We start from the raw sequence: 40,898 nt of genomic DNA on the forward strand, positions 1-40,898 counted from the left end.
TAAGCGTATCAATCTTCAAATTTTTTGGCTCCGAGCAAGCTCGTCAGCCAAATAAAAAACAGCTAGACCAATTATGATCTAACTGCTTATGTAAACTGCCATCAACTTAATTTGACGAACAGCCAAATAAAACTAATAAGAAGATTCTTTTTTTTCGCATTTATTATCCTCTATTCAAATAATTGCATAACTAAAATAGAGGTCAGAACAAAACTTAAGTTTTGTACCGACCTCTTAAAAATATAACTAATTCTTATTGTAATGGCAAGTTATGCGTTATTACCAAATTTGAAAATATTGACCATTGGCAGGAACTAAATAGCTTCCCACTGGCGTATCGGAATTTTTACTATAAATATTGATTTGATATCCACTAGTATTGTTCCAAGATATTTTCCCATTGGCCACATATTGCGTTGTTGTCTTGTCATATGTGGAACTTAATTGGTCAGCCAGATACTCAACCGCTTGTGTCGATGTAGTTATATTAACACTTTGTTGAGCTTGGCTGTCCTGATTTTGTGAATCTTGACTACTGTCTGTTGTTGAATTTTTTGTATCATTATTATTGTCGTTTTGATTAGTTGACGTACTTTGATTTGAAGAAGAATTTTGGTTATCTGTACTTTGAGAAGTACTTTGGGAAGCACTATTGCCATTAGATTCACTATTTGAATCATTGCTTGATTCCTTTTCAGACTCAGTTGAGGCTGATCTAGTAGAATTGGCAACTCTAGCAGATTTCTTCTTCTTAGGCGTTTTTTTAGCCGATTTTTTAGTACTCTTTGGTGTTTGTTCAGACTTAGCATTTGAGTGAGTTTCAGTTGATTGCTGATTAGCGCAACCGCCTAGCACTAAGGCTGATAAGATAACCGCAAAAATAGATAATCTCTTAAACATGGCGAAGTACCTCCTTATACATCAAATATTATATAAGATATACGTGAAACTTCGCAATGTTTCTTGTGAAACGTTAATAAATCTTAGTAAAATCGATTTTTTCTCCACGACGAATCTTTTCGCCAAATTCAATTGATTTTTCAACGATAACTTCTTGACCATCAACTACTTGATAAGGGTGATCAGGAGATTTTTCTTGTGCCAAAGATAATTCGGTACATCCCAAAACAATCACATCGCAATTAAATTTTTCGTGCATTGTCTTCAAGATGTCATGATACTTAGCAGCATCAACTTTACCTTTAACTTTAATATCGTCATAAATCAAACTTTCAACTTGGTCTTGAACAGCTTGGTCGCCCAAACTATATTCAAATCCAGCGTCTTTAATTTCATTTTCATAAACGTGATCAGCAATCGTACCCTTGGTAGCAATTAAACCAACTTTTTTAGCTTGTGGATATTTTTTGCTAATCATGCTGATTGCCATGTGTGGCATATGAATAATAGGAACATCAGTAACTGCTTGCAATTCTTTATAGTAATAATGTGCTGTATTGCAGATAATCACCATAAATTCAGGATGCAATAAGCTTTGTTGCTTAATGTCTTCAGCCAATGGAGGCAAAAAGCTGGGTTTACTGTGATCCAAAATATGTGCTGTCCGATCAGGAACAGTAGAATGATTGACTAAGATATAATCCAAATAATCTTGGTCTTTTTTAGTAGGGGTCATTTCATTTAGTAAATGAATGTAGCTTTCAGTAGCTAAACTTCCCATACCACCAATTACTGTAAAGAACTTTTTCATATTACTAATCCTCAATATCCTTCAAAATTTTCCGTGCGACTACAGGATCGCTGGCGTAAGGAACGTCAACTCCCTTAGTCTTTTGATAAGCATCGTTTCCTTTAGCCGCTAAAACGATGATATCGTCGCCTTTACTTGAAGTAATCATTTCACGAATAGCTTTTTCACGATCCAAGATAGTTTTAACTTGGACTTTTTCGTGATCGATCTTTTCGTCGATTTGCTTACAAATATCAGCTGGGTCTTCAAATCCAGGATCATCGGTTGTTAAGATAGCAGAATCAGCTAATTCATTAAGAATCCGTGAAAAGCCTGCACGTCTTGAAACTCCCTTATCGCCAGGACTTCCAACGACAACCTTAATCTTGGACTTTGGATATTCACGTTTCAAAAAGCTCAAAAGAGCATTCATACTAGCATAATTATGTGCATAGTCGATAAAGATCGTTCCGTGAGAGTTGGTATTAATGTGCTCCATTCTCCCCGGGACGAACGCTACTTTTAAACTTTCAACGATCACCTCGTTTTTGACACCCATAATCTTAGCAGCAGTTATTGCAGCCCCTGCGTTCAATTCATTGAAATCACCTACAAGACCGAGGTCATATGTATATTCGCCTTTATCTTGTAAGTCTTCTGCCTTATCGCTTTCAGCTGTGTAAGTGAAGACAGAATCGTTTAAATTAGATTCTTTGTTACGGATACTGAAATCAGTATCAGCGACTTCATTTTTAGCAAAACGATAAATATCTTTATCGTCGCTAGTTTCTTTGGCAGCAGCATAAACTTTGTCGTAATCATCTGTTTGACGATTAATGATATTAACTTTGGAATTGATCATCAATTGTTTCTTGCAATTTAAGTAATCTTCATAAGTTGGATGTTCATTAGGTCCAATATGGTCTGGAGTGATATTTAAGAAACCACCAATATCAAACTTCAAGCCGTAAACACGATTCTTCTTGTAAGCTTGTGAAGAAACTTCCATCACAAGATACTTTAATCCATTGTCGACGCATCTTCTCATATCACGGAATAGTTCCAATGATTCTGGAGTCGTCAAATCTGACTTGAACTCATCTTTAGGATTTGGTCCAACGATTCGATCAACAGTTGAAAAGAGGCCAACTTGCTTTGGATAGGCATTCTTCAAAATGTCGTAAGTAAAGTATGAAGTTGTCGTCTTACCTTTTGTACCAGTAAAGGCTACGATGAATAAATCATCTTCAGGATTGCCATAATACTTAGCACTCAACAAAGCCAAAGCTTTAGAGGCGCTTTTGACAATCAAACGGTCAACATCTTTGTTGTATTCCTTTTCTGAAACGTAAATTTTGGCACCATTTTTAATAGCTTGATCCAAGTAATCAGCTTTAAAATTATTGCCTTTGCAAAAGAAGATACCATTAGATTGGTCTTCTTTTGAGTTGTAACTAATATTAGTTACTTCGAGGTTTTCATCGCTAACTGAACTCGAAACCAGTAAATCATGCTTCTTCAAAATCTCTATAGCATTACTTATTTTTAAACTCATTTTTTCACACTCCTAAAATAAATGGTTAAAAAATTCTACGATTTGATCCCACCAAGATTTCTGGTTCGTCTTCTTATGTATTACTTTTTTAACATCTGCCTTTTTGAATGGAAGATAACCACCACTTGTATTAGCGACAATCAGTTTTACCGTTTGCTTCTTATGCTTTGCGGCAAAACCTAAGTCATCACTACTTCTAGTATAACTCAATTGTGCAACATTAAATTTTTTCGGCAGCCAAAAATAAATTGAATCATAAACTTTATATTTTTTATTATTGATTTTGACGTTTTGTCCCTTGTCTAGGACCTTTTTATACTCATAATTATCTTTTAAATAATGAACTAATTTTTGGGTACTGCGGAACCTTTTATCCTTGTCTGTCTTTTCACCCTTAGCGTCCAAGACGATTGTGACGATACGAGTATTGTCTAAAGGCAAAGTCCCTACGAATGAATCGCCAGCAGCTTCTGTCGTCCCAGTTTTTAGGCCATCAAATTCATAGCCGGATTGATAATCGCGACCACCCTTTAATAACAAATTCAGTGAGTCATAGACTTTAATTTCATTGTCGACGGGAAATGACAATTTAGATTGTGAAGTGGTCTTTAGAATTTCCGGATATTTATCCAAAACATGTTTAACGACCACGCCAATATCATCAGCGGAAAGTTTATTTTCACCATCTTTTGGACCAACGTACATGCCCTTCTTCAAGTCGGAATTATTTAGGCCTGAAACGTTATACAACTGGGCATTTTTTATTCCCCAATCTTTGAGGGTTTGGCGCATCATTTTAACAAATTTTGCCTGACTGCCGGCAACTTCATCAGCTAACACCATCGCGGCTGAGTTGGACGAAACAATCCAAGCAGCGTTATACAAGTCTTTAACTGAATACTGTTTATCAGCATCCAAGCGCACATTAGTTAAAGCGCTGTCTTGGGTCATTTCTGCTTCTTGAGCAGTTGGAGTCAATTTATCTTCTTCAGTAAATTTTCCTTCTCTAATGGCTTTTGTCACTAAATACAAAGTGATGATCTTTGTGATTGAACCGATGGCCACCTTTTTATCTGCATTTTGTTTGTAGATAACTTGGCCACTATTCTCATCAAAGATCATCCCCGCAGTAGCATTCATTTCTGGTTGTTGACTGACTGTCGTCGTTGTTGCTTCGACAGTCGTTGAAAAAATTGGCAATATCAACAAAAACATCGATAAAACCAATAGTAATTTCTTAGTGAAACCTTTCATTTTTAAACCTCACAGATCAGTTTTGTGATTGGGTGATGGGAAAGTGACTGATAAATGATGTTTTATCTTTATCCGAAGTTACGGCAATCGTCCCACCATGCAATTTCACCATGCTTTGAGCAATGGCTAGTCCTAACCCAGTTCCGCCGGTCTTTTTAGAACGTGAATCCTCAACTCGATAAAAACGATCAAAGACGTGCTTCAAAGAGTCCTCGGGAATGGGCTGACCATTATTAGCAACTGTGATAACAACCTCTTTGGGCTTTTTTTCAGCTGTTAGCCAAATATGAGTGGCTCCTTTACCATATTTCAAAGCATTCATGATGAGGTTATTGAAGACTCGACCGAGTTTTTCAGTATCGCCTTGCATCATGATCTTATCAGGATTAGAAGTTACGACAATTTCCATTCCTCGTTTGTTAGCTTCTAGTTCAAAGTCGGCTGACATCTGATCCAGCATCTGCACCATATCGAACTTCGTCATATTTAAGCGACTGGTTGCATGCTGAACATTGGCATATTCAAAGAGCGAATTTACCAAATTTTGCATCTCTAAGGACTTTTTATAAGCAATGTGGGTGTACTTTAGGATATGTCCTAAATCGCCGTAATTCTTGCTTTCAATCAATCCTAAATAGCCAATCACTGATGTCAATGGTGTTCTGATATCGTGACTGACATTGCTGATCAACTCATCCTTACTTTTTTCCGAGCGTTCTTGTTCCTTTGCACGGTGATTCATATTTAAAATTAGAAGGTTAAAGCTGTCAATGATTCCTTGCAAATTTTGATTGACTTTGACGTCGATTGGTTTAGTCAACTTATCGCTAGCTACCGACTGCAACGTTTCTTTGATTTGTCGCAATTCCATTTGATGATAAGTACCAATAACTATAACGCAAGTCAAAAATAATTCCAAAACTAGCGTGATGGCTAAAAACCATCCTTTTTGGGACCATAATTGCTCCAGATTATTGAGAAAATTGTTCGTCACTGAGCTTGTTCCCAGTGAACTGATTAAAATTGCATTGATTATCTGAAATAAAAGAAAGGTGCCTATTCCTTCAAGCAGGAGGACACCTTTAGCTTTTACGTTCAGTTTGATTCGTTTTTTCAAAAATCAAACCTCCACTTTATAGCCGACGCCCCAAACGGTCTCGATAACTTTTTCTCCGTTGGTAGCTTCTTCTAATTTATCGCGCAAATGACTAACGTGTACCATAACGGTCTTAGCCGATACGACGCTTTCTTGCTTCCAAACTCTTTCAAAAATTTCATCGGCTGAAAACACTCGATTGGGGTGACTTGCTAACAAATAGAGCACGCCAAATTCTAGAGCCGTTAGTTGAACCTTTTGACCAGAATCTGTCACGACTTCATGAGAATCCTTATAAATTGTGATTGGTCCTACCTCAAGTTTATCAGGCACATTTTTTGCTGACTGCTGAGTGCTTCGACGTAAGAGCGAGCGAATCCGAGCCATAATCTCCAAAGGATTAAATGGCTTCGTTACATAGTCGTCGGCTCCAGTAATAAGACCTTGTATCTTATCCATATCAGTCGTTTTAGCTGACACGATAATAATTGGAATCTGGGAATTTTTACGAACTCGTTTAACGACCTCGATTCCATCAATTCCAGGCATCATGATATCCAAAACCATCAAGCCGATGTCGCTGTGAGCAGACAATTGGTCTAGTGCTTCTTGACCTGAATTGGCTGCTATCGCCTCGTAACCCTCATTTTTAATATAGATACTAAGTAATTCAACAATTTCTTTATCGTCATCCACCACTAAGATTTTCATTTATATAAACCTCTCAAGCGTACATATATTTACAAGTTTACAACTAGTTAATATTATACAATAATATGGAAGTAGATTACTAATTAGACATGAAAGTGAGCCTATATGGAATATTTAAGAAAACGCATGAAGTTCTTATTGATCATTACTTTTTCCGTTGCCATTATCTTATTCGTCCAATATGAGATAAATTACGACAAAACGCTTGATATCAAAAAGGTCGGCATCTACATGACTTTGTTGAAAATTGCTTGCGGTGGTTATGGACTTTACGGGTTGATTCAGTTTTTCCGGGTAAAATAAAAAGAACTCAATAAAATTTCCAAAAAAATAGACAGAATAATCATCTTTTTGATTATTCTGTCTATTTTTGAATTTATTAATTAAAAGGTTAATTAAAAGAATGAACGATCATGAATGCCCATTGTCTTACGGAAAGCAAATCTTACACCATAAGCAACCACAGCCGCAATGAAGTAACCAATTGCATTAAGCGGTGGATTAATAGTTGTAGGTACAGCCGTCATCGCAGCTAGGAAGACGAACATGAACATTAGTCCAACGACTAAATATCCAATCGTGATTCCCCAGCCAGGTCTTTGAGACTTTGGACGTTTCATTTGATTGTTGAACCAAGTCAATAATGCACCCCACATTGCTGACAAGACAACCAATGTGATGATACCTGTTTGACTATTAGGGTCAGGCTTTTTAGTTGTTAAAGCAACGACCCCGTACAAAACGCCAAACAATGCAAAGAATAGTAGAGATGTGTCAATCCATGAAGCCCAAAATGGTGTTGTCTTAGGCTTTTTAACTGGATGCACGATATCTTGAGCTTTTTGAGTTACTGGTCCGTAAAGTTGATTAGCTGGAATACCTTTGATTTGATTATCAACCATTTCTGGAAGAAGTTCATCAATGGCAGTTTTAGCTTCGTCTTCTTTAAAACCGTCATCCATCAAATATTTATTAAGTTTAAAAACATATTCACTATTCTTATTACTTAACTTTTTACGAAGATCATCAGCATTCGCGTTATAGATTTCAGCTTTTACTTCTTCTTTTTTTTCGTTCTTAGCTGAAACAACTTTTTGTTTTTCAGCAGCTTGCTTATTCTTATCTCTTAAATCCTCTGACATTTTACTCCCCCTGGTTAGACATTAAAGCGGAATTCGATGATGTCTCCATCTTGAACTTCGTAATCCTTACCTTCAACGCGTAATTTACCGGCTTCTTTGACGGCTTTTTCACTACCTAATTCGTCCAAGTCACTATAAGCCATTACTTCGGCACGAATGAATCCACGTTCAAAATCAGAGTGGATAATTCCGGCAACTTGAGGTGCTTTCATTCCTTCATGGAAAGTCCAAGCACGTGTTTCCTTGCCACCAGCAGTAAAGAAGGTTCTCAAACCTAATAATTTGTAACTTGCACGAATCAACTTATCAAGTCCAGATTCAGTTACGCCTTCAGCTTCAAGGAATTCTTTTCTTTCATCATCGTCTAATTCAGCGATTTCTTCTTCAGTCTTTGCTGAAACGCCGATAACTTGTGCTTTTTCTTTCTTAGCATAGTCTTCAACAACTTTGTAGTATTTAGAGCTTTCAGGATCAGCCATATCATCTTCAGCAATGTTAGCTACATACAAAACTGGTTTTGATGTTAACAAGAACAATCCCTTAACGATTTTTTGCTCTTCTTCGTTAAAGTCGATTGATCTAACAGCTCCACCTTGTTCAAGAACTGGCTTAATCTTTTCTAAGACAGATAATTCTGCTTGAGCTTCCTTATCCTTAGCACTCTTAGCAGCCTTTTCAACTCGAGTGTAACGTTTGTTGATACTATCAAGATCAGCAATACTCAATTCCAAATTGATTGTTTCAATATCGTCTAGTGGGTCGACTTTACCAGTAACACTAGTAATATCATCATCATCAAAAGCACGAACGACGTGAACGATAGCGTCGACTTGACGAATATTCTCCAAGAATTTATTTCCTAGTCCTTCACCTTTACTTGCGCCTTTAACGATTCCGGCAATATCAGTGAATTCGAAAGTAGTATGAATCAATTTTTTAGCAGGAATCAATGAATCGATTCTTGCCAATCTTTTATCTGGTACTTCAACCATTCCCACATTAGGATCAATAGTAGCGAATGGGTAGTTGGCCATCTCCGCACCAGCTTTTGTAATAGCATTAAATAAAGTTGACTTACCAACGTTTGGTAGTCCGACAATTCCGGCAGTAAGAGCCATCAGTTATTCCTCGTTTCTTTCCATAAAATTAGGTGGCATTAATTGAGCTTTCGTCAAATAATGTTGTTCGTTTTCCGTTTTTACCTGAGCAGCTTGGGTCAAAACTTTTTTGAATTTCTTGTTGAATTCTGCTCGTGGAATCATAACGATATGTCCACAACCTAAGCATTTGACCTTGATGTCCGCACCCAATCGGATAACTTCCCAGCGGTTTTCCCCACAAGCGTGAGGTTTTTTCATTGTGATAATATCTCCAAGTTTAAACATACAATTCCTCTAATCTAAATGGATTCCTAATATGTCTAAAATACGATTCAGGTCATCCGTATTTGTAAAATCAATTTCTAATTTTCCGTGACCGCTACGAGTTTCTTTCACAGAAACTGGCGAGTCGAATCGTTCAACTAGTTTTTCTTCAGTCGCTTTAATAAATGGCGATTTTTGAACGACTTTCTTTTTCTTCTTACTATTATGTTTTGATTCAGTTGCTAATTGTTCAAGTTGGCGAACAGTTAAATCCTCATTGACGGCACGTTTAGCAAGTTTATCGATTTGATCTTTATCTTTCAAGCTAAGTAAGGTTCTGGCTTGCCCCATTGACAATTTGCTGCTTTGAACCAATTTCTTGGTTGCTTCAGGCAAATTCAATAGTCTCAAGTAATTAGCAATGTAAGGACGACTCTTGCCCAAACGTTGCGAGACTTGTTCTTGAGTAAGATTTAATTTAGTAATCAAAGTTTGATAAGCATCAGCTTCTTCAAGAGGTGTCAGATCTTCACGTTGTAAGTTTTCCAAAACGGCAATTTCCATCATCCCTGATTCGCTCAATGGACGAATAATTGCAGGGATAGTAGTCTTTTTAGCAATTTTACTTGCACGGAAACGTCTTTCACCAGCAATGATTTCAAATCCATTCACGCTTTCACGAACGATAATAGGTTGAAAAACGCCATTTTGTTCGATTGAGCTAGCCAGTTCATTCAAAGCATGCTGATCAAAAGTTTTTCTTGGTTGGTAAGGGTTAGGACGGATGTCATCGATGGACAAATCAACAACGGATTCACTGTTCTCATCAATTGCTTCAAATTCTGAGAAAATCGCATCGATACCGCGACCTAAACCTTTTTTATTTTTGTTTGATGCCATTACGCTTTAACACCTCCTTAGCAAGATCACGATAGGCTTTAGCTCCTCTAGACTTGTCATCAAAATCAACGATAGGCAATCCATAACTTGGAGCTTCAGCTAGTCGCGTATTTCTTGGTACGATCGATTTGTAGACGGAATCGCCAAAATATGACTTCACTTCATCTACAACTTGAGCACCCAAGTTAGTTCTAGCATCCAACATTGTAATGAGAACGCCTTCGATAGCTAAGTTCGTATTAAAATGCTTTTGGACTAAACGAATCGTATTCAACAATTGGCTCAAGCCTTCAAGTGCATAGTATTCGCTTTGCACAGGGATAATGATTGAATCGCTTGCCGTAAAAGCATTTGTCGAAAGTTGACCTAGTGAAGGTGGGCAGTCGATCAAAATGATGTCATAATCGGAGTCCACTTCCTCAATACCTGCACGCAGACGCGTCTCACGGGCCATCATCGTGGTCAATTCCATTTCCGCACCGGCCAATTGAATCGTGGCAGGAACGATATCGAGATTTTTATGTTTAGTATGAATAACGGTTTTTCTTAGAGGATATTCATTGACTAAAACATCATAGACATCTTTTTCAACATTGGCTTTTTTAATACCTAGTCCGCTAGTTGCATTCCCTTGAGGATCAGTGTCGACAATCAAGACCCTCTGACCAAGATCTGTCAAACAAGCTCCTAAATTGATAGTGGTAGTAGTTTTTCCTACACCACCTTTTTGATTTGCAACAGATATTTTTCGTGCCATTTTATTCCCCTATCTCTAGAAATATTTATCTATGGTTAATCACTTTTGGCGTTTTTGCCATATCTATATAATCTTATCATTTTTACAGTATTAATTAATACTTAGTGATTATTTCACGAGTGGCTTTTTGGCAGGAGTACCTGGTTTACGAGGATACTTTTTCGGTGTTTTGGAAATTTTAGTAACCATAATAAAATTACGGATTCCTGCATCATTTGGTAGTTCAACTGATTTTTGTTGCTTAACCTCTCCACCCAAAGTTTTGATAGCATATTGAGCAGTTTCAACTTCTTCAGGAGCTTTTTCAGATTTCATTGCAACAAATTGACCACCGATTTTGACTAATGGCAAACAAAATTCAGTTAAAACATTCATTGCTGCAACAGCACGAGCCGTTACAATATCAAACGATTCACGAAATTGTGGATTCTTGCCCACTTCTTCAGCACGTCCATGAACTAAACTGACATCATCCAAGTGCAATTTTTGAACTAAACCGTCTAAAAATTTAATCCGTTTGTTTAATGAATCAACAATCGTAATTTTCAACTTTGGATTAATAATTTTAAGTGGCAATGACGGAAAACCAGCACCCGAACCAACATCACAAAGCGTTAATTCATCGTGTAATAGCTTTTCATCAACGAATCCTAAAACAATTGAATCATAAAAATGTTTTAAATAAACTTGATCCTCGGCGGTAATGGAAGTTAAGTTCATGACTTTATTAGTCTCTACCAACTCATGAAAATAAGTTGCAAATTGTTCTTTTTGAGTTGCACTTAACTCGATGCCCTGTTTTGATAGGGCTTCAAAAAATTCTTCCGGTTTCATTAAATACCTCCACTTGTGAAACACATGTTTCACACTCTTTTATCCTATATTAATGCGCAATTTAATTCAATGATGAGTTGGTGAACTCTTTAGTTTTTATTGTTGCATTTACAACAAAATGATTGTATGATTATCCCAAATCTATTCCTAAAAATCGTGGAGGTTTTTTATATGGTCAGCATTAAAAGTACTAATGAGTTAAGCCCCAAAGAACTAATAGATATCTTAAAGGCGCGAGTGGCTGTTTTTGTTGTCGAACAGAATTGTCCTTATCAAGAAGTCGATGAAGACGACTATAACGATTTGCACGTCTGTTTGGTTGAAAATGACCACTTAAAAGCCTATACCAGAATTATCGATAAGGGTGATCACATTACCTTTGGTCGTGTTCTAGTTATGAAGGAATATCGTAAAGCTGGTTTAGGTGAAAAAATCGTTAGTCAAACGATTGAAGAAATTAAAAATAAATTTCCTAACAAACCTATCCAAATTCAAGCTCAAGCCTACTTGCAAAAGTTTTACGAACAATTTGGCTTCAAAGCTATTTCTGATGTTTATTTAGAAGACAATATTCCTCACCTAGATATGCTCATGAAATTTTAATTAAGGGGGGGCGGTTCAATGCCTATAACGACGTTACCAATTGATATTCGAGAAGTTAATTACTCAGATTTGCCACAATTGCATCGACTAAGTGTCGCCACTTTCAACGATACTTTCAATTCTCAAAGCTTTAGTAATTTTTCTGATTACACTCAGACAAATTATAATTATGGACAACTGGCTAGTGAGATGATCAATCCTAATTCTTTCTTCTACTTTATTTTCTTCAATCACAAATTAGCCGGCTACCTCAAGCTAAATATTGACGATGCTCAGTCGCAGTCAGTGGCTGGTGGATTAGAAATCGACCGAATTTATTTGCGTGAAGGTTTCAAATATATGGGACTGGAAGAAAAATTGATTAATTTGGCTTTTGAAAAGGCTAAGAAATTTCATAAAGATACCATTTGGAGCAGCGTTTGGGAACATAACGCCCCCATCATGTATTACTACAAGGAATTTGGTTTCAAAGCCTTTGGTAGTCAGGAATTCAAATTGGAAGATACGATTCAAAAGGACTTAATTATGAAGGTCCATTTTTAAAAAGACATCAAAAAAGCTCCTAATTCGTTTGAATTAGAAGCTTTTTTGATATATTAATTCTGATTTAGTGCCCCTGCCAAGGAACTATATTCTAACACATTGAATCGCAATCTTCTGGTAAACAATCGCATTTCACGTGTTCAGGTGCCGTTTTGATTTTTTCATTCAAAATACCTTGCAAAGACTCTAAATCGCTTTTGCTGAGCTCTAGTGATTCGACCAATTCATTTAACACTGGACCCGTCTTATGAGCGCAGAAGTTATCAAATAGACTATTTGCATATTCATCCATTGTTTCTTGTTCAGCAACAGTTGATGAATAAATATAACGACCCTTTTCTTTTTGACGACTCAAAAATTCTTTTTTAGTCAAACGTGTAATCAAAGTTTTAATCGTTGAATCAGACCACGTTTGTTTCTTTTGCATGAGATTGATTATTTCTGAACTAGTCACATGTTTTAAAGTCCAGACGATTCTCATAATTTGCCATTCAGCTGAAGAAATTTCAACTTTCCTCTGCTCTTTTCTTGCTACAGTATCCATCAAAATCGTCCTCTCTTCCTGACAAGTATTATATACATTATTTATTAGTTTTTATATCCTTTTTTCACTATAAGATTGCGCATATCCTTTTTTAGCCTTAAGTCAGCTTAAATCAAAAAGAACTATAACGGCGTTATAATCATTTATATATTTTGCTAATATTCCATTCCTATATAAAGAAATTATTAATTGATATAAAAAAAGAAATAGCATAAAATTGTTACCTAGAAAAGAGTCTTAATAAGGGTACTAATAAACAGTATTTAATGTCAGGGGGAAGGACATACGAACTATAGTTTTTTTGTACAACCACAAGTAAATAAGTGCAATGATACAGTCTTTGGATATGAGGCTTTATTGCGCAAAGAGGAAAACGGCACCTGGCGGCTTCCCCAAAGCTTCACCGAACTTTGCGTTAGTGATCAAGTTAAATTAATTGAAAAGACTGCTACGATCATCAATCAAAAGACAACTAACAAAAAAGTTATCTCTTTTAATTTGAATAGCAACCAAGCTAACGATCCACTCACTTTAGGAGCCATAATCGCTCTAAAAAAAAGAATCCAACCGATTGATTTAATCATCGAATTGACCGAAGCAATGCCACTAAAAACAATCAAGGAATTCAGTTTGCAATTACACCAATATGACATCTCATTAGTAATCGATGACGTTGGCACTGGATCTAATACCTTTGATAACGTTAAAAACTTATTGCCCTACGTAGATAAAATCAAATTTGCAATGCAAAATCTCCGAACAGACGGCGATGATGAAAAGATACCTGAATATTTATCGTTTTGGGTCCAACAAGCTAGGAAGTACTGTTTAGGCGTTATTTTAGAAGGCGTTGAAAATCGACAGGATCAGATATTAGCTAAGAAATTCGGGATTTTTTTACAACAAGGATACCTGTATGGAAAACCTCAGAGAGTGGAGCAGGACGCTTAGACATCGAGGATTAAGACAATTTCACGAATTGGCTGCGGAGCAGACAAGGCGGGAAATAGGCTTAACCGGAAATGTCTGTCCTGTGGAACTCGTTTTAGTCAGAGAGTGGAGCAAGCCCGGTAGCTACCGAGGATTAGGGCCATTTTGAAAATTGCACGCGTACTTTGCGTGTGAGTTTCAAAATCGTTCTAACCGGAAGTAGCTGGCTTGTGGAACTCGTTTCCGCTATAAACCAGTGAACCCTCGCTATAAAACAGTAAAAACACTTCAATACAAAAATGGTGACGCTAATCTAAAAAAGTTAGATTAACGTCACCATTATTTTTATTCACTAAGTATGCCAAAACGAGCTACGAAAGGGCAACTCCCTACACCTAAGACAATTTCCCAAATCACTCGCAAAGTGCGCGAGCAATTCGTGAAATTGTCTTAGGCTCCGGGAGATGGGCGCCCTTTCTGCGCTCTCTGATTATGATAATGAATCCCATGCTGGCAATACGATTGGTTCGCTATTAAACTCAGCTAATTCTTTATCAGTCAAATATTTCTTATTGATAATAACTTCATAAATATTATTTTCGAACCATTTTTGATCCATTAAGAAATATCCCTTTTCGCCGTTAGCTTCACCCCATGAGTTTTCGACTTTCCAACGATTAGGTTGGCCTTTGACGAGGTTAACGCCTGTTAAGGTCATGGCATGTGAGACTTCAGCTTCTTTATAGTCTAAAGCTAAACCTTTTTCAATCTTTGTATCGATTCCTAACAACTTGTCATATTGGTACAAATTGCCTAGTAGATAGCCGTTTTTGCGGTCTGATTCTTTAGAAACATCATTGCCAAACCAAACTAAGTCGTTGCCTTTCAATTGTTGAATGCTCAAATCTCTTAGACGTTCAATTGGCAAATTCAAGAACTTATCAACTTTTCCGCCAACGATATTTCCCGTCAGATCAATCGTATAAACTTGGTCATACTGCTTGCTTGTTTGAGGAGAATTCTCGATAATAGCATAGTCATCCAAATTAATTGTGAAGTATTGCTTCAAAAATTCCTTTGGCGTGATACTCTCTTCTTCAATCAACTTGTCGCTGTCAGTTCTCAATGACAACTCGAAATCCTTAGGTGGTTGACCAAATGAATAGACGCAAAGTTTGTAAACTTCTGAAAGCATCTCTTCAACTCTTTGGTCAATTTGTTTTTGCGCAATGCCTTTTTTAACCATATCACGCAATTCAATTCCGTTTTTACGTAACATTTTGTTCAAAACCGCGTTAAACTCAGTTGTGTTGTCTGATGCGGCTGTTTCTGGCATCACGTAACTTGGTACGACGCCATACTTTTGAATCAAATTAGCAGCATATTGCCAAAATCCACCATCACCATTTGGGTGGCTGAACAAAGTATTCACTTTGCGGTCTTCAATTGGCAAATCAGCTGTGGCTAAAACGTTTTGTAAGAATAAATTGGATTTTTCCAATCGATCCCAAAATGACAAATAATTTTGCGATAATTCAAAATCCTTCAAATTATTTTTCAAAGCAAATTCGGTTCTCAACGAGTTCAAGGCTGCAAACAACCAGCAACGTCCGGAACGTTTTTGATTTGACACTTTACCAGTATTGATTTCAATATTAAATATAGGGTTCAATTTAGTTTTAACTTCAGGATCCTCAGAAGCACCATACAATCCCACTTGTGCAACAGAATTTTTCAGAACATTATTGGTTGCATCTTGATTTAAGTTCTGTTGAAAATCTGCTAAAATCTTTTTATTGATTTCTTTTGTCAATTCAATCACCTCATTATTCAACTATATTACAATACTTCTAACTCTACGGGAGAAATTATGTCTGACACAATAAAAATTGCTTACTTATATGAAGATTTAATGAATACATATGGAGACAGCGGCGATGTTAAAATCCTCTGCTTCCTGCTTAAAGAAAAAGGTTACGATACTCAAGTTGACAACATCAGTTTGGATATGAAATTTAATGCCTTTGATTACGACTTTCTCTTCTTCGGTGGTGGCCAAGACTTCGAACAATCTGTTATCGCTGGCGACTTGAGACGTCACCGTGAAACTATCAAAGACTATATCGAAGATGATAAACCTATGCTTTGCATCTGTGGTGGCTATCAATTCTTAGGTAAATATTACGAAACAAGTGGCGGAAAAACTATCCAAGGCTTAGACATCTTGCCACTTCACACTATTTTTAAAGCAGATAGCCGCATGATTGGCGACACAGAATATAAAACTGAATGGGGCACAGTTAAAGCTTTTGAAAATCATAGTGGTAGAACTTACTTCGATGATAAGAAAAAGCTCAAACCATTTGGCGTGATGGTCCAAGGTTATGGAAATAATCCTGATGATAAGCAAGAGGGTATGCGTTATAAAAATACCATTGGCAGTTATTCTCACGGTCCCATCTTAAAAAATGAAAATGTTGCTAAAGCTATTGCCGATAAAATTATTACTTCACATAAAGAACGTTTAGCACAAAAAAATTAAAGAAAAACCAATTCAAATTTCAATACGAGACAAAACATTATCCCATTTCTAAACATCTAAAGATACACCTAGACGACAATCTTAAAATAGGAAATTATGTTATGTCCCGTATTTTTTTTGCACTTTTAAGGTAAAATGATTACATATCCAATTAATTTCATTTATGCAGAGGTTTATTTTGAAAAGTAAAGAAAAAGCATTTCTAATTGTTTCAGATGTTCTCATTTTTTTCATTGTAGCTTACATTATTTTTAAGGGTGGCGTCATTGGAGGCTACGATCCGGGTTTTCACATGGCACGTATCAGTACCTTAGCATCTAACATTTCTCATGGACATTTTCCAAATCCAATTGGCTTTGAATACCTTAATAAATTAGGTTATGGCGTCGGCTTCTTCTATGGAAATTTCTTGCTTTATCCTTTTGCTATCGTTAATGTCTTGGGATTAAGCGACTATCACTCATACTTGCTTTTCCTATTTGTCTTTACTATCTTAAGTATCATTTCAATCAATTACGTAATTCACAAACTGTTCCATAATAACTGGGCTACAATCGTTTCAGCACCCATTTATCTAAGTTCTTATTACTTTTATGGAATCATTTCTACTCGTGCAGCTGCCGGAGAATTAATTGCTTGGGCACTCATTCCTTGGGTACTATTAAGTACTTTTAAATTAGTAAAAGGTCAAACAAAATATTGGCCTATGCTATCTATTTCCCTAGGACTACTCTTCGTTTCACATATCTTGTCATTCTTAATCACTTTAGGTACGGTTCTAATAATTTTTATTATGAATCTTATCCCCGTTTTCAAAAACAAGAAAATCTTCATATCATTTGTTAAATCAGGACTATTCTTCTTAGGCTTAACTAGTGTTTTCCTATTTTCATTCGTTGAACAATATACCGTTCAAAAATACGTCGATACATCTAAAAACGCTGACGGTCAATTTGGACTTATTGCTAATGCGATGTTGAAAAAGAACCCCGTTTTTGATCCTCAACAATTCATCCCTCTTAACGGGACTTTTCTAGTTATTCTATTACTAGCATCATTAATTTTTTATCTGATTAAAGACCGCGGTTTTCGCTTCTCAGATAAACTGATTCCTCAAGCATTTATTGTCATCGCTCTTTACAGCTCTTTATCATTATCGACTGACCTATTGAAATTTGTAGTAAGCATTTTTAAACCTTTAGTTTTATTACAAGTAATTTCTCGTGTTAATGTAATCATCTTGCCATTACTAACATTTATCGTTGCTAGTGCTCTAGGACAAGTCCTTACGAAATTAGGCAATTTTAAAATCCCAGTAACAGGAATCTTTTTAATTTTTATCGCCGTTATAACAATCAACTTCCCTATCAAATCAAATCTCGAATTTGTAGCCACACGCAAAGGTCCAATCACTCCTTTAAGTATCAGTATGGGTGAATACGAACCTGCTGATTTTATGAAATATATGACTACTATTAACCCTAAGCCATTTCCAAAAACTATTGCTCAATCGCAAGGATATACTGTCACTCAAAATAATCATAACGCCGTTACGGTAAAGATTTCTGACAACAAACAAAGTCGGACTATTATGTTGCCACGGCTTTACTATAAGGGCTACCAAGTAACTATTCATTCAAATAATCAAACAAAAGTTGTCCCTGCAAAATCCAAAAATGGATTGGTTGCCACGACTCTACCTAGTTCATTCCATTCTGGGAAAATTAGCGTTGAGTATAAGATGACCACTATTGCAAAAATCGGTTGGCTAATTACAATCATTAACCTATTACTATCTGGATATTGGCTTTTCAAAAATAAATTCACTAAAAAAGAATCTCTAAAATGATTTGTTACTAATATTTATTTATAAAAAATTATTCATAGTAATTTCAGTCGCAGAAATAAACGCGGAACATAACATACTTTTGTGCTAAGAAAAATAGCTCCTGGTAATCAAAATACAATTACCAGGAGCTATTTTCTTAATGCTTGAAAGCTGACCATGTTATGTTCCGCTTTCGCTATCCTTTATTATTTATTTTGTAAACTAGCAACCTGTCGAACCATAGCTAATTCTTCATCAGTTGGAATCAACAAGACCTTGATGGCTGAATCTGAACTACTTATGATTCCTTCTTTTCCAGCTTCATTTAACTTGGAGTCCAATTTAACATTGAAAATCGATAATTTATCAATGATTTCTTGACGCAATTTAGGGTTGTGTTCGCCAATGCCACCAGCGAAAACCAATGCATCAGCTCCATCTAGTTCGGTTAAGTAACTGCCGGCATACTTAATGATGCGGTTGATGAATACTTCAACGGCCAATTTGGCTTGAGGATTAGTCTTTTCTTGAGCTCTGATTTCACGCATATCAGGTGAAATCCCAGAAATTCCTAATAAACCGGACTTTTGATTCAAGAGCATCATGATTTCATCAGGATCACTGACATCAAGCTCTTTCATCAAATATGGCACGAGTGATGGGTCAACGTCGCCTGCTCTAGTTCCCATCGTGACACCAGTCAGTGGCGTGAATCCCATTGAAGTATCAAAGGCCTTACCATTTTTCACAGCGGCTAGAGAAGCACCACTGCCGAGATGCATCGTTACCAAATCAACATCTTTTTGGTCCTTGTGCAATAATTCAGCCGCACGACTAGTCAAATAACCATGTGAAATGCCATGTTCGCCATAACGACGAATTTGATACTTCTGAGTTATTTCATATGGCAAGCTGTAAATTGCATTCATTTCGGGCAAATCAGTAAAGAATTGACTGTCGAACACCGCATACTGCTTAACATCAGGCAAAGTCTGCGCCATCGTTTCGATTCCCTTGGCTTCCATAGGGTTATGCAATGGGGCAAAGTTACTCAATGACTTAATTTCTTGTAAAACTTCCGGTGTGATTTCAACGGCGTGCTTGAAGATTTGGCCTCCAGCAACGACTCGGTGAGCTACCGCCGTAATCTCACTTAAATCTTGAATAATCGTTAACTTTTGTAATTCATCGAACACCATTTTCACAGCGCTACTTTGGCCTAAGTTGTCGACTGTCTTTTGGTATTTCTGATGATTACCATATTTAATTGTAAAGATTGAACCTGGCATGCTGATTCGTTCAACCAAACCATTTGCAAGAACTGTTTCGGCGGGCATTTCAAATAATTGCCACTTTAATGACGAGCTACCTGCATTGATAATTAATGTCTTTTGCATCAAAAAATCACTCTCCTACCTAACTAGGATACCTAATTTTCAGAAAATGTGCTGAACTATTTGTCCAAAAAGCGATTTGTTTTCAGAATAGCGCTAGAAATTGCTGGTGCGATAATAATTGCAGCAATCATTTCTGGAATTCCGTTAGTTCCAACGATAACTAATAACAATTTATTCAAGAGATCAGTCTGAGTTGCATATGCTTGTGCCATAACACTGGCATACATCAGTCGCATCAATCCTAAGACCAAAACGGTATTAATTAAAGAGCCAATACCAGAAGCCACTGCCATCCCTAGGACCTTTTTATTGGTATGATTTTTAAACCACAGATAAATCCACCCGGCAATCAAACCGACGGCAATCCTTGGCAATACGGCAACGACTGGATTAGTAAAAACCGTTGTATCAATAATCGAAGTGGGACTTGTAAAAGCACGGATAATCGTTCCTATTCCCCAAACCAATCCAACAATAGCGCCGTTTTTAGGTCCAAGCACAATGGCGGCCACAATCACCGTTATATGGATAATAGTAATATTAATGAAACCAGTGGGAATAAACCCCAAGAATGGCACCATTGATTGGACAAAAATAATGGCTATTAAAATACCGAGAATGGCTGTCCGATAAGCTTTACGTCTTTGCAAAACTCTGTCTCCCTTTATATGATTTTCTTAATTTTACTTTATTACCAATCAAAGCGCAAAAAAAGAGAGCAAAACATAACTGTATGTCATGTCTCACTCTCAAAAAAATTTCTCTTATTATTCTTCGGCAGCGTCAACTGCTTTAATGACAGCATTTCTAAAGCCATTTTCCTCTAAAGCGGCAACGCCTTTAATAGTTGATCCACCTGGAGAAGTTACTTCATCCTTTAAAGCAGAAACATTCAATTGCGATTGTTTGGCCAATTTGCTGGCTCCGATTGCCATACCGATAGCAGCTTCGTAAGAAAGTTTACGATTCAAACCATGCTTAACGCCAGCATCGCTCAAGGCTTCAATAAAGACATCCAAAAAGGCTGGAGAACATCCGGCAACGGTCCCTAAGATGCCTAATTGATCTTCTGGAACTTCAACTAATTGACCAGTGTAGCCAAGAATTGAACCAATCTTCTTCTTGTCTTCTGCTGTAAAATCGTCTGAATAAGTAATTCCTGTAAAACCAGCACCAACCTTAACTGGAGTGTTAGGAATGGCATGAGCCACTTTAACACCAGTCAAAATCTTTTTAAGATGCGTGATTGAAGCTCCGCCAGTAAATGCCACGATTAATTTGCCCGTAGCGATTTCCTTTAGTTCGGTTAAAACACTATCCAAAGCGTTTGCGCCAACGGCAATGAAGATAACTTCTGCATCTTCTAGCTGCTTAACTTTTTTGACCATTTTAAAGCCCAACTGATCGTCTAGTAGCTTAGTTCTATTAGAACGACCACCTTTAACGACGATTTCGTCTGCATCGAAGCCATTTTTAACTAGACCCGTTATAACGGCTCCACCAATACTGCCTGCACCAATAAATCCAATCATAAACTTCACTCCTTACAAGGTTTATTACTTACATTATATAAGAAGATAATTCTTTCAGATAATAAAAGCAATAATTATCTAAACATTACCAAATCGTGTATCCTTTATGTAAAGAGGGGATTCAATCATGAAGACATATCGTACACGCAGTCAATTAAAATCAGAAGTCAAACAACTCCTACATGGGAATTGGTCTAAAGCTATCTTGCTATATATCATTCCACTAGTTCTACTAGCCATCTCCAATGGTTCAGGTTCCAATTCACGGACAAATGTGAATTATGGGAACCCAAATTTTGAAATCACACATTTTGCTAGTGTAGCTTTGTCAGCTGGAATCATCACCTTTATCTTAAGTTTAATTTTCTTGCTGATTACTCTTTCAGCAACATTTAGAGGATTAGATTGGATAGAAGATCCAGAGCTTGATTTTAGTCCTATTCAAAGCAACTTCACTTACTTCCGTAGTCCAGCTTGGTGGCAGTTGATTATCATTTATGTTCTAATTGGCATTTTTACTTTCCTTTGGACTTTGCTCTTAGTTATTCCGGGAATAATCAAAGGTATCGCTTATTCGCAAACTTACTTCGTTTATAAAGATTTAAACGATCGTGGATTAGCTTCTAATTATTCATTGACTGACTACATTACTAGAAGTCGACAATTGATGAATGGCAATAAATGGCGTTATTTCGTCTTGCAATTAAGTTTTATTGGCTGGTGGATTCTTGGCTTTATCAGCTTGGGAATTGGTTTTATTTGGATTTATCCTTATTACAAACTAACCATGGCTAACTTCTATCATGACTTAGTATCCGAAAATAGCATTAACTAAATTACAGAATAAATAAGTCTGGTAATCGTAAATGATTACCAGACTTATTTATTTCGTATAATGATAGACCACATCGTGCAACAATTGGACAACGTCTGTCCCAGCTCTAGAATCATAATAATTTTTAAACCTCTCATCGTTTTTATACAAGTCGACTAACCCTCGATGAGCTTTTTTAGTATAGTTCGTCCAAGTAAAATTGAGCCATTTTTTATGCTCTTGATAAATTTGTTTAGCCAATGCTGAATCTAAATCAGGTTTTATTTTCAATTTTACTAAGTCAGAAATTAAATTGTTTTCAGTTTCTTTCATTTCATTAAAATCATTTTCAGTTAAACTATCAAATTTTTCATTAGAATCGTTTATCATCTCAGCACCATATTTATCACGAATTTCATGCCCATATTTGGTCTCATTATCGGTGATTTTCTCTTGCTTAAAAGCCGCAAACTTTTCTGAATCTGTCATTTTTATTTCTCCATCGTAATTTTTTAAAGTCTGGTCAATATTTGCTAGAAGAGAATTTACTTCATGTTGCTTTTTAAGTAAGAGCTCACGCTGTTCTTTCAAAGCCTGCACTTGCGAAAAATTAGGATCATTCATAATTTGTTTGATTTTTATCAACGGGAAATCTAGCGACCGATAATACAAAATCTGTTGTAATTTATTTACGTTTTTTTCATTATAAATTCTATAATTACTGTCATTTATCTTACTAGGTTTCAAGAGTCCGATTTGGTCATAATAACGTAAGGTACGCGTACTGACGCCAGCTAATTGAGCCAATTTTTTAATTGTATAATCCATAAATATCTCTCCTAACAAAATGAATTTTAAAGGTTGACGCAACGACAAGGTCAAGTTAATTCCTCAAAAAACAGTCACTTTTTTCATTAAGACTGTTAATATAGGTGTTAATAATTATTAGGTGGGTGACTAAATTGAACGAATTTATTCAAGTACTAACTATTGCAGGTTCCGATTCAGATGGAAGTGCCGGCGCACAAGCTGATTTGAAAACATTCATGGCTCGTGGAGTCTATGGAATGTCCGTTTTAACAGCTGCCGTAGCCGGAAACTCTTTTGGTATTCACGATAGCATCAATATGCCAGCTAGTTTTATCAAGAGCCAAGTTAAAGATATCAAAGACGACTTTAAAGTATCAGCTTTCAAAACTGGTATGCTCTCAGATTCTGAAATAATTCATACAGTCGCCGATGCTATTAAGGACAAGCCTTTTGGAACATTTGTCCTTGATCCAGTTATCATCACTAAACATGGCGCTATGCTTCTAGAAGCTGAAGCCTATCAAACTTTGATTGACGAATTGTTCCCCTTAGCCGATTTGATTACGCCAAACTTCTATGAAGCTAAGAAATTGTCAGGTCTTAATTTAGAAAATAAAGAAGAAATTATTAAGGCTGCACACAAATTACGCAATTTAGGTCCAAAAAATATTATGATAAAGGGTGAACATAGCGACGACTCAATCAGTGAAGTCGAAGACTACGTTCTATTAGAAGACGGACAATCATTTTGGATCTCCGAACCCTATGTAAAAACTGACCACATCAACGGAACCGGCGATACGCTTTCATCATGTATCGTTGCTGAAATCGCCAAAGGTCACACAACGGAAGACGCCATTAAGATTGCTAAAACATTTACCTATAATGCTATCAAGCATGAAATCGCTGTCGGACATAAGTACGGTCCTATTAACCATTTCATAAAGGATGATATACAATAGTATTTGCGGGTAAAATTGGAGGTTTATTTATGGTAAGAATAACAAAAATTTCTGCCGGCATTTTATTACTTATACTGTCAATCGTATTAATGATCAAAGCTGGTTTTGAAGGATTTATCGCCGCTTTGGTAGGAACTGGAGCAATTGGTGGTGCTGCTGGTATTTTGATGGCTATCACCTATATCATTTCAGCTGCCATTTATATTTTGACCAATCGTACTTATAGTATCGTTCCCGATATCGTTGGCTTCGTAATTTTGATTTTGGGTGGTCTAATGGGTCTTTTCAATGCCAACATGCCAGGCGCTGGATTCTTAAAAATCTGGGCTTGGGTCGGTATTGCCATTGGTGCAATTGATTTGATCATCGTTATTATTGATTTGATAATTCATCCCGCTCCTGAAGAGGATGAAGAAGAACAAGACAATAATAATGGACAGTTCAATAACCAACAATTTCAAGCTCCAAACGGTCAATTTTATAATCAAGCACAAATGCCTCAACAACAGTTCAATCAACCAAATAACTTTAATCAGGGCAACTTCAATAACAATCCTAATTTTAATAATCAACCTTACGGATATAATCAGCCAAATCCTAATCAATACCCTCAAGGCGGCAATGGCAATAATGGCCAATTTAACCAACCTCAAAATCCGCAATTCAATCCTAATCAACGGATGAATCAAGCAAATAATAATCCTATGAATATGAATCAGGGTCAAAATTCAATGAATCAAAACCCTATGAACAACAATCAAATGAACCAAAATCCCCAAAATGCTATGAATAACCAAATGAACCAAAACGGGAATTATAATAATCGTTATAATCAACCACAAATGAATAATAATCGCCCTAATCAAAATCAAATGGGCAATAATTTCAATCAAGCTCAATTTCCAAACCAGACGAATCGTCCAATGAATCAAATGAACCAACCAAGACCAAGAAACTTTCAGCGACCACAAAATAATCAAATTCCTAACCGTTATAACGGCAATCAATTCAACAATATGACTAATAACCAAGGAATTCGTAACAGTCAGCCAAATAATCTTGGCAATCCTAATCAGTCGCAAAGATTGAATACGCCACAAAAGCCAGATTCAGGTGAAAATGTTGGTCAAACTAGGACGAGAAGCAGTCGTCACAATCAATAAAAATTATTGCAAATATACAAAACTAATAGACCTCTATCCCACGGATTGAGGTCTATTTTTGTATCAGCTTTTTTTGTAAAAATAAATTATCGATATTGATAAGCAAAAATTTCTTTTCGGATTATATTTGAAGTATAGGAAAAATAATATATATGATTTATCTTTTTATAGAGACACATCGTCTATAAGTTGATTTTTCAGCATTGGAAGCGATATTTTTTAAGTTAAAACTATTGCTTGTCGAGTTAATTAATCATATGATAAACGTGTATATAAAAGGGTTTTAAATATTGTTTCAAGGAGGTCGTTAACCATGCTAGATATTGGTTTAAGCGTTGTCTCACTAGCGCGTTTCCAATTTGCAATGACAACTGTCTTCCACTTCTTCTTTGTTCCTTTCTCTATTGGAATGGGATTTCTAGTTGCTATCATGGAAACTATTTATGCCGTTAAAAAAGACAAAGTTTACTTAAATATGGCAAAATTTTGGGGAAAAATTTTCCTATTGAGTTTTGCCGTTGGTATCGTTACTGGTATTATTCAAGAATTCCAGTTTGGGATGAATTGGTCTGAATATTCACGTTTCATGGGTGATGTATTCGGAGCACCATTAGCCATTGAAGCCCTACTAGCATTCTTCATTGAGTCTGTCTTTATTGGTATTTGGATGTTTACTTGGGATCGTTTCAGTCCTGGTTGGCACGCATTTATGATTTGGATGACTTCAATTGGTACTATGCTTTCAGCCATTTGGATTTTGGCTGCTAACAGTTTCATGCAACACCCTACCGGATTCAAGATTAACAACACTACTGGCCGGATTCAATTGACTGATTTCGGTGCCGTGGTAGCTAATCCACAACTATGGAGAGTCTTCCCACACGTTATCTTAGCTGCCTTCATGACAGCAGCCGTTGTTATTGCCGGTATGAGTGCTTGGGGGTTGTTGCGCAAGAAGAAAGATGAGAACCACTTTTTCAAGACTTCATTGCGCTTTGGTCTCTGGGCAAGTTTGATTTTTGCCATTTGTTCAGCCGGTGCCGGAGATTTCCAGACACAACAAATGATCAAAGATCAACCTATGAAATTTGCTGCAACTGAAGGTATCTATAAAGATACTAAAGATCCTGCTCCTTGGACGGTCGTCGAATTGATCGATGCCAAGGATCATAAAGCAACGAATAAAGTTGATATCCCTGGCGTTTTGAGTCTTCTTACTTATCACAAGCTCAGCGGCTCAGTTAAAGGTATGAATACTCTCAATAAAGAATTGCATGCTAAATACGACAAGCAATTTGGCAAGGATATGAACTACTATGTTCCAGCTAAAACACTCTTCTGGAGTTTCAGAGTCATGACTGGTATTGACGCTTTGATTATGTTGGTATCATTCGTTGGTCTGATTTTCTCCAGAAAGAAAAAGGACACAATCGAAAGCCACAAGTGGATGCTAGTGGTCTTGGGAATTTGTCTTTGGGTTCCATTCATCGGTAATTCAGCCGGTTGGTTCATCACTGAATTCGGTCGTTACCCATGGATCGTTTATGGACTCTTCACAATTGCTCAAGCCGTTTCACCAACTTCAACTGTGGCAAGTCTATTATTCAGTAATATTGTTTACTTCTTGCTCTTCACACTCTTAGGCGGCGTTATGATTTGGTACTGCAGACAAACACTTCATCATGGTCCTTACTTTGAGGGCGAAGATGACAAACAAAACGTCGATCCATTTGCTAAGGAGGCGTTTGGAAGATGACACTAAGTACATTGTGGTTTATCTTAATTGGACTGCTCTTTGCAATCTTCTTGTTTCTCGAAGGGTTTGACTTTGGTGTCGGAATGGCAACAAGGTTCTTAGCTCACGACGAAATGGAAAGAAGTGCAATCATGTCCACTATCGGCCCTCACTGGGACGGTAACGAAACTTGGTTGGTAACTGCCGGTGGTGCAATGTTTGCTTCATTGCCAATGTGGTACGCATCACTATTTTCAGGATATTACATCCTCTTCTTACTTGTTTTAGTTGGCTTGATTCTTCGTGGAGTTTCCTTTGAATTCCACAAGCACGCCGAAACAAAAACTGGTAAAAATCTTTGGATGTGGACTTTCTTCTTTGGCAGTCTCATCCCACCATTTTTCCTCTGTATGATTCTTTTGAGCATGGTTCAAGGCATCCCAATGGACGCTAATGGCAATGCTTTCCCTGCATTCTTCGATGTCGTTAACTTATTATCGATTGTCGGTGGTGTAGCCGGAGTCTTGTTGTCACTAGTTCATGGCCTTAACTTCATCAGATTAAGAGTTGAAGGCCCATTGCGTGACCGCGCTCGTAAATTAAATAAAATTTTATATCCGATTCTTTTCTTAGGTGAAGTAGTCTTTGCGGTCTTGGTATTCTTGCAAACTGACTTCTTTACCAAGAGATTTGCATCATCACTAATTATCACAGCCCTAATTGTTTTGTTCTCACTTCTAGGTTATTATGGAGTCCTAAAGAATAGAGAAGGCTGGAGCTTTGCTGGTAGTGGATTATCACTGAGTATGGTCATTGTTCTACTATTCAACGGACTATTCCCACGTGTTATGATTGCGACAAATCCAGCACACAGTATATTGATTAGCAATGCTGCTAATTCACATTACACCTTAGTCATTATGACCATCGTGGCATGTATCTTAGTTCCAATTGTTGCTATATACTTCATCTGGTCCTACTCCCTATTTACAAAGAGAATAAATCCAAGGGAAAATACGGTGAAATATTAATGATTGATAAGCGTTTATTTCGCTTACCAGGAACAAAGAAACTTCTATTAATGCTTGCAGGATTAACCCTTCTGCAAGCATTTGTTGTTTTATTCCAAGGTAAGTATTTAGCAGAAGCACTCGTAAATTCGTGGGAACAAAAGGCTTTTCAAACAATCATCTATCCGATGACTTTGTTTGCATTGGCCTTTATTTTGAGGCACCTTTTCAATTTGATTAATACTAAAATTGTTGAAAAATTTGCTAGTAAAACCGCTGAGGACATCAGATCAAAACTTCTAGACAAAGTCTATCAAGTTGGTCCTGAAATGATTTCCGATGAAGGAACTGGTAATTTGGTGACCTCTTCTCTTGATGGAATCGACTTAGTCGAAAACTACTTCAAACTGATTTTTACCAAATTGATGAATATGTCGATTATCCCACCAGTTCTATTGATTTATATTTATACGCAAAATATTGCTTCAGGAATAACCTTGACCATTATTGTTCCTTTAGTAATTCTCTTCATGATAATTTTGGGTCTCGCTGCACAAGCAAAAGCGGACGCCCAGTACAAACAATATACGATTTTATCCAACCACTTCTTAGATGCTTTAAGAGGTCTGCCCACGTTAAAAATGTTGGGTCTAAGTAAGCGCTATGCTAAAAATATTTACACCGTCAGCGACGAATATCGCCGTAGAACGATGAATACGTTGCGGATAGCTATTCTATCGACCTTTGCTCTAGATTGGCTGACAACCTTAGGAATTGCCATTCTAGCCGTATTCTTGGGCTTAGGACTAATCAACAATAGCTTCCCACTTTTCCCAGCACTAGTTACTTTGATATTGGCTCCTGAATATTTCTTGCCATTACGAGATTTTTCAAGTGATTATCACGCCACTTTGAATGGTAAAAATGCTTTAAACGCTATTTTTGAAATATTAGAACGTCCTAGTAAATCTAAAACGGAGCAATTATCTGATTTTACCTGGGATGAGAATTCGCAAATCGACATTAAGGATTTGAAATTCTCTTACACAGGCGTTGGCGATAGTGAAGTCAGCTTAGACATCGACCAATTAAACCTTTCCGGCTATCAAAGAATCGGTGTTATCGGTAAATCAGGTTCCGGAAAAACAACTTTGATCAGAACTATCGGTGGTTTCATCGTTCCTGATAAAGCTAAAATCAATTTGAATAATCAAGAACTCGACAATTTCAAACAAGCTAACTGGCAAAAGAAATTGACCTTCTTGCCACAATCGCCTTATTTATTCTCAGGCACACTGGCTGACAATATCGCTTTTTATCGTCCTAAAGCCAGTCTTGACGAAATCAAGAAAGCAGCCAATGAAGCTGGCTTAACAGCTTTTATCGACACTTTGGCTAACGGATATCAAACTCTTATCGGTGAAGGCGGACGTGGCATTTCTGGTGGTCAGCAACAAAGAATCATGTTAGCTCGTGCTTTTTTGGCTGACGACCGTCACGTTTTGATTTTTGATGAACCTACCGCTCACTTGGACATCGAAACCGAATACGCTTTAAAGAAACCAATGAAAAAACTCTTTAAAAATCATTTAGTTATTTTTGCGACGCATCGACTGCACTGGATCAAGGAAATGGATTACGTTGTCGTCATGGACAATGGTCAAATCGTTGAACAAGGTACGCCAAGCGATTTAAGCAAACATAACGGTGCCTTTACTAAATTAATCAAGAATATGCGAGGTGACAGACTATGAATTTCTTCAAGACTTTCAAGCATGACACTTGGGTCAAGCCTTATATCAAACGATACAAGGGACTCTTGCTCACCGCCCTATTTTTAGGATTAATGACATCATTTTGTGCCGCTGCTTTAATGTTTACTTCTGGCTACACAATTGATAAAGCGGCCACTCATCCGGTCAATATTTTATTGATTTACGTGCCAATCCTTTTAACCAGAGCTTTTGGTATTGGACGTCCAGTTTTCAAATATATCGAACGTCTTAAAAGCCACAATTGGGTTTTGCGCGTTACTTCAGATTTGAGAACCAGACTTTACAAAACGCTCGAAAGCGACGCTTCATTTTTTAATGAACATCACAAAACTGGCGATATCATGGGATTGCTTTCAGAAGATATCAGCCACTTGCAAAATCTTTATTTACGGACGATTTTTCCAAGCGTTATCTCATACTTATTGAGTATCATTGCTGCAATCGCCCTAGGTACTTTTAATCCATCGTTTGGCTTTTTCGTCTTTTTACTGCTATTTATCGAAGTCTTTATCGTGCCACTAGTTTCAGTCTCAATTGAAAGTGCCCGTCGTGCTTATCAAAAAGAAGTCAAAAGCGACCTCTATGTTCAATTGACTGACAATATTTTAGGCGCTGACGACTGGATTGTTTCCGGACGTAAAACTGATTTCCAAAACTTAACTACACAAAATGTTAAGAACCTTGATCAATCTAAAGCAAAATCGAAGGCTTTTCGTCGCAATCGTGACTTTGGTCTGCAACTAGTCTTTGTAGCTATCGTCGTTTGCTTTTTGATTTTTACTAACTTTACGATGACCAATAATCAGGAACAAGCTAATTTCGTCTCAGCGGTCGTCTTAGCGATTTTCCCACTATCCGATACAATTATCCCTGTCAGTCAAGGATTCGAGGAGTGGCCACTTTATAAGGACTCTATCATCCGTTTAAATACGCTTAAACCAGTTAAAAGCAACTTGCCAACTCAAGTCGATTTAAAGCCAGACGATTTTGAGAGTCTCGAATTGAAGCACGTTAGTTTTGAATACGATGTCGATTCGCCAGTTTTAATCAAAGACTTCTCTCAAAAAGTTACTAAAGGTGAAAAATTAGCTTTACTAGGGCCAAGCGGTATCGGTAAAACGACCATCTTACAATTGATTCTAGGCGACCTTTCACCACAAAAAGGACAAGTTAAGGTCAATGATCTAGACGTTGCTCAGATTCAAGACAATCGTGAAAAAATCTTCTCAGTATTGAATCAACAACCATTCTTATTCAATACGACTTTATTGAATAACGTTCGTTTAGGAAATGAGAAGAGAACTGATTCAGAAGTTAAAAAAGCGATTGAACGTGTTGGTTTAAAAGATTTGATTGAATCGCTGCCCGATAAATACAACACCATCGTCGGCGAAAACGGCTCAAGATTTTCTGGTGGCGAACAAGAAAGAATTGCCCTAGCAAGAATCCTGTTGCAAGATGCACCAGTCGTTTTGTTAGATGAACCTACAGTTGGCTTAGATCCAATCACGGAAAATAATCTATTAGCAACGATTTTTGATGTTTTACAAGACAAAACTATCATCTGGATTACTCACCATTTACAAGGCGTCAATCATGTCGACCACATTATCTTTATGAATAGCGACCAAATTGAAATGCAAGGCAATCCTAAAGAACTCTATCAAACTAACGCTCACTTCAAAGAGCTTTACAAAATGGATCAAGGCTTATAGGCGTTATAACGTTATATGAGAACATACAAAAAAAGAGTTTGGAACATAACATAACTTTTCATGCTTAAAACAAATAGCCCCTGGTAGTCAGAGTACAATTACCAGGAGCTATTTTAATTAACGTTCAAAAGCTGACCGCGTTACGATCCACTCTTTTTTTATTTGATTCGATTCAATAATCTTTTAACGACATTTTTTAAAGCTTTTTGGCTTTTACATACGGGCAATTTATTAATTTCATCAATTGCTTCTTGACTGTATTTTTGAGCGACCTGCTTTGCTTGTTCCAAATAACCATTGTCAACTACGATTTTCATGGCGCGATTGCCATCTTCAACTGTTAAATCGACCTTTGAAAGCAAGTTGATCAATTCTTTATCGCCAGCTTCAAGGCCTAAAATATATGGCAATGAATAAACGCCGTTTTTTAAATCTTCGTGAACTGGTTTGCCGGTCTGATTCGAGTTGCCAAAATCAAGAATATCATCGATTATTTGAAAGGCCATACCGATATTGTGACCGATATTTTTACAACGCTGAACTAGTTGCTCATCGCCTTCACTGACTACTGCCCCCATGGCAGCACTAAGGCCAAATAATTCAGCCGTCTTCCCCGAAATTTCTTTTAAATACATTGCTGTGGTCGATTTAACGTTGTAGTTAATCAACATTTGATCCAATTCACCTAATAAGATTTTTTTCATGCTCAAAGCATTTTCCAAAATATCGGTATTCTTTTTTAAGTGTTTGGAAATCAATTCAAAATACAACGTAAATAAATAATCGCCCGCGTAGATTGCATTTCTACGTCCATATTTCGTATGAATCGTTGGATGCGACCTACGCATTGGTGAATCATCAATCACATCATCGTGGATCAAAGTTGCCACGTGTAGGATTTCTAAAGAAGCTGCTAATGGTATCAAATCTTCATTTGAGCGCTTTTCTTTGCCAAAATCGCTGAACAATAGAAAGAATGCTGGGCGCAACATCTTCCCACCTGAAGTTAAATCTATAATCATTGAACTAATATCGAGATTGTTGATTTTGACCATTTTATGAATATAATCGGTCGTTTGATTCAATCTCTCCTCAAGTTGAGGATAACTTTTCCAAATTGAGTTCACCATAAAATATTTCTTACCCCTGTATCACTTTGTTGTCGTGCAAATTAATTCTATAATATAACCTATCAAATCCAAAGGACTGATTTTTGTGAAACCTTCTGTTTTTTTTGAGCTCGTTGAAATCAAGGCAAAAACTGCCAGTGTCTTCCCTTTTTTGATGGGAACGTTGTACTCATATTATCACTGGCACTCCATTAACGCTCTTGATTTGACCCTCTTCTTTGTTGCCATGTTCTTATTCAACATGGCTGTCGATATTAACGACAACTACTGGGACTATAAAAACGCCACCGGAAATGACAGCTTCAGACGAAAAACTAATGTCATCGGCGTCAATCATTTAAATATTCATTTGATTGGATTCTTAGACTTATCTTTTAGCGTGATAGCGGCTGTCATCGGTCTTTGGATCGTCTCGAGGACTGGTTTAGTTTTATTAGGCTTAGGATTGTTCTCATTTCTCGTTGGTTTTTGTTATGCTGGTGGACCTTGGCCCATCAATCGTGGACCTTTTGGTGAATTCTTCTCTGGTTTTACTATGGGTTACGTAATTTATTTAATCGCAATTTATATCAATGTCGTCAATAATCCGGTAGTCGTTTTGAATGCTAAGTTCTATGGCGATGCTTTGTTGTCATCGCTTTTGACCGTCTTTTCAATCTCTAATCTTTTGTTAGCCAACAATATTGCTGACCAAGAAGAAGATCTCAATTTGGGAAGAAAGACTCTAGTTTATTACTTAGGCAAAGCTAATTGTATTTTTATTTTGAAATCATTGTATGCTCTAGGATACTTGGCTTTAATTTGCTCAGTAATCTTAGGATTATTGCCAAAACTAATGTTATTGACTATTTTGATTACGCCGATAGTTTACAAAAATGCCAAAGCTTTCAGTAAGAATCCTATCAAAAAGAAAACTTTCCCTTTGATTATCAAAAATCTTTTACTGATTACTTTGACACAAACATTGACCTTTTTCTTAGGCGTTATATTTAATTTTTAACTTCATCAAGATCGAGGAATTTAGCAAATCCATACGTATCTTGAGCAATCATTAATTCTTCATTAGTTGGAATCGTATAAGCAGCAATCGTTGAATCATCAGTCGTAATTTTTGTTTCTTGGCCATGAAGCTTGTTCTTTTCATGGTCTATTTTTAGTCCCATGAATTCAAAGCCGCTTAAAACATCTTCTCTGACTTCGGCAGAGTTTTCGCCAACACCAGCTGTAAAGGCAATGGCATCGACGCCACCCATTTCAGCGATATAAGAACCAACGAATTTAATGATGCGGTTACGATACATCTCTAAAGCTAACTTAGCGCGTTGATTAGTATCCTCGTTAGCTTCGATGTCACGCATATCTGGCGAGATTCCAGATATTCCTAACAAACCTGATTTATGATTCAAGATATCGATCATTTCATTGATATCTGTAATTCCCAATTTCTTCATCAGATATGGCAAAATCGAGAAGTCGATGTCACCACTTCTTGAACTCATCATAATTCCTGCTAAAGGCGTGAATCCCATTGAAATATCATATGCTTTACCATTTTTGATGGCGCTGATTGAAGCTCCACTACCTAAGTGCAAAACAATCACATTTTTATCTTTGATGCCGCCATCGATAATGCTGTCTAGACGTTGGGCGATGTAACGGTGACTGGTTCCATGAGCGCCATAACGGCGAACGTGATACTTCTTGTAGTCTTCCAAGTCAACGCTGTATAAATAATTTACTTTTGGCATATTGACAAAAAACGATGTGTCAAAAACCGCCACTTGAATAGCCCTAGGTACCAATTTTCTGAAGACGTTGATGTAATATGCTTGGACCTTGTTGTGCAGTGGTGCATATTCTGACAGCGCTTCAATTTTTTTCAAGTTTTCTTCTGTCACGATTTCAGATTTTTTGAACTCTTCGCCACCGGCAACGACACGATGACCGAATGCCACAATATCTTCGAACCTCTGGATGATATTCATGTCTTTTAAGGCATCCAAAATTGACAAAACGGCGATCTCATTTGATTCGACAGCTTTTTCCTCTTCAATCTTCTTGCCATTATACTTCAACTTAAAGACTGCTTTAGGACTACCCAATCGATCGATCATTCCAGAAGCAATTGTTGTTTTTTCAGGCATTTCAAAAAGTTTCCACTTTAAGGTTGAACTACCTGCATTTATAGCCATAATCTTCATACAAAAACTCTCCTTTTTTGGTCTAGGTATTCTCTTCAAATAGCTTCATACCAACTTTACACTGGTTTGAAAAAATGCTACTCTTTAGTAACTATTATAAGTCTTTTTATGGGGGAATTCATTCGTGAAATTTTTAGATATGTTACGCAAAATTGATGAGAAACCTGAGCATTCATCAACACCCGCTCAAGAGTCTCCTAAAGAGGATGAAAATCCTAAGCAAAACGATAACAAAGCGCCCGAAAATGACACTGAAGTTGCTACTTCAGATGCTGATAAAAAGGAAAATCTACCAATGTCCGTTCATGACAAACGTTTAAACATTGAAGGACAGATGAATGACTTATCGCACCAATACGCACAACTTAGAAATGACTTAAAAACTAATCTTTTCACTGAAAAAGATGAATTCGAATCTAAAAAAGAAACTCTCGATAATTACCTTAAAACTCTCAAGCGCGATGAAAAAGAATCTAATGAAAAACTAGCCGACACTAAAGCTCAAAACGACGATGCCGCTAAAGAACACTTAGCAAGCGTTAATGCCGACCGTAAAGAACAAGAAGATAAGCTCCATGATTTACAAACTGATTTAGATGAATTAACTTCACAGATTGACGATAAGAGATCTAAGTTAGAATCTCTTCAAAACGACCTTGCCAAGAATGAAAAATCAGAAACTGACATGTCCACTTCCATCAAGGAAGAAAAGGATCTTCAAAAGATGCTTGCTCTAATGGAAGAACAAAAGAATTCCATCAATACTCTTTATGATCAAAGAAAGAACCTCAAGAGCCAAATCAACGACATCCAAGAAGAAATTACTAAGTTAAATGGAAACGCTGACGAACTTAATACTAATATTAGTGACGTAAATAAACAAATTAATAATTTTAAACAAAAAGCTAAAGAAATCGACGACAAAATGAAGAGCGACCACAATTACCGCATTGAGGCAATTGCTGGTTTAGAGAGACACATCAAGAGTCTCGGCGAAGAACATTCTAAAATCGATGGCGAATTAAAAGAAGTCAACGACAATATCGACTACATCACCAACTACATCAAAGAAGTCTTCCATTCTGCATACTTAGTTCGCGATGTCTATCTCGATAAGGACAAAGAATATTACGTAACGACTGATGAGTTTGATTCCGATACCGCTAAAAACGATATGTTCGGCATAATCAATTACTTAGAAACAAAATTGCAAAAGCCTGTAACCGTTGTCTCGACTTTTTATAGCAATCACGTTCATGAAATCATTGATGAAAAAACTAAAGCATCCCAATTGCCAATTCCTAATGTCATCAACTTGTTCGACCAACTTCAAGCAAGCTCCAATCCAACTGACAAAAAAGTTGCCATTCCAGAAAATCCTGGCTGGGTCACAAGAACTGACGTCGAATCACAAGATACTTTCATTTACGATCAAAAACAAACGCTTTTGATGACAGTCGAATATTTCGACAAAAAAATCGATCGTATCAACTATTACAAGAACGACCAAATCGTCAAAACTAATATTTACAATTCAGAAGGTCAATTGTCATCAACTCAAAACTTCAACAAGAAGAAAGAACTTTCTGAACAAAACTTTTATAGAACTGACAGTTCCATTGTCTTGACGGTTATTTTTGAAAAGAACAAGGCTGTTAGTTATCAATTGTTCGACAAGAATGGACTTTTGGAGCACGACTTCAATGAGAAATCTGAACTTATAACTTGGTGGTTAAAGAGCATTTCACCAAATACCGAAAATTCAGTCTTTGTTGGCAATAACTCCGACTTACTATTCCAGTTAATCTTAAGCGTGAATAGTATTTCGACTGACAATACTATTCGTCTTTTGCAAGATGTCGTTAAAAACATCGATAATGTTATTGCACTGCTTGATAAAAAGGACGATATTAAAGATATCTTCGTTCAAACTGACGATGATTTGCACGCCATTGAGAACAAGACAAACCGTGATATCAGTGTTAGTGTAATTAATACATCCAGCAATGGAATGTTATCTCTTCCAGAATCATTAAAAATTTAAACTAATTTTGGACACTCGCTCGAGTGTTTTTTTCTGACTACTGTGAAAGTTTACGAAAGTGAAGAAAACTATGAAGACTATATCTATTATCGTTCCCTGTTTCAACGAAGAAGAAACTATTAATATTTATTATGACGCTATGACTAAACTCAAAGAGAAAACCAACAAATTCAAGTTCGAATATTGGTTCGTTGATGATGGATCAAAGGATAAAACTTATTCCATCTTAAAGGAGTTACAAAAAGAACACAGTGATGAAGTGCACTTCATTTCGTTCTCACGTAATTTCGGTAAAGAATCAGCTTTATACGCTGGTTTAAACGAAGTAACTGGCGACTATACCGCCGTTATGGATGTTGACCTCCAAGATCCACCAGAAATGCTTCCACAAATGTTTGATATCCTTGAAGATGGGGAATATGACTGTGTTGGAACTGCTCGAATGGATCGTGAAGGTGAAAACAAAATCATTTCCTTCTTCTCAGAAGGGTTTTACAAATTAATCAATAAAATGTCGCAGACAAAAATTATTCCTGGTGCTAGAGACTATCGCCTGATGACTCGTCAAATGGTCGAGGCTATCAAGTCAATGACTGAATACAATCGTTTCTCAAAGGGGATTTTCAGTTGGGTCGGCTTTAAAACTAAGTACTTGCCTTATAAGAACCGTGAACGTTCTGCTGGTACGACTTCATGGAACTTTTGGAAATTATTCAAATATGCTATTACTGGTATCGTTGATTTTTCTGAGGGTCCATTGATGTTTGCTACTTGGATGGGAACTTTCTTCTCGATTACTTCAATTATCGCTATCATTGGTATCATTATTAGAAAAATAATCAATCCATTGAGCAGCGTCAACGGTTGGGCTTCTATCGTTTCAATCATCCTTTTGATTGGTGGGATTCAACTATTGAGTATTGGTATTTTAGGTGAATACATTGGAAAAATTTTCCTAGAAGTTAAAAAGCGCCCTATTTATATCGTTAAAGATAAAAAATAACAACAGAGTTCATCGCAACTTATTGATTAGATATCTTTCTAACTGAAATTGCGAATAAACTCTGTTTTTTTTATTTTTAATTGATTTTTAGATGAGCATTATCACATGATAAGCGATTTGCATTAAGATATAATGTATACGAATAGACCAAGGGATGGATTAAACAATGAACGTACGTGATCAACAAGCTGAAAATACAAAGAACGCAATTCTTAAAGTTGCAGCTCAAATGTTTCTTTCACAAGGCTACCAAGCTACTTCCACAAGAAAAATTGCTCAAGAATTAAACATTACGCAGCCTAACATGTACCATTATTACAAGAATAAGAAAGTTCTTTATATTAAGGCTATCGAGTACGCTGTCAGCGGTTTTAGCAAAAACTTGTTGAATGAGTATGAGCAAAATAAAAACCTGCCCTTTGAAGAACTATTATTAGTGATATCGCAATATATGATTGGTAATTTCAAAATCAATTATTTAATTATGAGAAACGATATTGAGAATTTCTTTACTGATGATGAGAAAAAAGATATCAGCAAGAATTGGGATGGAGGATATTACAAGGTCCTGTTCAATATCTTCCAATCCCATAAAAGCGAATTAAGATCAGACTTGGCCATACCGGTGCAAGTCGGAACTTTTTTAACAATGTTACTCCCTTACATTGAATATAACGATGCCAAAAGGAAGCGCAATATTGCTAACCTCAAAACAGTTATCAATATTTTCATCAATGGCGTTGAAAAAGAATAGGAGAATTATATGAATTTCATAACGCTTCTGGCATTAATGCTTTTCTTAACGCTATTTGTCAGCCACATTTTTAATCGACTGAAAGTCCCTGCTGTTGTAGGACAACTTTTACTCGGGGTCGTTTTGGGTAAGGGCGTGTTACACATTGTCAATCCATCACACGAAGTCCAATTATTCGCTGACATTGGGGTTATTTTGTTGATGTTTTTAGCTGGGCTTGAAAGCGACTTAAAATTGCTGAGAACTCACCTACTACCAAGTATTAATGTCGCTATCTTTGGCGTTATCTTACCAGTTGCCCTAACCTTAGGGACAGCTTTGATTTTTGGAATCAATTTAAAAGAAAGCATTTTTATGTCCGTTGTCTTTGCGGCAACATCAGTTTCAATTTCAGTTGAAGTCTTGAAGAGTCTCAATTACCTCTCAAGTACTTCCGGGACCGTCATTTTAGGGGCAGCTGTTGCTGACGATATTTTAGCTATTTCTATTTTGAGTATTATGTCAGGAACTTTGACAGGAAACTTTTCCATTAAGAAAATCCTTGTTTTAGTAGCAATGTGGATTTTCTTCGTTATCTTAGTTGTGGTCTTCTTCAAATGGGTCATCCCTCAATTAATGAAATTATCCGAATATATTCAAGCAACTCATGCGCAAACGATTTTTGCCCTAGTAATTTGTTTTATCATGGCTTACATTGCCGATGCAGTCCAATTAGATTCCGTTTTAGGAGCTTTTGTGGCAGGTATTGCCGTTTCTAACGCTAAAGATTATAATCCGCGTATCAACCAAAATATCGAAACTATCGGGTACGCAATCTTTATTCCCATCTTCTTTATCAGTATTGGTTTAAACCTTGAATTCGATACTTTCATTCGTGATTTCTGGTTAATCGTGCTCTTCACCGTTACAGGTGTAATTGGTAAATTGATTGGTGCTGGATTCGGAGCTCGAATATCTGGATTTGGTATCAAAGATTCTTACGTCATCGGTTCAGGGATGATTTCTCGTGGTGAAATGGCCTTGATCGTGGCCCAAGTTGGTTATGGTGCTCATTTACTTTCAGATGAATACTATTCAACAGTTATTATCAGTATCATTTTAATCACGATTATTGCCCCATTCTTCCTCAAACATTCAATTAGTAAGAATCCTTTATAGCTAATAGTTTCCACTAAACCTTTTTACGATATATAATGTTAGCGTAAACATCTAATTTCGAAACAAAAAGGAGAAGGTTGATTATGGCACATATTTTAATACTAGGCGCTGGCTATGGTGGTCTTAGAGCTGCACGTGATTTAGCTAAGAGTACCCCAGCGGGAACACAAATTGATTTAGTTGATAAAAACGAAAAACATGTCGAAAAGACAGCCCTACACACGATTGCTGCGGGAACAAATCGTGCTGATGCAGTAAGTTTCGACGTTCGTTCAGTTCTACCTTCAAATGTTAATTTCATCAAGGCAACTGTTTCTAAACTTGATTTAGATAATAAGACTGTGGAATTTTCTGATCACGATTCAATCATTTATGATTATATCGTTGTCGCTTTGGGCTTCCGTTCTGAAGACTTTGGACTTGAGGGCGCTAGTGAGAATGCTTTGATCCTCCAAGACCTTGAAACAGCCCAAAATATTTATAAAAAGATAAACGAGAATATTGCTAATTACAAGAAATCACAAGACCCAGCAGACTTGAACATCATCGTTTGTGGTGCAGGCTTTACTGGCGTTGAAGTTTTAGGTGAATTAGTCGATACCGTTAAGATTCTTAAAGCAAAATATGAAGTTCCCGAAATTAAAGTTACTTGCCTTGAAATGGCAACTAGAATTCTACCAATGTTTGATGAAAACTTGGCAACTTATGCCGTTGACTACTTAGATAGAAATGGCATTAAATTGATTACAGGTGCGAAGATTACAAAGATTGAAAAACAAGCTGTCATTTATATGGATGGAGACACTCAAAAGAGCGTTGCCGGAAGTACTATTATCTGGACTGTTGGTGTCAGTGGCTCTGATGTTATCAAAGATTCTGGCATGGACGCTAAGAGAAATAGAGTTATGACAACTGAGTTCCTTAACCTCGAAGATCACCCTGAAGCTTACTTCATTGGTGATGACTCAGCTATCATCCCTAAGGGTGAAGAACGTCCATATCCAACAACTGGTCAACTAGCAACTTCTGAAGGTGCTGGTGCAGCCTTTAATATCGCTGCTGCCTTAAATGGCCAAGATTTGAAACCATATACTTACCACTCAATGGGTACCGTTGCCTCATTAGGTCAAAATCACGGTATCGCTGAAATCACTGATAAGAGCCTTAAATTCAAAGGTCCATTTGCTTCACTACTCAAGCACTTGTCAGCTGATCGTGGAATTATGGAAATTGCTGGTATCAAGACAGCTGTTAAGAAAGGTACTATCTAAATCTTTTGGCTGTTCGTCAAATTAAGTTGATGGCAGTTTACATAAGCAGTTAGATCATAATTGGTCTAGCTGTTTTTTATTTGGCTGACGAGCTTGCTCGGAGCCAAAAAATTTGAAGATTGATACGCTTA

Annotated in this window: 38 protein-coding genes and 1 pseudogene; 19 read left to right on the top strand and 20 right to left on the bottom strand. The window is 36.8% G+C overall.

The features are described 5' to 3' along the window. Positions 1–279 precede the first annotated feature (279 nt). The 6 genes from FHL05_RS08030 to FHL05_RS08055 form a co-directional block, all read right to left on the bottom strand. Entirely contained in the window at positions 280–900 is a 621-nt protein-coding gene (locus FHL05_RS08030) for a hypothetical protein (RefSeq protein WP_153386198.1), read from the bottom strand. Between the two features lie 73 nt (positions 901–973). Then, on the bottom strand, positions 974–1,711 hold the full coding sequence (locus FHL05_RS08035; RefSeq protein WP_153386200.1) for an aspartate/glutamate racemase family protein: 738 nt from the start codon (positions 1,709–1,711) through the stop codon (positions 974–976). A gap of 4 nt (positions 1,712–1,715) precedes the next feature. Beyond that, positions 1,716–3,245, bottom strand: a complete 1,530-nt coding sequence (locus tag FHL05_RS08040) for a UDP-N-acetylmuramoyl-L-alanyl-D-glutamate--2,6-diaminopimelate ligase (RefSeq protein ID WP_153522433.1) — start codon at positions 3,243–3,245, stop codon at positions 1,716–1,718. A 12-nt stretch (positions 3,246–3,257) separates the two neighbouring features. Next, positions 3,258–4,499, bottom strand: a complete 1,242-nt coding sequence (locus tag FHL05_RS08045; RefSeq protein WP_153386204.1) for a D-alanyl-D-alanine carboxypeptidase family protein — start codon at positions 4,497–4,499, stop codon at positions 3,258–3,260. Between the two features lie 16 nt (positions 4,500–4,515). Then, positions 4,516–5,616 (bottom strand): sensor histidine kinase, encoded by a 1,101-nt coding sequence (locus FHL05_RS08050; protein WP_153386206.1) that lies wholly within the window; start codon positions 5,614–5,616, stop codon positions 4,516–4,518. A 3-nt stretch (positions 5,617–5,619) separates the two neighbouring features. After that, positions 5,620–6,306 (bottom strand): response regulator transcription factor, encoded by a 687-nt coding sequence (locus tag FHL05_RS08055; protein ID WP_153386208.1) that lies wholly within the window; start codon positions 6,304–6,306, stop codon positions 5,620–5,622. A 105-nt stretch (positions 6,307–6,411) separates the two neighbouring features. On the opposite strand from FHL05_RS08055, the gene FHL05_RS08060 reads away from it, so the two are divergent. Further along, positions 6,412–6,609 (top strand): hypothetical protein, encoded by a 198-nt coding sequence (locus FHL05_RS08060; RefSeq protein ID WP_153386210.1) that lies wholly within the window; start codon positions 6,412–6,414, stop codon positions 6,607–6,609. A gap of 92 nt (positions 6,610–6,701) precedes the next feature. Here the strand turns inward: FHL05_RS08060 and FHL05_RS08065 are convergent, their stop codons facing one another. The 6 genes from FHL05_RS08065 to rsmG form a co-directional block, all read right to left on the bottom strand. After that, positions 6,702–7,448, bottom strand: coding sequence for a DUF1129 domain-containing protein (locus FHL05_RS08065; RefSeq protein ID WP_153386212.1), 747 nt, complete (start codon positions 7,446–7,448; stop codon positions 6,702–6,704). A gap of 14 nt (positions 7,449–7,462) precedes the next feature. Then, positions 7,463–8,566 (bottom strand): redox-regulated ATPase YchF, encoded by a 1,104-nt coding sequence (gene ychF, locus FHL05_RS08070; RefSeq protein WP_153386214.1) that lies wholly within the window; start codon positions 8,564–8,566, stop codon positions 7,463–7,465. Positions 8,567–8,569: 3 nt separating this feature from the next. Next, entirely contained in the window at positions 8,570–8,833 is a 264-nt protein-coding gene (locus FHL05_RS08075) for a DUF951 domain-containing protein (RefSeq protein WP_153386216.1), read from the bottom strand. Between the two features lie 9 nt (positions 8,834–8,842). After that, a complete protein-coding gene (locus FHL05_RS08080) occupies positions 8,843–9,712 on the bottom strand; it encodes a ParB/RepB/Spo0J family partition protein (protein WP_153386218.1) in 870 nt (289 codons plus the stop codon). Further along, positions 9,693–10,469, bottom strand: coding sequence for a ParA family protein (locus tag FHL05_RS08085; RefSeq protein WP_153386220.1), 777 nt, complete (start codon positions 10,467–10,469; stop codon positions 9,693–9,695). Before FHL05_RS08085 ends, FHL05_RS08080 begins: the two co-directional genes overlap by 20 nt. 108 nt (positions 10,470–10,577) lie before the next feature. Then, the gene (rsmG, locus tag FHL05_RS08090; RefSeq protein WP_153386222.1) at positions 10,578–11,303 is read right to left on the bottom strand and encodes a 16S rRNA (guanine(527)-N(7))-methyltransferase RsmG; all 726 of its coding nucleotides are present in this window, start codon (positions 11,301–11,303) and stop codon (positions 10,578–10,580) included. A 171-nt stretch (positions 11,304–11,474) separates the two neighbouring features. On the opposite strand from rsmG, the gene FHL05_RS08095 reads away from it, so the two are divergent. Further along, the gene (locus FHL05_RS08095; protein ID WP_153522434.1) at positions 11,475–11,906 is read left to right on the top strand and encodes a GNAT family N-acetyltransferase; all 432 of its coding nucleotides are present in this window, start codon (positions 11,475–11,477) and stop codon (positions 11,904–11,906) included. Positions 11,907–11,924: 18 nt separating this feature from the next. Next, on the top strand, positions 11,925–12,449 hold the full coding sequence (locus FHL05_RS08100) for a GNAT family N-acetyltransferase (RefSeq protein ID WP_153386226.1): 525 nt from the start codon (positions 11,925–11,927) through the stop codon (positions 12,447–12,449). Positions 12,450–12,540: 91 nt separating this feature from the next. On the opposite strand, the gene FHL05_RS08105 is transcribed toward FHL05_RS08100, so the two are convergent. Next, positions 12,541–12,993 carry a CopY/TcrY family copper transport repressor gene (locus tag FHL05_RS08105; protein ID WP_153386228.1) on the bottom strand — a complete coding sequence of 151 codons (453 nt, stop codon included), beginning with the start codon at positions 12,991–12,993 and terminating at the stop codon, positions 12,541–12,543. Positions 12,994–13,284: 291 nt separating this feature from the next. Between FHL05_RS08105 and FHL05_RS08110 the strand changes: the two are divergent. Continuing rightward, positions 13,285–13,944, top strand: a pseudogene (locus tag FHL05_RS08110) (EAL domain-containing protein); the annotation flags it as partial. 469 nt (positions 13,945–14,413) lie between these two features. Here the strand turns inward: FHL05_RS08110 and FHL05_RS08115 are convergent. Beyond that, positions 14,414–15,736 (bottom strand): C1 family peptidase, encoded by a 1,323-nt coding sequence (locus FHL05_RS08115; protein WP_153522436.1) that lies wholly within the window; start codon positions 15,734–15,736, stop codon positions 14,414–14,416. A 57-nt stretch (positions 15,737–15,793) separates the two neighbouring features. Here FHL05_RS08115 and FHL05_RS08120 point away from each other — a divergent pair, with 57 nt between their 5' ends. Continuing rightward, positions 15,794–16,465, top strand: a complete 672-nt coding sequence (locus FHL05_RS08120; protein ID WP_153386232.1) for a type 1 glutamine amidotransferase — start codon at positions 15,794–15,796, stop codon at positions 16,463–16,465. Between the two features lie 178 nt (positions 16,466–16,643). Beyond that, complete coding sequence (locus FHL05_RS08125) at positions 16,644–18,314, top strand: hypothetical protein (protein WP_153386234.1); 1,671 nt, start codon at positions 16,644–16,646, stop codon at positions 18,312–18,314. Between the two features lie 185 nt (positions 18,315–18,499). Here FHL05_RS08125 and FHL05_RS08130 read toward each other — a convergent pair whose 3' ends face one another. From FHL05_RS08130 to proC, 3 genes are all read right to left on the bottom strand, one after another. Then, positions 18,500–19,690, bottom strand: a complete 1,191-nt coding sequence (locus FHL05_RS08130) for an acetate/propionate family kinase (RefSeq protein ID WP_153386236.1) — start codon at positions 19,688–19,690, stop codon at positions 18,500–18,502. Positions 19,691–19,746: 56 nt separating this feature from the next. After that, positions 19,747–20,340: an ECF transporter S component gene (locus FHL05_RS08135; protein ID WP_153386238.1), complete on the bottom strand. Its 594-nt coding sequence runs from the start codon at positions 20,338–20,340 to the stop codon at positions 19,747–19,749. Positions 20,341–20,457: 117 nt separating this feature from the next. Beyond that, a complete protein-coding gene (gene proC, locus FHL05_RS08140; protein WP_153386240.1) occupies positions 20,458–21,222 on the bottom strand; it encodes a pyrroline-5-carboxylate reductase in 765 nt (254 codons plus the stop codon). A 127-nt stretch (positions 21,223–21,349) separates the two neighbouring features. Between proC and FHL05_RS08145 the strand changes: the two genes are divergently transcribed. Continuing rightward, positions 21,350–22,057 carry a DUF975 family protein gene (locus tag FHL05_RS08145; RefSeq protein WP_153386242.1) on the top strand — a complete coding sequence of 236 codons (708 nt, stop codon included), beginning with the start codon at positions 21,350–21,352 and terminating at the stop codon, positions 22,055–22,057. Positions 22,058–22,105: 48 nt separating this feature from the next. Here FHL05_RS08145 and FHL05_RS08150 read toward each other — a convergent pair whose 3' ends face one another. Then, positions 22,106–22,864 carry a MerR family transcriptional regulator gene (locus FHL05_RS08150; protein ID WP_153386244.1) on the bottom strand — a complete coding sequence of 253 codons (759 nt, stop codon included), beginning with the start codon at positions 22,862–22,864 and terminating at the stop codon, positions 22,106–22,108. A gap of 134 nt (positions 22,865–22,998) precedes the next feature. Here FHL05_RS08150 and thiD point away from each other — a divergent pair, with 134 nt between their 5' ends. The 6 genes from thiD (at position 22,999) to cydC (ending at position 31,206) form a co-directional block, all read left to right on the top strand. After that, positions 22,999–23,808, top strand: a complete 810-nt coding sequence (gene thiD / locus FHL05_RS08155; RefSeq protein ID WP_153522438.1) for a bifunctional hydroxymethylpyrimidine kinase/phosphomethylpyrimidine kinase — start codon at positions 22,999–23,001, stop codon at positions 23,806–23,808. Between the two features lie 29 nt (positions 23,809–23,837). Then, on the top strand, positions 23,838–24,971 hold the full coding sequence (locus FHL05_RS08160; RefSeq protein WP_153386247.1) for a hypothetical protein: 1,134 nt from the start codon (positions 23,838–23,840) through the stop codon (positions 24,969–24,971). 313 nt (positions 24,972–25,284) lie between these two features. Next, entirely contained in the window at positions 25,285–26,727 is a 1,443-nt protein-coding gene (locus FHL05_RS08165) for a cytochrome ubiquinol oxidase subunit I (protein WP_153522440.1), read from the top strand. Further along, positions 26,724–27,737, top strand: coding sequence for a cytochrome d ubiquinol oxidase subunit II (gene cydB, locus FHL05_RS08170; RefSeq protein WP_153386251.1), 1,014 nt, complete (start codon positions 26,724–26,726; stop codon positions 27,735–27,737). Before FHL05_RS08165 ends, cydB begins: the two co-directional genes overlap by 4 nt. Further along, the gene (gene cydD / locus FHL05_RS08175) at positions 27,737–29,470 is read left to right on the top strand and encodes a thiol reductant ABC exporter subunit CydD (RefSeq protein WP_153386253.1); all 1,734 of its coding nucleotides are present in this window, start codon (positions 27,737–27,739) and stop codon (positions 29,468–29,470) included. The genes cydB and cydD overlap by 1 nt, the downstream gene beginning before the upstream one ends. Continuing rightward, positions 29,467–31,206, top strand: coding sequence for a thiol reductant ABC exporter subunit CydC (gene cydC / locus FHL05_RS08180; RefSeq protein ID WP_153522442.1), 1,740 nt, complete (start codon positions 29,467–29,469; stop codon positions 31,204–31,206). The genes cydD and cydC overlap by 4 nt, the downstream gene beginning before the upstream one ends. Positions 31,207–31,364: 158 nt before the next feature. On the opposite strand, the gene FHL05_RS08185 is transcribed toward cydC, so the two are convergent. Next, positions 31,365–32,336, bottom strand: coding sequence for a polyprenyl synthetase family protein (locus tag FHL05_RS08185; RefSeq protein WP_153386258.1), 972 nt, complete (start codon positions 32,334–32,336; stop codon positions 31,365–31,367). An 85-nt stretch (positions 32,337–32,421) separates the two neighbouring features. On the opposite strand from FHL05_RS08185, the gene FHL05_RS08190 reads away from it, so the two are divergent. Beyond that, positions 32,422–33,336 carry a 1,4-dihydroxy-2-naphthoate polyprenyltransferase gene (locus tag FHL05_RS08190; protein ID WP_162000256.1) on the top strand — a complete coding sequence of 305 codons (915 nt, stop codon included), beginning with the start codon at positions 32,422–32,424 and terminating at the stop codon, positions 33,334–33,336. Here the strand turns inward: FHL05_RS08190 and FHL05_RS08195 are convergent. After that, positions 33,326–34,537 (bottom strand): acetate/propionate family kinase, encoded by a 1,212-nt coding sequence (locus FHL05_RS08195; protein WP_153386262.1) that lies wholly within the window; start codon positions 34,535–34,537, stop codon positions 33,326–33,328. The two genes, FHL05_RS08190 and FHL05_RS08195, sit on opposite strands and share 11 nt — an antisense overlap. 124 nt (positions 34,538–34,661) lie before the next feature. Here FHL05_RS08195 and FHL05_RS08200 point away from each other — a divergent pair, with 124 nt between their 5' ends. The 5 genes from FHL05_RS08200 to FHL05_RS08220 all read left to right on the top strand — a co-directional run bounded on the left by FHL05_RS08200 (position 34,662) and on the right by FHL05_RS08220 (position 40,767). Further along, on the top strand, positions 34,662–36,581 hold the full coding sequence (locus tag FHL05_RS08200) for a hypothetical protein (protein ID WP_153386264.1): 1,920 nt from the start codon (positions 34,662–34,664) through the stop codon (positions 36,579–36,581). Between the two features lie 70 nt (positions 36,582–36,651). Then, complete coding sequence (locus FHL05_RS08205) at positions 36,652–37,584, top strand: glycosyltransferase family 2 protein (protein WP_153386266.1); 933 nt, start codon at positions 36,652–36,654, stop codon at positions 37,582–37,584. 166 nt (positions 37,585–37,750) lie between these two features. After that, positions 37,751–38,338: a TetR/AcrR family transcriptional regulator gene (locus FHL05_RS08210; protein WP_153522444.1), complete on the top strand. Its 588-nt coding sequence runs from the start codon at positions 37,751–37,753 to the stop codon at positions 38,336–38,338. A gap of 9 nt (positions 38,339–38,347) precedes the next feature. Beyond that, entirely contained in the window at positions 38,348–39,496 is a 1,149-nt protein-coding gene (locus FHL05_RS08215; RefSeq protein WP_153386270.1) for a cation:proton antiporter, read from the top strand. Between the two features lie 83 nt (positions 39,497–39,579). After that, entirely contained in the window at positions 39,580–40,767 is a 1,188-nt protein-coding gene (locus FHL05_RS08220) for an NAD(P)/FAD-dependent oxidoreductase (protein ID WP_153386272.1), read from the top strand. Positions 40,768–40,898: the final 131 nt, after the last annotated feature.

Origin of the sequence: Companilactobacillus halodurans, assembly GCF_009600995.1 — a bacterium.
Classification (GTDB): domain Bacteria; phylum Bacillota; class Bacilli; order Lactobacillales; family Lactobacillaceae; genus Companilactobacillus; species Companilactobacillus halodurans.

What these genes read in the sequence shown, in the direction of transcription:
- FHL05_RS08075 (WP_153386216.1), bottom strand. Translation starts at nt 8,833, where the DNA reads ATGTTTAAACTTGGAGATATTATCACAATGAAAAAACCTCACGCTTGT.
- FHL05_RS08120 (WP_153386232.1), top strand. Translation starts at nt 15,794, where the DNA reads ATGTCTGACACAATAAAAATTGCTTACTTATATGAAGATTTAATGAAT.
- FHL05_RS08080 (WP_153386218.1), bottom strand. Translation starts at nt 9,712, where the DNA reads ATGGCATCAAACAAAAATAAAAAAGGTTTAGGTCGCGGTATCGATGCG.
- rsmG (WP_153386222.1), bottom strand. Translation starts at nt 11,303, where the DNA reads ATGAAACCGGAAGAATTTTTTGAAGCCCTATCAAAACAGGGCATCGAG.
- FHL05_RS08160 (WP_153386247.1), top strand. Translation starts at nt 23,838, where the DNA reads ATGGTAAGAATAACAAAAATTTCTGCCGGCATTTTATTACTTATACTG.
- FHL05_RS08065 (WP_153386212.1), bottom strand. Translation starts at nt 7,448, where the DNA reads ATGTCAGAGGATTTAAGAGATAAGAATAAGCAAGCTGCTGAAAAACAA.
- FHL05_RS08100 (WP_153386226.1), top strand. Translation starts at nt 11,925, where the DNA reads ATGCCTATAACGACGTTACCAATTGATATTCGAGAAGTTAATTACTCA.
- FHL05_RS08150 (WP_153386244.1), bottom strand. Translation starts at nt 22,864, where the DNA reads ATGGATTATACAATTAAAAAATTGGCTCAATTAGCTGGCGTCAGTACG.
- FHL05_RS08195 (WP_153386262.1), bottom strand. Translation starts at nt 34,537, where the DNA reads ATGAAGATTATGGCTATAAATGCAGGTAGTTCAACCTTAAAGTGGAAA.
- FHL05_RS08165 (WP_153522440.1), top strand. Translation starts at nt 25,285, where the DNA reads ATGCTAGATATTGGTTTAAGCGTTGTCTCACTAGCGCGTTTCCAATTT.
- FHL05_RS08040 (WP_153522433.1), bottom strand. Translation starts at nt 3,245, where the DNA reads ATGAGTTTAAAAATAAGTAATGCTATAGAGATTTTGAAGAAGCATGAT.
- FHL05_RS08055 (WP_153386208.1), bottom strand. Translation starts at nt 6,306, where the DNA reads ATGAAAATCTTAGTGGTGGATGACGATAAAGAAATTGTTGAATTACTT.
- proC (WP_153386240.1), bottom strand. Translation starts at nt 21,222, where the DNA reads ATGATTGGATTTATTGGTGCAGGCAGTATTGGTGGAGCCGTTATAACG.
- ychF (WP_153386214.1), bottom strand. Translation starts at nt 8,566, where the DNA reads ATGGCTCTTACTGCCGGAATTGTCGGACTACCAAACGTTGGTAAGTCA.
- FHL05_RS08095 (WP_153522434.1), top strand. Translation starts at nt 11,475, where the DNA reads ATGGTCAGCATTAAAAGTACTAATGAGTTAAGCCCCAAAGAACTAATA.
- FHL05_RS08085 (WP_153386220.1), bottom strand. Translation starts at nt 10,469, where the DNA reads ATGGCACGAAAAATATCTGTTGCAAATCAAAAAGGTGGTGTAGGAAAA.
- cydB (WP_153386251.1), top strand. Translation starts at nt 26,724, where the DNA reads ATGACACTAAGTACATTGTGGTTTATCTTAATTGGACTGCTCTTTGCA.
- FHL05_RS08045 (WP_153386204.1), bottom strand. Translation starts at nt 4,499, where the DNA reads ATGAAAGGTTTCACTAAGAAATTACTATTGGTTTTATCGATGTTTTTG.
- FHL05_RS08030 (WP_153386198.1), bottom strand. Translation starts at nt 900, where the DNA reads ATGTTTAAGAGATTATCTATTTTTGCGGTTATCTTATCAGCCTTAGTG.
- FHL05_RS08210 (WP_153522444.1), top strand. Translation starts at nt 37,751, where the DNA reads ATGAACGTACGTGATCAACAAGCTGAAAATACAAAGAACGCAATTCTT.
- FHL05_RS08035 (WP_153386200.1), bottom strand. Translation starts at nt 1,711, where the DNA reads ATGAAAAAGTTCTTTACAGTAATTGGTGGTATGGGAAGTTTAGCTACT.
- FHL05_RS08060 (WP_153386210.1), top strand. Translation starts at nt 6,412, where the DNA reads ATGGAATATTTAAGAAAACGCATGAAGTTCTTATTGATCATTACTTTT.
- FHL05_RS08185 (WP_153386258.1), bottom strand. Translation starts at nt 32,336, where the DNA reads ATGGTGAACTCAATTTGGAAAAGTTATCCTCAACTTGAGGAGAGATTG.
- cydD (WP_153386253.1), top strand. Translation starts at nt 27,737, where the DNA reads ATGATTGATAAGCGTTTATTTCGCTTACCAGGAACAAAGAAACTTCTA.
- FHL05_RS08215 (WP_153386270.1), top strand. Translation starts at nt 38,348, where the DNA reads ATGAATTTCATAACGCTTCTGGCATTAATGCTTTTCTTAACGCTATTT.
- FHL05_RS08205 (WP_153386266.1), top strand. Translation starts at nt 36,652, where the DNA reads ATGAAGACTATATCTATTATCGTTCCCTGTTTCAACGAAGAAGAAACT.
- FHL05_RS08145 (WP_153386242.1), top strand. Translation starts at nt 21,350, where the DNA reads ATGAAGACATATCGTACACGCAGTCAATTAAAATCAGAAGTCAAACAA.
- FHL05_RS08130 (WP_153386236.1), bottom strand. Translation starts at nt 19,690, where the DNA reads ATGCAAAAGACATTAATTATCAATGCAGGTAGCTCGTCATTAAAGTGG.
- cydC (WP_153522442.1), top strand. Translation starts at nt 29,467, where the DNA reads ATGAATTTCTTCAAGACTTTCAAGCATGACACTTGGGTCAAGCCTTAT.
- FHL05_RS08105 (WP_153386228.1), bottom strand. Translation starts at nt 12,993, where the DNA reads ATGGATACTGTAGCAAGAAAAGAGCAGAGGAAAGTTGAAATTTCTTCA.
- FHL05_RS08220 (WP_153386272.1), top strand. Translation starts at nt 39,580, where the DNA reads ATGGCACATATTTTAATACTAGGCGCTGGCTATGGTGGTCTTAGAGCT.